The sequence below is a fragment of the Anaerobacillus sp. ABD4_527 genome (assembly GCF_056160805.1).
The window spans coordinates 1-55932 of the sequence record NZ_JBSWXZ010000002.1; the positions used below are offsets into that span (position 1 = coordinate 1).

60 protein-coding genes, 2 rRNA genes, 1 pseudogene and 1 other annotated feature (1 of these 64 only partly in view) are annotated in these 55932 nt (G+C 41.4%); of the genes and pseudogenes, 43 read left to right on the forward strand and 20 right to left on the reverse strand.

Annotated features, from left to right (window positions below; translation table 11 throughout):
• The 8 genes from ACXAHI_RS12170 to ACXAHI_RS12205 form a co-directional block, all read left to right on the forward strand.
• A 23S ribosomal RNA gene (locus tag ACXAHI_RS12170) occupies positions 1-93 on the forward strand; the annotation flags it as partial.
• A 55-nt stretch (positions 94-148) separates the two neighbouring features.
• A 5S ribosomal RNA gene (gene rrf, locus ACXAHI_RS12175) occupies positions 149-265 on the forward strand.
• A 516-nt stretch (positions 266-781) separates the two neighbouring features.
• Positions 782-2206 carry a cryptochrome/photolyase family protein gene (locus ACXAHI_RS12180; RefSeq protein ID WP_474848171.1) on the forward strand — a complete coding sequence of 475 codons (1425 nt, stop codon included), beginning with the start codon at positions 782-784 and terminating at the stop codon, positions 2204-2206.
• Positions 2207-2299: 93 nt separating this feature from the next.
• Complete coding sequence (locus ACXAHI_RS12185) at positions 2300-3787, forward strand: spore germination protein (protein WP_474848173.1); 1488 nt, start codon at positions 2300-2302, stop codon at positions 3785-3787.
• A gap of 12 nt (positions 3788-3799) precedes the next feature.
• A complete protein-coding gene (locus tag ACXAHI_RS12190) occupies positions 3800-4885 on the forward strand; it encodes a GerAB/ArcD/ProY family transporter (protein WP_474848175.1) in 1086 nt (361 codons plus the stop codon).
• Positions 4882-5949 carry a Ger(x)C family spore germination protein gene (locus ACXAHI_RS12195; protein WP_474848177.1) on the forward strand — a complete coding sequence of 356 codons (1068 nt, stop codon included), beginning with the start codon at positions 4882-4884 and terminating at the stop codon, positions 5947-5949. Before ACXAHI_RS12190 ends, ACXAHI_RS12195 begins: the two co-directional genes overlap by 4 nt.
• 96 nt (positions 5950-6045) lie before the next feature.
• Positions 6046-6540, forward strand: a complete 495-nt coding sequence (locus ACXAHI_RS12200) for an Lrp/AsnC family transcriptional regulator (RefSeq protein WP_474848179.1) — start codon at positions 6046-6048, stop codon at positions 6538-6540.
• Positions 6537-7715, forward strand: coding sequence for an aminotransferase (locus ACXAHI_RS12205; protein WP_474848181.1), 1179 nt, complete (start codon positions 6537-6539; stop codon positions 7713-7715). The genes ACXAHI_RS12200 and ACXAHI_RS12205 overlap by 4 nt, the downstream gene beginning before the upstream one ends.
• Before the next feature lie 80 nt (positions 7716-7795).
• Here ACXAHI_RS12205 and ACXAHI_RS12210 read toward each other — a convergent pair whose 3' ends face one another.
• Positions 7796-8026, reverse strand: a complete 231-nt coding sequence (locus tag ACXAHI_RS12210; protein ID WP_474848183.1) for a hypothetical protein — start codon at positions 8024-8026, stop codon at positions 7796-7798.
• Between the two features lie 282 nt (positions 8027-8308).
• Between ACXAHI_RS12210 and queD the strand changes: the two genes are divergently transcribed.
• The 3 genes from queD to queC are packed head-to-tail and all read left to right on the forward strand — an operon-like array spanning position 8309 to position 10184.
• Complete coding sequence (gene queD, locus ACXAHI_RS12215) at positions 8309-8782, forward strand: 6-carboxytetrahydropterin synthase QueD (RefSeq protein WP_270180657.1); 474 nt, start codon at positions 8309-8311, stop codon at positions 8780-8782.
• Complete coding sequence (locus tag ACXAHI_RS12220; protein ID WP_474848185.1) at positions 8779-9507, forward strand: 7-carboxy-7-deazaguanine synthase QueE; 729 nt, start codon at positions 8779-8781, stop codon at positions 9505-9507. Before queD ends, ACXAHI_RS12220 begins: the two co-directional genes overlap by 4 nt.
• A gap of 2 nt (positions 9508-9509) precedes the next feature.
• Complete coding sequence (gene queC / locus ACXAHI_RS12225; RefSeq protein WP_474848187.1) at positions 9510-10184, forward strand: 7-cyano-7-deazaguanine synthase QueC; 675 nt, start codon at positions 9510-9512, stop codon at positions 10182-10184.
• An 82-nt stretch (positions 10185-10266) separates the two neighbouring features.
• Here queC and ACXAHI_RS12230 read toward each other — a convergent pair whose 3' ends face one another.
• A complete protein-coding gene (locus ACXAHI_RS12230; protein WP_474848190.1) occupies positions 10267-11355 on the reverse strand; it encodes a citrate synthase in 1089 nt (362 codons plus the stop codon).
• Positions 11356-11469: 114 nt separating this feature from the next.
• Here ACXAHI_RS12230 and ACXAHI_RS12235 point away from each other — a divergent pair, with 114 nt between their 5' ends.
• Positions 11470-12348 carry a LysR family transcriptional regulator gene (locus tag ACXAHI_RS12235; RefSeq protein WP_474848192.1) on the forward strand — a complete coding sequence of 293 codons (879 nt, stop codon included), beginning with the start codon at positions 11470-11472 and terminating at the stop codon, positions 12346-12348.
• Between the two features lie 53 nt (positions 12349-12401).
• Here the strand turns inward: ACXAHI_RS12235 and ACXAHI_RS12240 are convergent, their stop codons facing one another.
• Positions 12402-12815: a hypothetical protein gene (locus ACXAHI_RS12240; RefSeq protein ID WP_474848193.1), complete on the reverse strand. Its 414-nt coding sequence runs from the start codon at positions 12813-12815 to the stop codon at positions 12402-12404.
• Between the two features lie 96 nt (positions 12816-12911).
• Between ACXAHI_RS12240 and ACXAHI_RS12245 the strand changes: the two genes are divergently transcribed.
• Complete coding sequence (locus ACXAHI_RS12245) at positions 12912-13736, forward strand: SPL family radical SAM protein (RefSeq protein WP_474848195.1); 825 nt, start codon at positions 12912-12914, stop codon at positions 13734-13736.
• A gap of 32 nt (positions 13737-13768) precedes the next feature.
• Here the strand turns inward: ACXAHI_RS12245 and ACXAHI_RS12250 are convergent, their stop codons facing one another.
• The 3 genes and pseudogenes from ACXAHI_RS12250 to ACXAHI_RS12260 form a co-directional block, all read right to left on the reverse strand.
• Positions 13769-14866 carry a S1C family serine protease gene (locus tag ACXAHI_RS12250; protein ID WP_474848197.1) on the reverse strand — a complete coding sequence of 366 codons (1098 nt, stop codon included), beginning with the start codon at positions 14864-14866 and terminating at the stop codon, positions 13769-13771.
• 85 nt (positions 14867-14951) lie between these two features.
• Positions 14952-16001 carry a hypothetical protein gene (locus ACXAHI_RS12255; protein WP_474849926.1) on the reverse strand — a complete coding sequence of 350 codons (1050 nt, stop codon included), beginning with the start codon at positions 15999-16001 and terminating at the stop codon, positions 14952-14954.
• 36 nt (positions 16002-16037) lie between these two features.
• Positions 16038-16103 (reverse strand): annotated as a pseudogene (locus ACXAHI_RS12260) (zinc-ribbon domain-containing protein); the annotation flags it as partial.
• 471 nt (positions 16104-16574) lie between these two features.
• Here ACXAHI_RS12260 and ACXAHI_RS12265 point away from each other — a divergent pair.
• The 7 genes from ACXAHI_RS12265 (at position 16575) to ACXAHI_RS12295 (ending at position 22907) form a co-directional block, all read left to right on the forward strand.
• Complete coding sequence (locus ACXAHI_RS12265) at positions 16575-17159, forward strand: TetR/AcrR family transcriptional regulator (protein WP_474848199.1); 585 nt, start codon at positions 16575-16577, stop codon at positions 17157-17159.
• A gap of 1 nt (position 17160) precedes the next feature.
• Entirely contained in the window at positions 17161-17490 is a 330-nt protein-coding gene (locus ACXAHI_RS12270) for a DMT family transporter (RefSeq protein WP_474848201.1), read from the forward strand.
• 13 nt (positions 17491-17503) lie between these two features.
• Positions 17504-17821 carry a DMT family transporter gene (locus ACXAHI_RS12275; protein ID WP_474848203.1) on the forward strand — a complete coding sequence of 106 codons (318 nt, stop codon included), beginning with the start codon at positions 17504-17506 and terminating at the stop codon, positions 17819-17821.
• A 57-nt stretch (positions 17822-17878) separates the two neighbouring features.
• Positions 17879-18010, forward strand: a complete 132-nt coding sequence (locus ACXAHI_RS12280) for an RAxF-45 family protein (RefSeq protein WP_270180669.1) — start codon at positions 17879-17881, stop codon at positions 18008-18010.
• Between the two features lie 143 nt (positions 18011-18153).
• Entirely contained in the window at positions 18154-20010 is a 1857-nt protein-coding gene (gene abc-f / locus ACXAHI_RS12285; protein ID WP_474848205.1) for a ribosomal protection-like ABC-F family protein, read from the forward strand.
• Positions 20007-20804: an AAC(3) family N-acetyltransferase gene (locus tag ACXAHI_RS12290; protein ID WP_474848207.1), complete on the forward strand. Its 798-nt coding sequence runs from the start codon at positions 20007-20009 to the stop codon at positions 20802-20804. Before abc-f (ACXAHI_RS12285) ends, ACXAHI_RS12290 begins: the two co-directional genes overlap by 4 nt.
• Positions 20805-21038: 234 nt before the next feature.
• Positions 21039-22907, forward strand: coding sequence for a PAS domain S-box protein (locus ACXAHI_RS12295; protein ID WP_474848209.1), 1869 nt, complete (start codon positions 21039-21041; stop codon positions 22905-22907).
• Between the two features lie 79 nt (positions 22908-22986).
• Here the strand turns inward: ACXAHI_RS12295 and ACXAHI_RS12300 are convergent, their stop codons facing one another.
• Positions 22987-24090 carry a diguanylate cyclase gene (locus tag ACXAHI_RS12300; protein WP_474848211.1) on the reverse strand — a complete coding sequence of 368 codons (1104 nt, stop codon included), beginning with the start codon at positions 24088-24090 and terminating at the stop codon, positions 22987-22989.
• Between the two features lie 158 nt (positions 24091-24248).
• On the opposite strand from ACXAHI_RS12300, the gene ACXAHI_RS12305 reads away from it, so the two are divergent.
• From ACXAHI_RS12305 to ACXAHI_RS12315, 3 genes are all read left to right on the forward strand, one after another.
• Complete coding sequence (locus ACXAHI_RS12305; RefSeq protein ID WP_474848213.1) at positions 24249-24749, forward strand: carboxymuconolactone decarboxylase family protein; 501 nt, start codon at positions 24249-24251, stop codon at positions 24747-24749.
• Between the two features lie 553 nt (positions 24750-25302).
• Positions 25303-25872: a TetR/AcrR family transcriptional regulator gene (locus ACXAHI_RS12310; RefSeq protein WP_474848215.1), complete on the forward strand. Its 570-nt coding sequence runs from the start codon at positions 25303-25305 to the stop codon at positions 25870-25872.
• A complete protein-coding gene (locus ACXAHI_RS12315; RefSeq protein WP_474848217.1) occupies positions 25869-26297 on the forward strand; it encodes an OsmC family protein in 429 nt (142 codons plus the stop codon). Before ACXAHI_RS12310 ends, ACXAHI_RS12315 begins: the two co-directional genes overlap by 4 nt.
• A gap of 45 nt (positions 26298-26342) precedes the next feature.
• On the opposite strand, the gene ACXAHI_RS12320 is transcribed toward ACXAHI_RS12315, so the two are convergent.
• Positions 26343-28088, reverse strand: a complete 1746-nt coding sequence (locus tag ACXAHI_RS12320) for an N-acetylmuramoyl-L-alanine amidase (protein ID WP_474848219.1) — start codon at positions 28086-28088, stop codon at positions 26343-26345.
• 467 nt (positions 28089-28555) lie between these two features.
• On the opposite strand from ACXAHI_RS12320, the gene abc-f (ACXAHI_RS12325) reads away from it, so the two are divergent.
• Complete coding sequence (abc-f, locus tag ACXAHI_RS12325; RefSeq protein ID WP_474848221.1) at positions 28556-30217, forward strand: ribosomal protection-like ABC-F family protein; 1662 nt, start codon at positions 28556-28558, stop codon at positions 30215-30217.
• Here abc-f (ACXAHI_RS12325) and ACXAHI_RS12330 read toward each other — a convergent pair.
• Positions 30214-30396, reverse strand: coding sequence for a hypothetical protein (locus tag ACXAHI_RS12330; protein ID WP_270180680.1), 183 nt, complete (start codon positions 30394-30396; stop codon positions 30214-30216). The genes abc-f (ACXAHI_RS12325) and ACXAHI_RS12330 overlap by 4 nt on opposite strands.
• Positions 30397-30526: 130 nt before the next feature.
• Between ACXAHI_RS12330 and ACXAHI_RS12335 the strand changes: the two genes are divergently transcribed.
• The 3 genes from ACXAHI_RS12335 (at position 30527) to ACXAHI_RS12345 (ending at position 34122) form a co-directional block, all read left to right on the forward strand.
• A complete protein-coding gene (locus tag ACXAHI_RS12335) occupies positions 30527-31258 on the forward strand; it encodes an MOSC domain-containing protein (RefSeq protein WP_474848223.1) in 732 nt (243 codons plus the stop codon).
• Between the two features lie 21 nt (positions 31259-31279).
• On the forward strand, positions 31280-32203 hold the full coding sequence (locus tag ACXAHI_RS12340) for a DMT family transporter (RefSeq protein WP_474848225.1): 924 nt from the start codon (positions 31280-31282) through the stop codon (positions 32201-32203).
• A gap of 224 nt (positions 32204-32427) precedes the next feature.
• Positions 32428-34122 (forward strand): M3 family oligoendopeptidase, encoded by a 1695-nt coding sequence (locus ACXAHI_RS12345; RefSeq protein ID WP_474848227.1) that lies wholly within the window; start codon positions 32428-32430, stop codon positions 34120-34122.
• A 29-nt stretch (positions 34123-34151) separates the two neighbouring features.
• Here ACXAHI_RS12345 and ACXAHI_RS12350 read toward each other — a convergent pair whose 3' ends face one another.
• Positions 34152-34436, reverse strand: a complete 285-nt coding sequence (locus ACXAHI_RS12350; RefSeq protein WP_474848229.1) for a hypothetical protein — start codon at positions 34434-34436, stop codon at positions 34152-34154.
• A 125-nt stretch (positions 34437-34561) separates the two neighbouring features.
• Between ACXAHI_RS12350 and ACXAHI_RS12355 the strand changes: the two genes are divergently transcribed.
• Genes ACXAHI_RS12355 through ACXAHI_RS12365 form a run of 3 tightly spaced genes read left to right on the forward strand, consistent with a single transcriptional unit; the run spans position 34562 to position 36009 of the window.
• Complete coding sequence (locus ACXAHI_RS12355; RefSeq protein WP_474848231.1) at positions 34562-35050, forward strand: NUDIX domain-containing protein; 489 nt, start codon at positions 34562-34564, stop codon at positions 35048-35050.
• A gap of 13 nt (positions 35051-35063) precedes the next feature.
• On the forward strand, positions 35064-35471 hold the full coding sequence (locus ACXAHI_RS12360; RefSeq protein ID WP_474848233.1) for a GNAT family N-acetyltransferase: 408 nt from the start codon (positions 35064-35066) through the stop codon (positions 35469-35471).
• Between the two features lie 13 nt (positions 35472-35484).
• On the forward strand, positions 35485-36009 hold the full coding sequence (locus ACXAHI_RS12365; RefSeq protein WP_474848235.1) for a GNAT family N-acetyltransferase: 525 nt from the start codon (positions 35485-35487) through the stop codon (positions 36007-36009).
• Here ACXAHI_RS12365 and uptA read toward each other — a convergent pair.
• The gene (uptA, locus tag ACXAHI_RS12370) at positions 36006-36602 is read right to left on the reverse strand and encodes an undecaprenyl phosphate transporter UptA (RefSeq protein ID WP_474848237.1); all 597 of its coding nucleotides are present in this window, start codon (positions 36600-36602) and stop codon (positions 36006-36008) included. The genes ACXAHI_RS12365 and uptA overlap by 4 nt on opposite strands.
• A 211-nt stretch (positions 36603-36813) precedes the next feature.
• Here uptA and ACXAHI_RS12375 point away from each other — a divergent pair, with 211 nt between their 5' ends.
• From ACXAHI_RS12375 to ACXAHI_RS12400, 6 genes are all read left to right on the forward strand, one after another.
• Entirely contained in the window at positions 36814-37599 is a 786-nt protein-coding gene (locus ACXAHI_RS12375) for a hypothetical protein (protein WP_474848239.1), read from the forward strand.
• 138 nt (positions 37600-37737) lie between these two features.
• Complete coding sequence (gene sat / locus ACXAHI_RS12380) at positions 37738-38865, forward strand: sulfate adenylyltransferase (protein WP_474848241.1); 1128 nt, start codon at positions 37738-37740, stop codon at positions 38863-38865.
• 51 nt (positions 38866-38916) lie between these two features.
• Positions 38917-39516 (forward strand): adenylyl-sulfate kinase, encoded by a 600-nt coding sequence (gene cysC, locus ACXAHI_RS12385; protein ID WP_270180691.1) that lies wholly within the window; start codon positions 38917-38919, stop codon positions 39514-39516.
• Positions 39517-39602: 86 nt separating this feature from the next.
• Positions 39603-40175: a DNA-3-methyladenine glycosylase I gene (locus ACXAHI_RS12390; protein ID WP_474848243.1), complete on the forward strand. Its 573-nt coding sequence runs from the start codon at positions 39603-39605 to the stop codon at positions 40173-40175.
• Positions 40172-40531: a DUF4937 domain-containing protein gene (locus tag ACXAHI_RS12395; RefSeq protein ID WP_474848245.1), complete on the forward strand. Its 360-nt coding sequence runs from the start codon at positions 40172-40174 to the stop codon at positions 40529-40531. Before ACXAHI_RS12390 ends, ACXAHI_RS12395 begins: the two co-directional genes overlap by 4 nt.
• A gap of 79 nt (positions 40532-40610) precedes the next feature.
• Complete coding sequence (locus ACXAHI_RS12400; protein WP_474848247.1) at positions 40611-41840, forward strand: MFS transporter; 1230 nt, start codon at positions 40611-40613, stop codon at positions 41838-41840.
• Here ACXAHI_RS12400 and ACXAHI_RS12405 read toward each other — a convergent pair.
• The 3 genes from ACXAHI_RS12405 to ACXAHI_RS12415 form a co-directional block, all read right to left on the reverse strand.
• Positions 41784-42575 (reverse strand): AraC family transcriptional regulator, encoded by a 792-nt coding sequence (locus ACXAHI_RS12405; protein ID WP_474848249.1) that lies wholly within the window; start codon positions 42573-42575, stop codon positions 41784-41786. The two genes, ACXAHI_RS12400 and ACXAHI_RS12405, sit on opposite strands and share 57 nt — an antisense overlap.
• A gap of 29 nt (positions 42576-42604) precedes the next feature.
• On the reverse strand, positions 42605-43222 hold the full coding sequence (locus tag ACXAHI_RS12410; protein ID WP_474848251.1) for an NUDIX hydrolase: 618 nt from the start codon (positions 43220-43222) through the stop codon (positions 42605-42607).
• A 71-nt stretch (positions 43223-43293) separates the two neighbouring features.
• Positions 43294-43671, reverse strand: coding sequence for a thiol-disulfide oxidoreductase DCC family protein (locus ACXAHI_RS12415; protein WP_474848253.1), 378 nt, complete (start codon positions 43669-43671; stop codon positions 43294-43296).
• Between the two features lie 159 nt (positions 43672-43830).
• Between ACXAHI_RS12415 and ACXAHI_RS12420 the strand changes: the two genes are divergently transcribed.
• Together ACXAHI_RS12420 and ACXAHI_RS12425 are read left to right on the forward strand one after the other, a co-directional pair.
• Positions 43831-45552, forward strand: a complete 1722-nt coding sequence (locus tag ACXAHI_RS12420; RefSeq protein WP_474848255.1) for a pyruvate oxidase — start codon at positions 43831-43833, stop codon at positions 45550-45552.
• A gap of 47 nt (positions 45553-45599) precedes the next feature.
• Positions 45600-45989 (forward strand): gamma-glutamylcyclotransferase family protein, encoded by a 390-nt coding sequence (locus tag ACXAHI_RS12425; RefSeq protein WP_474848257.1) that lies wholly within the window; start codon positions 45600-45602, stop codon positions 45987-45989.
• Positions 45990-46013: 24 nt separating this feature from the next.
• Here ACXAHI_RS12425 and ACXAHI_RS12430 read toward each other — a convergent pair whose 3' ends face one another.
• A complete protein-coding gene (locus ACXAHI_RS12430; protein WP_474848259.1) occupies positions 46014-46898 on the reverse strand; it encodes a DMT family transporter in 885 nt (294 codons plus the stop codon).
• Between the two features lie 244 nt (positions 46899-47142).
• Between ACXAHI_RS12430 and ACXAHI_RS12435 the strand changes: the two genes are divergently transcribed.
• Together ACXAHI_RS12435 and ACXAHI_RS12440 are read left to right on the forward strand one after the other, a co-directional pair.
• Positions 47143-47967 carry a DUF368 domain-containing protein gene (locus ACXAHI_RS12435; RefSeq protein ID WP_474848261.1) on the forward strand — a complete coding sequence of 275 codons (825 nt, stop codon included), beginning with the start codon at positions 47143-47145 and terminating at the stop codon, positions 47965-47967.
• 155 nt (positions 47968-48122) lie between these two features.
• Entirely contained in the window at positions 48123-48644 is a 522-nt protein-coding gene (locus ACXAHI_RS12440) for a GNAT family N-acetyltransferase (RefSeq protein ID WP_474848263.1), read from the forward strand.
• Between the two features lie 52 nt (positions 48645-48696).
• On the opposite strand, the gene ACXAHI_RS12445 is transcribed toward ACXAHI_RS12440, so the two are convergent.
• The 4 genes from ACXAHI_RS12445 to ACXAHI_RS12460 all read right to left on the reverse strand — a co-directional run bounded on the left by ACXAHI_RS12445 (position 48697) and on the right by ACXAHI_RS12460 (position 51851).
• The gene (locus ACXAHI_RS12445) at positions 48697-49158 is read right to left on the reverse strand and encodes a GtrA family protein (RefSeq protein WP_474848265.1); all 462 of its coding nucleotides are present in this window, start codon (positions 49156-49158) and stop codon (positions 48697-48699) included.
• A gap of 14 nt (positions 49159-49172) precedes the next feature.
• The gene (locus tag ACXAHI_RS12450) at positions 49173-50318 is read right to left on the reverse strand and encodes a glycosyltransferase family 4 protein (RefSeq protein WP_474848267.1); all 1146 of its coding nucleotides are present in this window, start codon (positions 50316-50318) and stop codon (positions 49173-49175) included.
• 27 nt (positions 50319-50345) lie between these two features.
• The gene (locus tag ACXAHI_RS12455; protein WP_474848269.1) at positions 50346-51494 is read right to left on the reverse strand and encodes an NAD-dependent epimerase/dehydratase family protein; all 1149 of its coding nucleotides are present in this window, start codon (positions 51492-51494) and stop codon (positions 50346-50348) included.
• A 174-nt stretch (positions 51495-51668) separates the two neighbouring features.
• Positions 51669-51851, reverse strand: coding sequence for a hypothetical protein (locus tag ACXAHI_RS12460; protein WP_474848271.1), 183 nt, complete (start codon positions 51849-51851; stop codon positions 51669-51671).
• A gap of 172 nt (positions 51852-52023) precedes the next feature.
• Between ACXAHI_RS12460 and ACXAHI_RS12465 the strand changes: the two genes are divergently transcribed.
• The 3 genes from ACXAHI_RS12465 (at position 52024) to tyrS (ending at position 55186) form a co-directional block, all read left to right on the forward strand.
• Complete coding sequence (locus ACXAHI_RS12465; RefSeq protein ID WP_474848273.1) at positions 52024-52371, forward strand: hypothetical protein; 348 nt, start codon at positions 52024-52026, stop codon at positions 52369-52371.
• 183 nt (positions 52372-52554) lie between these two features.
• Entirely contained in the window at positions 52555-53484 is a 930-nt protein-coding gene (hemH, locus tag ACXAHI_RS12470; protein ID WP_474848275.1) for a ferrochelatase, read from the forward strand.
• A gap of 179 nt (positions 53485-53663) precedes the next feature.
• Positions 53664-53884, forward strand: a binding site (T-box leader).
• A gap of 60 nt (positions 53885-53944) precedes the next feature.
• On the forward strand, positions 53945-55186 hold the full coding sequence (gene tyrS, locus ACXAHI_RS12475) for a tyrosine--tRNA ligase (protein ID WP_474848277.1): 1242 nt from the start codon (positions 53945-53947) through the stop codon (positions 55184-55186).
• 29 nt (positions 55187-55215) lie between these two features.
• On the opposite strand, the gene ACXAHI_RS12480 is transcribed toward tyrS, so the two are convergent.
• On the reverse strand, positions 55216-55932 hold the 3' portion of the coding sequence (locus tag ACXAHI_RS12480; RefSeq protein WP_474848279.1) for a FixH family protein. 39 nt of this gene lie beyond the right edge of the window; the window shows 717 of its 756 coding nt (coding positions 40-756); the start codon falls outside the window, past its right edge; its stop codon occupies positions 55216-55218.

Consider the following 55932-nt stretch of genomic DNA (forward strand, 5'->3'; position numbering starts at 1 on the left):
GATCCCTCAGAGATGATGAGGTTGATAGGTTCGGGGTGGAAGCGTGGCGACACGTGGAGCTGACGAATACTAATCGATCGAGGGCTTAACCTAAAAAATTGGAATACGATGTTGCGTGCTATCTAGTTTTCAGGGAATACCTGAATAGTCTAGTGATGAAGGCGAAGAGGTCACACCCGTTCCCATGCCGAACACGGAAGTTAAGCTCTTCAGCGCCGATGGTAGTTGGGGGCTCTCCTCCTGCAAGAGTAGGACGTCGCTAGGCAAGTGAAGTCAGAGCATAGAGCTCTGGCTTTTTTGTTTTGTCTAAATGTGGTGTTGAGTCATCAGGGGTTGCTGAAAAGTGGTTTCGCAGATATATTCTCAGAATCGCGGATAAATGGCAAGATTTCGCGGATATAAATTGAAAAGCGCGGATATATCTAACTGTTTCGCGGATAAAATGAAATTTTCGCGGATATCCCCAGGATCGCTCGCCCCAAATGGTCTTATCTGAATGTGATTTTAACTAATCATTCCCTCAGATCACCGGTTTCGCTGATAAAATCACAAGATCGCCGATAAATGTCTTCCTTTCGCTGATATTTACCTCAAATTCGCCGATAAATTGAAATTTACGCCGATAAATCAATCATTTCGCTGATATCCGCTAAAAATCCCCCATCTCCATAACACAATTCAACCATCCCCCTCCAAAATTCACACGCAAAAGCACACAAAGACTATTAGAATTTCACATTTAGGGAATAAAAACGGTACGATAACTAAGAGAGGTGAGAAGATGAAGGATATCGTGATCGTTTGGTTTCGGCGGGATTTTAGATTAGAGGACAATACAGCATTACATAAAGCGATCGAGTATTGTGAGGAGAATGATGCACGTTGGGTCGGGTTGTTTCAATTGGATCCTCATTTTACTCAGACGATCGACTCGCATCATGATTATTTTTTCCAGACGGTGAAGCAATTTCAAGAACGCTGTTTAGATATGAAGCTGCCATTCCAGGTTGTGCATGGTGAGGCAGTTGATGTCTTTAAAAAAGTAACGAACGAGTTAAAAGAGGTAAAAGCTGTTTTTTTCAATCGAGATGATGTTGGTTATGGAGCAAAGAGAGATGAAAAGGTAAGGGAGTGGCTTGAGAGTGAATGGATTCAGGCACATGATTTTCAAGACTATTACTTGCATGCAGGAGAGGAAGTAAAGAAGGGTGACGGGACGATGTATAAGGTTTTCTCCCCTTATTACAAACAATGGAGTAAGCAGAAGAAACATGAGGTCGTAAAAATCGACGCTGACATGCTCAAGAAGTATGCACGCTCATTTAACGAGGAACTAGATGATACATCATCAGATGAATTTTCCTCTGTCCTGAATCAGTGTGATCGAGAGTGGCAGGGCATAGGGGAAGAAAATGCCCGGAAGCGTGCCGAGGCGTTTGTGAATGATCGATTAAAAGACTATGATAACAACCGCGATCTTCCTTATGTGGTTGGTACGAGTAGACTTTCTCCTTATCTTAAAACGGGATGTCTTTCAATAAGAACGTTATATCACTTAGTTGCAGAAAAAGATAATACAGGCGTCGAAGCCTACATACAAGAGCTTGCATGGAGAGACTTTTACGGAATGGTTCATTATCACTTTCCTACTTTACGAGAAGAGGAATTTCACTCCAAATATCGTGACCTCCCTTGGAATAGTACTGATGAAGAACGGCTGCAAAAGTGGAAAGATGGAAAAACTGGCTTTCCGATCGTCGATGCTGGGATGAGACAATTAAATAAAGAAGGGTGGATGCACAATCGCCTTCGGATGATAACCGCTTCTTTTTTGACCAAAGATTATTTAATCGATTGGAGACTTGGAGATAAGCATTTTGAAATGAAGCTGATCGATCATGATGAGTCTTCGAACGCAGGCGGCTGGCAGTGGGCAGCATCGACAGGTACAGATGCTGTTCCTTACTTCAGAGTGTTTAATCCGACTACGCAAGGTGAGCGTTTCGATCCTGATGGTACATTCATTAAGAAATATGTCGAAGAGTTGAGAGACGTTCCTTCGACTTATATTCATAAGCCTTCCAAAATGTCACATGATGAGCAAGTTGAAAGTAACTGCATGATTGGCAAGGACTATCCAGAGCCATCGGTTGATCATAAAGAGCAAAGAAAAAAAGTTTTAGCAGTCTATAAAGAACTTTCCTAAGCCAGGCACTTAAGTGCCTGGCTTTGTATTTGGATAACGTAAATCGAAATGCGCATGCTACATAAAAGAGACTTAGCAGCGGAGCTGATCGATGTGAAGTGGTTTCAAAAAACAATTAAGAAAGAGATGACCCTAGATGAAATGTTGGAGGACCTAGGCAAGTCTTCCGATTTTGTCACTTACCATAACAAGAAGAGTGCAATTTCTTATACGCTCATTTATTTTGCGTCTATTATCGATCCAGCACAGCTACATCGAAATGTGCTGCCAAAACTCAATGAATGTAAGATGCAATCACTTGATGAGCTTGAGGCTAAAATCCCAATCCAGAACTTAGAGGTCACATCGGATGTAAAGAAAATACAAGAGCGCTTGATGAATGGTTATTTAGCTGTACGCTTATCAAAAGATTCCAATGTGTTGTTGATGGATTTAAGTCTTACAAAATCAAGAGACTTATCTGCTCCTGAGATCGAGTTTAGTGTCATGGGACCAAAAGAGGGCTTAATCGAAGACCTTCAAACGAATATGAACTTGATTAGGAGACGAATCCCTCATCCAAAACTAAGAATGAAGCAGATCACGATTGGAACTGTTTCAAAGACCAAAGTAATTGTTATCTACATTGAAGATATTGCATCAGAACAAAATGTGAATACAGTCATGCAACGACTTGAGGATATAGATTTCGATATAATAGCAGATTCATCCTTCCTCGGACAAATGTTAGAAGACAACTCTTTTTCCGTTTTTCCACAAATGATCGATACGGAAAGGACAGACAGAATAACTGGGCACCTGAATTACGGAGCAATTACAATTCTGGCAGAGGGATCATCCAATGCATTGATCGGTCCAATTAATTTTGGACAACTTCTAGTATCATTCGAGGATTATTATTTAGGATGGAATATTGCATCATTCTTTAGGATTATAAGAATGTTTTCTATTATAATGTCGATCGTTGCAACCCCTTTGTATGTAGCTGTGTTAACGTACCATTTTGAATTGTTCCCTTCAAAACTTCTTGCAACGTTGATTTCTTCAAGAAGTGACATTCCATTTATCCCTGTTATCGAGGTGCTATTCCTTGAGATCACCATCGACCTCTTGCGTGAAGCAGGAGCGAGAATGCCTTCTAAAGTCGGACAGACTCTCGGTATCGTGGGAGGTATCGTCATTGGGACGGCAGCCGTAGAAGCATCCCTTACAAGTAATATCCTTCTTATTATTGTAGCGCTGTCTGCGCTTGCTTCATTTACAACCCCTGTATATCGAATGACGAATACGATTAGATTCTTAAGGTACCCATTGATTCTATTTGCACAGTTTCTTGGTTTGATAGGAATTGCTTTATTCGGTTTATTTGTTCTGGTTCATTTAATTAGACTTACTTCATTCGGAAGTCCATATCTTGCTCCGCTATATCCGCCGAGGCTTATGGATTGGTATGATTCGTTCTTTCGCTTACCTTATGTAATGCAAAAAAAGAGGGCTCATTTCTTTCGAACAGAAAAAGTTTCAAGGTTCTTTGATAAGAAGGAAAAAAAGCGGAATTCACTTGACTTCGATGAGCAGTAGAGGGTGAGAATTTTGGAAAATAACCGTAAAAAAGATCTTCTTGTTTCCTCTTTCCTAGTGATGTTTATCATTCATAGCAATCAGGTTGGCGTCGGTATTCTTGGCTTTCCAAGGTACATCACTCAATATACAGAGCAAGATGCATGGATTGTCGTTCTTATAACCGGGCTTATTTTTCATTTATTTGTGTGGATGATGTACGTCATATTAGGTGAAGGTACCGATGATATTATCGATTTGCAGAAGAAGTGGTTTGGGAGTTGGATTGGAGGATTTCTCAATCTACTCCTAATGATTTATTTATTACTTGGTGCTGTAATCATTCTAAGAACTTTTATAGAAGTTATTCAGGCATGGATGTTTCCTGAGTTGCAAACGTGGATTCCAGCGATTATGTATTTATTGTTAACTTATTATGTGCTTGCTGGTGGATTTCGCACGGTAGTAGGTGTTTCTTTTTTTGGAGTCATCTTTCCTCTTTGGTTAGTTCTTACAGCAGTGTCACCAGCGAAGTTCTCATCTTTTACGAATTTGCTGCCGGTTTTTGATCACTCTTTGAAGGAATTTGCAATGGGAACAAAGCAAATGACGTTGAGCTTTCTAGGAGCTGAAATGTTATTGTTTGCTTACCCTTTTCTTAAGGATCCTAAAAAATCGAAGGTCTGGGCTCATATTGGGATCATGGGGACTACAATCATTTACCTCATCGTTATGGTGATCTCAATTGCTTTTTATAGTGGTGAGCAGCTTCAACAAACGATTTGGTCTACGTTAATTTCATGGAAAGTAGTTGAACTTCCATTTGTGGAGCGGTTTGAGTATATCGGCATTACGTTTTGGTGCTTTGTTATTTTTCCTAACATCTGTCTAAACATTTGGGCTGCAACAAGAATCGGTAAGAAAACGTTACATATTAAGCAAAAACATTTTTCGATCGTCTTGCTAATAGTTGTTTTTATAGCGTGCGTCTTGATTGCGACCCGTGAACAGATCGACATGTTAAACACGGTTACTGCCTCGATCGGTACGTATTTTTTCTATATTTATATTCCGTTTATCTTCTTGTTTAGTGTCATTCGAAGGAGGGTGACGAGGTGAAAAAAAGGCTAGCGGTATCACTCATGACTTGTTTTCTTCTGACGGCTTGTGTTTCAACTGAAATCATTGATGAAGTCCCAGTCGTGTTTATTGCAGGATACGATAAAGGGAGCGAAGGAAAGATTAAAGGGACTATCTCTTTACAAAGGTTTAAACCAAATCAGGAAGTAGAGACGAGAACCTTTCAGGCAGAAGCACATACTTCAAAAGGACTTCGAAATCAGTTGAGCGGGGTTCCTAAGCCTTTAACGATTGGAAAAATGGCCGTGATGTTATTTGGTGAAGAAGAAGCGGAACATGGCGTTTTAAGGGTGCTAGATAGTTTTCTTCGCGACCCTGCCTCTGGACGTTTAACGTATGTAGGTGTAGTTGAAGGAAGCGCGGGAGACTTGATTAAAGAAGAATATGAATATCTTCAAGGAATTGGACCTTTCCTTCAAATATTAATCAGACAGTCGATCGAATATGGAAATATGCCACAAAACAATCTTCATCTATTTGATTATAAATACTATGGAAAAGGGATGGACCCCTACATGCCACTTCTAAAGAGGAATGAAGAAGAGATCTTCATTTCTGGTTTAGCTCTATTTAAAGGGGAAAAGATGGTTGGGAAACTAGACTTAGAAGAAATGTTCATGTTTACATTGATCAATAAAAACCATAAAGCAGGTTTGTTTGAAGTTTCTCTTTCAGATGGGAATTATGCTACGCTTCATAAAGTGAAGTCTGAAGTGGTTTATAAAATTGATGATGGAAACACTTCACCTGACGTGTCGATCAAAGTGGATATAAAAGCAAATATCGCTCAGTATACTGGAGATAAACTAGACGACAAAATTAAGAAGATGATTTCGAAAGAGTTTGAAGAGAAAATTCAGAAAGACAGCTTGAAACTTATAAAGAAGTTCCAAGACTTAAAGATCGACCCTCTAGCGTTTGGTGATCGAGCAAGGAGCCAGACGAGGCAATTTAACTTTTCCAATTGGGAAGATCAGTATCCTAACCTCGAGATCAAGGTTAAAGCCAATGTTGAGATTCTAGAGTCGGGTGTTATCGATTAATCGTCTTACTTAAGGATTTAACGCATTACACCATCAATGAAATTACGTTACAAGCATGATATAGTAGAAAAAATGCAGTGTACAGGGGGAACTTACATGAATGAAAAAGAAATCGAAATCCTAGAAATATTAGAAGACAATGCGCGCATCCCGTTAGAGGTGCTTGCTGATATGGTGGACTTACCCGTAGAGGAAGTGGAAAAGAGCATTCGTTCTCTAGAGGAACAAGACATTATTTTAAACTATTCATCCGTTATCAATTGGGATAAAGCGGCAGGAAAAGATGGTGTCGTTGCGATGATTGATGTCAAGGTAACGCCAAAAAGAGACGTTGGGTTCGATGATGTAGCTGAACGTATTTATCGTTTTCCTGAAGTGAAGACTGTCTATTTGATGTCGGGTGCTTATGATCTTTCCGTTCAAATCGAAGGGAAAACGATGAAAGAAGTAGCGTTCTTTGTTTCAAATAAGCTGTCTACGCTTGATTCTGTTCTTTCGACCACGACTCATTTTCTGTTGAAAAAATATAAGCATGATGGTGTTATTTTTGAGCCTGAACAGAAAGATAAGCGGATTGTGGTGTCACCATGAGTCAGGTTCAAAGCGACTATGTTTCAAAAAATGCTGCGAAGCTAAAACCTTCTGGCATTCGTAAGTTCTTCGATCTCGCATCTCAAATGGATAATGTCATTTCTCTTGGTGTTGGTGAGCCAGATTTTGTAACACCATGGAATGTTTGTGAAGCTGGCTATGCTTCCTTAGAAAATGGCTATACGGCTTATACCCCTAATGCGGGTTTGTTGGATTTACGTCAGGAAATTTCGTCTTACTTAAAAGAACAGTTCGCACTGTCGTATTCTGCTGAGTCAGAAATCATCTGCACGGTTGGGGCAAGTCAGGCAATCGATTTAGCATTTCGTTCCATACTGGACGCTGGCGATGAGGTCATTATCGTGGAGCCTGGATTCGTTGCGTATTCACCTGCAGTTACCCTTGCAGGAGGGACACCTGTGCCTCTTGAAACGGTGGAGGAAGATGAATTTAAGCTTACACCTGAGAAGTTGAAGTCAGCGATTACAGAGCGGACGAAGGCAGTTCTCATCTGTTTCCCAAGTAACCCAACAGGCGCAACGATGACAGAAGATGAATTGAAGGCTGTAGCCAAAGTTATTGAAGATCACGACTTACTCGTGTTATCTGATGAGATTTATGCTGAGCTTACGTATGATCAACCGCATTACAGTATCGCTCGAATACCTGGAATGAGAGAAAGAACGATTTTGATTTCAGGATTTTCAAAAGCCTTTGCGATGACCGGGTGGAGACTTGGTTACGTGACTGGACCTGAAGAAATTTTGAAGGTAATGCTGACGATTCATCAATATACGATGATGTGTGCTCCAACGATCGCACAGCATGGCGCACTTGAAGCACTACGGAACGGTCGTGAAGATCTAGAGCGTATGAAGCGTAGTTATCGTCAGCGAAGGAACTTTATTGTGAAATCATTTAACAGGATGGGGTTATCTTGCCGCATGCCAGGAGGTGCATTCTATGCATTTCCATCTATTCAATCGACAGGGATGACTTCGGATGAGTTCGCGGAGAAACTGCTGCATGAAGAACGCGTAGCGGTTGTACCTGGTCATGTATTTGGAGAGGGAGGCGAAGGGTATGTCAGATGCTCTTACGCAACATCCCTTGAATCCCTTCAAGAAGCTGTGAAACGAATCGAGCGGTTCGTCGATAAATACGCGAGCAATTAAAGAAAGCCGTCCAATAAGGACGGCTTTAACTATTGCTATTGACAAACAAAAGCCTCCCTATCTAAAGGTAGGCTTTCACATCAATGACCTGTTGAATCATGGTCATGCGTCTTCGCTTGCTGTGAAACGAGCTGTCGAAGTAGTTCGTTTTGTTCCTGGTCAGACGCAGTTTTTCGCTTCATGAATCCCATTGCTTTAAAGATAAAGACGATCGTTAAGATCACGATAAATAAAATGATTGCCATGTAAAGGAAACCGAATAAACCGAAAAGGATACCCATTCCTTCCATCATACCTTGGTTTTGGTTCATGATATGTCACCTCCTATAGATAGTCGTCCAATACAAGTTTACATGATTGCAATTCATTTGTAATGCAATTGCTTTTACCTGCTATATTTCTTATAAGGGAGAGATTTACCAGAAGCTTTTCTCAAAAAACGTGTTATGATATTATTATCAGGTTGGAGAGTTCGGAATTCCCTCCTCTCGTAAAACAAAACTAGGGACCCATGAAATGTAGCATGCCTTCTCGTTGAAAGAAGGTTTTTTCATGCGTCTCCCTCTAATGAATAAAAGAAGGGAGCTTTTTTTATGTCTTTTATGATTCCTAAGAAAGTTGAATTGCTTGGAGAAGATATTCAAAAAAGCGAATTAAAATATCACAATAAGCGTGTGGCTGTCACAAAGGAATTTACGTTCGACGCAGCACACCACCTACACTGTTATGAAGGCAAGTGTAAAAGTATGCACGGTCATACGTATAAATTAGTTATTACGATTAGCGGGTATGTCAACGAGATCGGTATTTCAGTAGATTTCGGTGAGATCAAAGCATTGTTTAAAGATGTGATCGATTCAAAGCTTGATCACCATTATTTAAATGAAGTTCTTCCAAACATGAATACAACAGCGGAGAACATGATCGTTTGGATTTGGGAACAGCTCGATACTGCTCTTGATAGCCGTGAAATGCGAGATAATGGCCAGCGTCTCGAAGAGCTCGTTCTGTATGAAACACCGACAAGCTACGCAACATTGAAGCGAGAATGGATGGAATCAGAATGATGAAGTGGACATTACCTGAACGATCAGAATATATGAATTGGAACCTTCCTATGGTTGAAGTGTTTGAAACAGTAGAAGGAGAAGGGACTAGGGCCGGATTTCCAACTGTTTTTGTAAGAGTGTTTCATTGTAACCTTCGCTGTACTTGGTGTGATACGCCTTATAGCTATGCACCTGATAAGGCTGAGTACACGGCCACGATTTCAGATATTATCGATCAAATCAAGCAGTATAAGAGCAGGCATATCTGTTTCACGGGCGGTGAACCGTTGATTCATCGTGAAAAGTCATATGCTTTGTTACAAGCGATGGTAGACCTTCCGCATATTGAAGATATTCACATCGAAACGAACGGTGCGATTGACCTTGCACCATATGAACAAGTTAGACGTGAAGATAGCGATTGGGAGAACAAGGTTCGCTTTGTGATGGACTATAAGCTTCCTGATTCCGGTGAGCAGCATCGTATGCTTCATGATAATTTCGCCCTGCTCGATGAACAGGATGAAATCAAATTCGTTATTGGGTCTGACGAAGATTTCGATGTGGCGACGGAGGTTGTGGCTGAGCATCATGATAAAGGCCAGGTTCTTTATAGTCCTGTGTGGGAAACGATGCCACCGAATAAACTCGTTCAAAAGATACTCGATGCTGGACTGAGTAGGGTGAAACTCAGCATGCAGCTTCATAAAATCATTTGGGATCCTAATAAAAGAGGTGTGTAGATTTGAGTAAAAAAGCAGTCATCGTATTGAGTGGTGGACTTGATAGTACCACCTGTATGGGAATGGCGAAAGAAAAAGGATATGAGCTTTATCCAATTACATTCCACTATGGGCAAAAGCATAATCGTGAAGTCGAGCAGGCTAAGAAGGTGGCTGAGTACTATAACGCGCCAGACCACCGCATTGTAAATATTAGCTTTCTGAACCAAATTGGTGGGAGTGCACTAACAGATCAATCGATCGATGTTCCAACTGATATGGATGAAGACGAAATTCCTGCAACGTACGTACCTGCAAGGAATATGATCTTTCTTTCGCTAGCATCGGCATATGCTGAAGTAATCGGTGCAGAGGCAATCTATATCGGGGTGTCAGCGGTAGATTATAGCGGTTATCCGGATTGTCGTCCTGAGTTTATCGAGAGTATGAATGAAACGGTAAACCTTGCAACAAAAGCAGGAGCAACTGGTAGTAACATGGTGATCGAGACGCCATTGATCGATTTAACGAAAGCTGAAACGGTTAAAGAAGGGTTAAGGTTAGATGTGCCTTATGAGTTGACCACTTCTTGTTACAACGGAGAAGAAGAAGCTTGTGGGGAATGTGATAGCTGTCGTCTTCGATTAAAAGGATTTGAAGAAGCAGGTTCAACTGATCCGATTCCTTATAAAGGGTAATAGATTAAAAGAAGCGCCGGGCCGGCGCTTCTTTTTGTTTCCCCCTTCGACAAATACCGGGTGGTGCCTGTCACTCGACAGGTCACTCCGCAGGGATTTCCCCTGTATAGGTGGAGGAAGGGCGGATGATGCTGTTGTTTTGGTTTTGTTCGTATACATGTGCGACCCAGCCTGCACATCTTGCTGCGGTGAAGGTCGGAGTGAATAATTCTGTTGGAAGCTCGATCGAGCGCAGGATGGCAGCTGCATAGTATTCGACATTCGCATAAAGGTTTCTTCCTGGCTTATGCTCTTTTAGTAGTTCAACAGCTTTGTTCTCCACTTCATGAGCTAGCTTAAATTCCTCATCATCATAGAAATTTGAAGTGATGTCACTGAGCGCAGCAGCTCTTGGATCGCGTGTTTTATAGATGCGATGGCCGAAGCCCATTAGCTTTTCTTTATTTTCCAATTTCCTTTTTAAGACGCGATCTGCACTACCGTCTTTCTTAATCTCTTCAAGTAAGTCGATGACTCCCGTTGGCGCACCACCATGCAATGGTCCTTTCATTGCACCGATCGCACCAGCAATCGCTGATACGAGATCACTTTCTGTTGAGGCGATGACGCGGGCAGTAAAAGTTGAAGCGTTCAAACCATGTTCCATCGTTAAGACAAAGTAAGCTGACAACGCCTTTACATGATTTTCATCAGGCGTTTTTCCTTTTAGCATGTACAAAAAGTTTGCAACATGCGACAGCGAAGCATCTGGTTCAATGATCGGATCTCCTTGCAATGATCTGTAGCGATACGAAATGATCGTTGGGATGAGACCCACGATGTTGATTCCTTCTTGTTCCGTGGAAGGAAACGTGTCTGCCTTGTTACCCATGGATGAAACTACCGTTCGAATTACAGCCATCATATCCATACTTTCAGGTAGTCGGTCTAGTATGTCTTTTTGATAAGATTTGAGATATCTTGCTTCTAGAAGTTTAGTAGAAAATTCTTTAAGAGCCTTTTCATCTGGAAATGAACCATTCCACAAGAAATAAACAACTTCTTCGAATGACTTTTCTTTTGCTAAAGTGGAAGCCCACTCCCCACGATAGACGAGTTGGCCTTTTTCACCGTCAACAAGACTGATTTCTGACTCAGCAGCAACAATTCCCTTTAATCCAGCATGAACCATATCATCAACTCCAATCTATATTCTTGTTTTCAGTGTATCGTTTCGCTATCATTATGACTAATAAATAATAATGGTACTATTGATAGGGAATCGTAATTGATTGGAGGGAAAGATATGAACCTGAACTGGCTTCGAACGTTCGTTGCCGCAGCCACCTATGAAAACTTCCGAGAAGCATCAGAGAAGTTGTATCTCGCTCAACCCACTGTATCGGTACATATTCAACAGTTAGAAAAAGCGCTGAACAGTAAGCTCTTTGTGAAGAACGGGAGACGTGTGGTGCTTTCAGAAGCAGGAAGACAGTTCCTTCCTTATGCAAAAACAATGGTCGACCACTACAATAGCAGCCTTCAACATATGTCGGGGTGGAATCAAGGGTACGATAAGAAGATAACGATCGCTGTATCCCCCTTACTAGCTGCGACCCTCTTGCCTTACGTTCTGCAGCAGTTTATGAAACAGCACCCTTCGATAGAAGTTGTGGTAAAGGTGAGTGAGTCTACTGATATTGGAGATAGTGTAGCTGATGGATCAGCTGACTTAGGGTTATCGAGGATGGCTGCCATACAGCAGCATCTCACATCAGAAAAAATGGGGCCAGATCCAATAGTGCTCGTCGTTCCTCATGATGGTGGTGATGCCGAAACGAGTTTGCCGTTAAGTCTTGAGGAGTATTGTAACCATACAACATTGCTTACGTATTCACACCCAGGGTATTGGGAAGAGCTATTGATCGAACTACGTGCAAGGTATAAAGGAATTCGGACGATGGTTGTCTCTCAGGTTCATGTGACAAAGCGTTTTATTGAGGAGGGTCTTGGATTTTCTTTTCTTCCAAGGTCCGCCGTTCAGAGGGAGCTGCTTGAAGGAAGGATGCTAGAAGTGGAAACGAGTGAAATCAAGCTTCCGACAGTGTATACGTATATGGTCTATCACCATATATCACGAGAAGCGAGTCTATTTAAAGAGTTCCTAGAAAGATATATGCATTAAAATGCCCGACCAGTTTCCTGATCGGGGTTTAAGCTGCCCTTCGGACGTTTACATCAATAAGTCGTCAATCCCCAAAGCTGCCAGCCTTTTTCAACCTGGTTCGTTGCATAAAGGTGAATGTGGACGGGGAAGTTCGTCGACTTCTTCGTTACAAGCACATCGACAAGGTAGCTCTGATCGGCAGTTTTTTTGCTACATGCTTTGACAGCTGGTTTATAGTAAGGAGAAGAACGATTTAGTTTTGTTGTGGACAACACACGCCAACTTTTGGCATTAGGGTCCTGAGTCATTAGTGATGGAACGACCACCTGTAGTTTTGCCTGAAGTTCTTGAACAGAGCTCGGTTTATTCACCTTTTGAAGCTTAGGGCAATCCCCTTGTAGTAGTTTAACTGGTAGCGCAGCTTCTGTTTCATTTGGTGAGATGAGGATACCCATCATTAGAAGTAGATGTACGATCATCTTCATAATACGTAACCACCTTTCGATGTTTATATTCTCCATTTTCGGGGATTTTTATGTATAGAGATAAGAACCTACGTTCTTAATAGAAGGAGGGATAGAATGAAGCCTTCCATTCAAAGCCGTACGTCCCGAACGATCTTGACGAAAGGGAGCGGTTTTTTAAATGGATATAGTCATACGCTGAATCCTTACGCTGGCTGCGCGTTTGGTTGTTCCTATTGCTATGTTAGGAGAATGCCGATCGCTTTGTTTCGAGAGGAAGATTGGGGAGAGTGGGTGGACATTAAAGAAAATGGCGTCGCTCTATTAAAGAAAGAGATTCCAAAAGCAAGGAAAAAAGGGAAGGTTTCGATCTTTATGTCCTCCTCTACAGATCCTTACCAACCGATTGAATACAAAACAGAATTAACTAGAAGCCTTCTTGAAGCTATGCTTGAAGAGACACCAGATTTTCTGTTTCTTCAAACAAGGTCACCTCTTGTGACAAGGGACATTGATTTGTTGAAAAAGCTTGGCAATCAAGTTCTCGTCAGTATCACGGTCGAGACTGATTTAGAGTCAGTAAGGAAGATTTTCGCACCTCAAGCGCCGCCGATAGGAGGGCGATTGAAGGCATTAAAAGAATTACGAGAGGCAGGGGTGCCCGTTCAAGCGGCTGTTGCACCGCTATTACCTTGTTCAGAGGATTTCCCTGAGAAATTGCATCGTGCTGTAAACCGAGTTACGCTGGATGATTTCTTTATGGGAGATGGAAGCGGTGGAAAAAGGACAGAACAGCTCGGAATCCGTAAATTGTTTGAAGAACACGATTTAGGGGATTGGTATGATCGGAATACCTACTTGAAAATAAAGAATCGCTTATTAGAGAAGTTTAACGAAGGCAACATCTTCATTTCTCAAGAAGGATTCTATCCTCCAAACTAAAAAGCATGGGGCATGCCCCATGCTTTTGTTTATTATTTAAGCTTTTTCGCTGTGCCACTTAAGATCTTCAAATGATCGTTCTCATAACCGACTTGATAAGTCACATTGTACATTGATGTTTTTGTTTTTTGATCATCAGTCCGCTCTTGTGCTTCGATTGTTGCCGTTACTTTTACTTCTTCATTGTTTTCATTCAGCGTGCCCGCCATGTTTGAAACTTCTACATCGAGGGTGCGAATATACCCACTTCTAAATTTTTCGTAAGGCATTTCGTTTTGCCAGCGGCTGCCGAGAAGAGAATAGGCTGTTACATAATCTTGTGTCGCGAGGCTTTCGTAAAAATACCCGATTAAGTACTGTGCATTCTCTTCAAAATCTTCGCCAGTGAGTCCTTGTGGAGTCGAGACAGACTCTTGGCTCTCGTCATCGACAGTTACTTCTACTGGGTCGTTTGACCAGGATGTAAGCTGTTCGATCACATTCTTGATCGGAATACTGAACCCGATTGCTCCGGACTCAGTACCAGCTGAATTGATTGCAATCGCTTCGCCTGTATTCGCATCAATAAGAGGACCACCACTATTTCCGTCTGTAATGGGAGCGGAGATCTGGTAAATGTTCTCATATCGGTACGGTTCAAGAATGAACTCCCTGTCGAGGCCGCTGATGATTCCTGTCGTGACGGTGTTTTGTAAGCCGAGTGGGCTCCCGAGCGCGATGATATCATCACCAACTTCAGCCATTCTTTTTTCTGCGACAGGTAAAGGAGCTGCATCTTTCAGACCAGGAACCCGTAAGACAGCTATATCGATTGTCTCACCCATACCGATTACTTGCGCTTCGAATTGTTTGGCGTCGGATGTTTTTACGATGATCTTTTCAGCATCTTCAACGACATGCGCATTTGTAATCACATCACCCAGATTGTTATATAAAAAGCCAGAACCAGAAGAGGTTCCGTCTTTTAGCTGCACGTTGATCTGCACGACGCTTTTTTGAGTATCATGGATGATGCTTTTTAAATCCTCACTATCTTCTTTGGAGCTTGTTTTATCAGACTCCTCTCCTAAGGAAGAAGTGGCGTTGACAGTGGTACTGTCATAATGGTCATATAAATAATAAAAACCCACGCTGCCTCCTACTATCAAAAGAAATGAGGCAGCTAGGGAGATAATAGCAGATTTATTAATCATCTCGTTATGAAACTCCTTTCTGCTATTCTACGAACCATGTAAAGTGGTCGATTTTTACGGTGTATTCATCTAGGTTTTTAACGTCTTTATCAATTTCATAAATGGTGAAATCAAATTTTCCCGTATCTTCAGGATAGAGTGTTTCTGGGTTTATATAAACTTCGCCCTTTCGAAAAACCTTGCCTTCACTATCAAGTACTTGATAAGAAGCACCGATCGATGAAACAGGAACAGTGGCTTTACTCTTAACATTGCCTGTAATTTTGAGCTCGTTATACTCAGTGACGGAAGTTTTAGCATCGACTAATTCAATAGCGTTGGTGCGGTTCATTTCTTCTTCTTTCGCTGCCGCTACCATTGCTTGCTCGATGCGTTTTTGCTGTTCTTCTTCAAATGCGTTCTTTCTCTTTTCTATAACGCTTTTTAAGTTTAATAATTTTTCGTTTTCACTATTAATCTGTAACCCATCTTCTACTGCATAGAGGGCTTTCGAAAACTGGTTGTCTTTTAAATGTTTGTTCGCTTCGTTCATAGAGAACTCAATGATTTGGTTGCGAATTTGATTCGCTACTTCTTTCGCTTCGTCAACTTCAAGCGTTTCTGCTCTAGTTAACACTGGTTTAAGGGCTTCTACCGATTTTTTCCCTTTCATATCAAACTTCAGTTCGGCTACCATGACGGTTGTTCTCGCTGAGGCGATGTCATCTTGTATATCTGTGACTAAAGGCCCTTTATATTGGTTCAATTGTGTTTCGGCGTTGTCGACGAGTTCTAATGCTTGAGAGTAGTCGTCTTTTTTGCGAGCTTTTTCAGCTGAATTCAGCGTACTTTCTACTTCGATTGCTGTCTTCATCATGTTTTGATTGGTTTGTGCAGCAGGAAATTGATCACGCTGCGCTTTCGCTTCTTCAAATTTATTTTGCGCTTCTTTATAATTACCTTTTTCTGCTAGCTTTTCTCCTTGTTCAAATGAACGGATGGCTGCATTCGTTACAGACTCCTCATAATAATAATAGCTTGAGAGTGTAATACCGATTACAAAGAAAATCATAAGCGGTAACCAACGAACCATGAAAGAACGTTTTCCCTTCGTTTGGGAGACGAGTTCTTTTCCACAGGAGAAACAAAATTGGTCGTTACTATCTCTTTTCTTTCCACAATGTGGACAATACATTCTTTATCTCCACCTGCTTTCAATCTCTTTACAATAACTATTTTGACACAAAAGCTACAGGAGGGAAATATGTTTTCAGAGGTTGTTGGTAAATTGAAATATAAAGAAATTTTCGTGAAAATTCTTCCTTCAATGATCCCACTGAATCAAAAGGCGTGTTTCTTAAACGTGATATGAAAAACAATTCCTTAGTCCTAGATCTATTGGTTTGTTTTTGGGGGTAAATCGATCAACAGGTTCAAATGGAATGGGTTATCTTGCTCTGTTCGTGTCTATTACCATTTTGTTACTCTATTACCAGACCCCCTTTCAAATATTCCGTTACCAGGAAGACCGGCTAAATGCCGGTCCTTTTTTTGTGTTTAAGTGAATTTGCATAGTGGATAGAAATTTGCTATACTAACTAACGGACGGTAGGTAACCGTTCTTTATTTTGACGTTTACCTAACGAATGGTAGGGAGGTTTTCGAAATGGCACAAGAAACTCAGAAGGTAATTAAGGAAAAAGCATTGATATTATTTGCTCAAAAAGGGTTTGAAGGCACCTCTCTTAATGATATTGCAGACGAAGTAGGAATTAAGAAACCTTCCCTTTACGCTCATTTTAAAAATAAAGAAGACTTATTTCTTGCCGTTATTAATAAAGTGACGATCGACTATAATACATTTTTTGAAGAGACAGCAAAGGAAATAGCTTCTCTAGATCCTGAGAAACAACTTTATACGCTATTGATAAGAAATACGGCGTATTTACAAAATCATGAATTAGGGCTGATCTTTAAGAGGATGTTCTTGTTTCCACCTGAATCGTTGCGAAGTGATATTTATGACATGTTTGAAGCAACAGAAGGTGTGATGAAAGAAGTGGTCTATTCGATCCTGGCGAAAATGGATTCGAAGCTTGATTGTGATCAAATTTTCGATGCGTATTTATGTTTATTAGACGGTGTGTTTGAGCAGCTCTTCTATTATTCAAAAGAAGAACATAGTAAGCGTCTCGAACATTCATGGGCATTATTCATAAATGGCATCAACTATATGAGAGTAGGTGATTGAGATGGCATGGATTTTTCTAGTGATCGGTGGATTGATGGAAGTAGGATGGGCGCTCGGTCTTAAATATTCGGATGGGTTCAGTAATCCAATCATCAGTTTGTTGACCGTCGTCGGTATCGGGATCAGTTTCTTCTTTTTTGGAAAGGCGATAAAATATTTACCGGTTGGAACTGCTTATGCGATCTTTACTGGTCTCGGTGCTGCGGGGACAACGATCGTGGGCATGGTTTACTTGAATGAAACGGTTAATCTATTCAAACTGTTTTTTGTACTGTTACTCATTTTTTCTATCGTTGGCTTGAAGTTAACTTCATCCCAATCGGAAGCTTAGGAGGGATTGCGATATGGCATGGATTGCACTGTTGATTGCTGGTATAGCGGAGATTGGTGGGGTAACTAGTCTAAAGCTATCCAATGGATTTAGAAACCTCAAGGCATCTCTTATGACGATTGCCTTTGGTATGCTGAGCTTTTTTATGCTTTCCCTTTCACTTAAGGCACTTCCCGTCGGAACAGCGTATGCGATTTGGACAGGAATTGGTTCTGCTGGAAGCGTCCTGATCGGGATGTATTGGTTTAAAGAACCAAGAAATCGAATGCAACTCCTTTTGATTTCATTCATCGTTATTTCAGTAGTAGGCCTTCGTTTAACAGAGGGTTGATTTTTTCTGAAACTTTAGATAAAGTTAAAGTATTAAATGAAGGAGGTGAGGTAAGAGATGTTAAACGCTGTCGTTCGTGCGGAATTTGTTGATTATGCTAGCTGTTGCCGTGCGATTATTCATGATGGAGCTGCTAACGGGACACGTATGCCCTTTTTTAGCAACTTCATAAGCACGACGATCGCGTAAGGCGCTCTTACCCTACTTCAGACGGAACTATTATAAGAGAGAGGAGCGGCGTAGTTTGCCGCTCTTTTTTATGCAAGAAGTAGCCACAGGTGAGGTGTATCCTTATCTGTGGCTTTTTTATTATCGAAAAGGATGGGATGAACATGATGGTATGCACGGCACAATCAATCAGTAAAATGCTCGGTGGAAACACTGTTTTTGAAGATATAACGTTTGAAATAAATGAAGGAGATCGGGTTGGAATCGTAGGAAGAAATGGAAGCGGTAAAACCACGTTGTTTAAACTGCTTGCTGGCGTTGAACAACCGGATGAAGGTGACATTCATTATAAGAAGGGTACGACAATCGGCTACCTGGCTCAAATACCTGAATATAAAGGTAACGCACGAGATGTATTGAAAGAGGCGTTCCGGGACCTGGATGATTTAGCTGATCGAATGAAGCTTCTCGAAGGTGAGATGGCGAAGGGAACGAACGAAAAAGCTTTAACAGAGTATGGGCAAATCCTTGATGAGTATACGAGGAGAGGTGGTTATGAAACAGATTCCAAGGTGAAAAACGTAGCCAACGGTTTAGGTATTAGCCATCTACTAGATACTGCATTCTCTCAGCTAAGCGGGGGAGAACAAACAAAGGTTTGTTTAGGATTGATCTTGCTGAAAGAACCAGATCTTCTTTTACTCGATGAACCTACGAATCACCTTGATATAGATGCAGTCGAATGGTTAGAGGAGTTTCTGCGAGCATACAAAGGTACCGTTCTCATCGTTTCGCATGATAGGTATTTCCTTGATGAAGTCGTTACTAAAGTGATGGATTTAGAAGATGGTGAACTATCCATATATGTCGGTTCATATAGTCATTTCGTTCAGAAAAAAGAAGAGGTGCTTTTAGCAGAGTTTCAAGCTTTCCAAGAGCAACAGAAGAAGATCAAAAAGATGAAAGAAGCGATCAAGCGTTTAAGAGAGTGGGCGAATCAAGCGAATCCTCCAAATGCTGCTCTTCACAAGCGAGCAAGGAATATGGAACGAGCTTTAGAACGCATGGATAAGGTCAAACGTCCGATTCTAGAACGGCGAAAGATGGGACTCGAATTTGACATGGCAGATCGAAGTGGGAAAGATGTGATCACGTTTGAAAATGTGACGGCAGGCTTTACTAGTAAACCACTATTAAAGAATGTCGATTGGAATATTCGCTATCCGGAAAGGGTTGCAATCGTTGGCAAGAATGGAAGTGGTAAGACGACGCTATTAAAAGTACTACTTGGTCAGCACGAACCGGCTGATGGAAAAGTTGTACAAGGGTCCAGCTTGAAGGTTGGGTATCTCTCTCAGCACGTTTTTGAAGAGCGGGAGGATGCGAGGGTGATCGACGTCTATCGCGAAACAGCGAAAGTTGCTGAAGGTGATGCTCGTCATGAGCTATCCCGTTTCTTATTTTATGGCTATAGCGTGTTCTCAAAACTTTCTTCTTTAAGTGGTGGAGAGAAGATGAGACTTCGTTTAGCTCAGCTGATGAGTAAAGATATCAATCTACTTGTACTTGATGAACCAACGAACCATCTTGATATCGATTCTAGAGAAGTGTTAGAAGATGCGATCGAGCGGTTCCCGGGAACGATCATCTGCGTTTCACATGATCGCTATTTTTTGAACAAGTGTTTTCCTATTACGTATTGGCTTCAAGATGGGAACCTTTATCACTATTTAGAGTCATACAGTCAAGCACGAGTGAAGCATATTGAGTTGCAGTCTGAAAAACAGGGCGAAGTGAAAGAAGTTAAAGAGGCTAAGGAGACTAAGCACAAAACACCTGAGAAGAAAGCAGCTACGATTGAAGAGGAAGTCGAACAAATTGAGGAAGAGTTGTACCACTTTGAGCAGAAACTGCTGAAGACGAGCGATGTGAAAGAACTGGAATCACTTTATCGTGAGAAAGAAAAGATGGAAGAAAAACGAAACGAGCTATACGAGTTGTTACAGGGGGAAGTAGAATGACTGAAAAACGTACAACAGAAAATATGATCGAACCACATACGGTGGCTAGCTTAGTAGATGATTTCAGGGAGTTAGGTGTAAAGGAGGGGATGACCATTCTCGTTCATTCCTCTCTTAGTTCTCTAGGATGGGTATGCGGTGGTGCTGAAGCGGTAATACGTGCACTTACAGAGGTTGTCGGTCATGAGGGCACAATCGTGATGCCCACGCAATCTGCTGGAAACTCTGATCCAGCAAATTGGATGAATCCACCGGTTCCAGAATCGTGGTGGCCGATCATTAGAGAAAACATGCCAGCTTTTTGTGAGGATACGACGCCAACAAGAGGAATGGGTGTCATAGCAGAATTATTTCGAACGATGCCAGGGGTAAGGAGGAGTAACCACCCGACTTATTCCTTCGCAGCAGTTGGAAAGCATCGCGACTACATCTTAGAAGAACAGCCGCTAGAAAGCGGGTTTGGCGATCGGTCACCACTAGCGAAGATTTATGAGTTAGACGGTATGATCCTTTTGCTTGGAGTAGGACATGATAGCAATACATCTCTTCACTATGCAGAGCATGCTAGACCGAATAAGCCTCTACAAGCTAAAGCAGCCGCTCTAGTTGAAAATGGAGAAAGGACTTGGAAATCGTATGAGGAAATCGACTACGATTCAGATGTCTTCGAACAGATTGGGAAGCAATTTGAAAAAAGCGGAGACTTCAATTGTATGAAGGTTGGAAAAGCAACTTGTAAGTTGATCAACCAGCGAAGAATAGTCGACTTTGGACGAGAGTGGTATCGTAAATAAATCGATTAGCTGTGAAATTTGAAAAAAAGAATTCTTTTTTTCGGTCAAAAGAACTAGTAAATGGAAAAGATAGATGGAGACGTTCATAGTGGGAAAGATAAGGAAGGATTTAAACCTGAGAATCCTTCTTTTTCTTGAATATTTTGCAGGAAATGGCTATTTAAAGAAGAAAGTAATGTATAAGTTTTCTCCTTCAAAAGTCCTGAAAAATATAAATGGTTAACGGGAGGCCCTATGACTAGAGTGAATTACTACCCTACCGAACATGATGCTCAGCGACCTCCTCAATCAAATTCTAAACCGAAGAAAGAAATGCGTGCACTAAGAGATTTCATCGATTACTATAATAAGTCTTCATCAGCAATCGTGATACAAAAGGATTGGAAATGGGTGTATTTAAATGCCTCTGCTTTAAAACTACTAGGTTACTATACTCTCTCTGAACTCGAAGGGCGATCGATATGGGAAACAATCGATGAATCTCAAAGGACAGCAGTAACGAGTAGAATTCACTCGTTACAAAATGGTACGAACCCGGGACCTTCGACTCAGAAGTGGATAAAGCAAGATGGGTCTTACGTATATTTAAAAGTAATGGGCATTCCTGTAGCGAATGAACTCGGACAGTCTGTCGCTTTAATCGAGGAAAATGGAAGCAAAGAAAAGCTGGTAGAGGAAACGCTGTACAACTACAAGCTTATTACGGAAAATATGAGTGATATCGTGAGCTTAATAGATCGAGACGGTAACTTCTTGTATGTTTCGCCTTCTTATCGGGACTATTCAAGGGATGGAATTGAGAATGAAATTGGTACTAGCTCATTTAAATACGTGCACCCTGAAGATTTAACTGCTGCAAAAGAGGCATTCGACCGTCTCCTGAAATACAAAAAGCCGATATCCGTGGACTATAGACTCTTACGCATCGATGGTGTCTATCGCTGGTTTGAATCAAGAGCTATCTGCGTTCAAAACGAAGAGCGCTATCACTATATCGTGATTTCAAGAGATATAACAAAGCAGAAATATGCAGAACAGAAGCTAAGTGTGAGTGAACAAAAGCATCGCATGATCGTAGAACATAGTAGTGATATCATTTGCATGGTTAATCTCGAAGGCGTGGTTGTCTATGCGTCACCTTCTTATCATTCTGTCCTTAACTATCTACCAGAAGACGTCGTTGGGGAGGATGTTCTATCCCACGTTCACCCTGATGACTACGAGATGTGCATGAATGCACTTACGAAGCTCCGTAACTTTAAAGAGCCTGTAACCGTAACGTATCGAAAACTTCATGCTTCGGGTGAAGTACTAACCTTTGAAGGGAAGGCAATGCCTGTTATTGGAGAGTGCGGTGAAGTAAATCGGTATGTCATTATTTCAAGAGATATTACGGAAAAGATAAAGATTGATCAATACAAAAAGAATATTGAGAAATTATCAGTTGTAGGAGAATTGGCAGCTGGTTTTGCACATGAAATCCGCACGCCATTAACATCGATCAAAGGATTTCTTGACTTACTTTCAATCGATAAAGATGAGAAAGAAAAAGAGTTTCACCGGATTATCAATAACGAGCTCAGTAAGCTAGAAGAAGTCGTAAACGGATTCCTCTCTCTTGGTAAGCCTGAAGCGATCAATACATTCGAGGTTAGTCTTAAAATGGTGATGGAGAATGCGATATTAGAAGCTCAGGCAGAAGCAAATGAAAAAAACATTACTATAAAGAATACGATGAAGAAGCCGGTCTTCACGATCTGTCGTGGTGATCAAATAAAACAAGTATTTTTCAATGTCATGAAAAACGCGATCGATGCAATTGAGCACGATGAAGGAGAAATTGTTATTTCAATCGACCAATACCACGATGAAATAGCGATTGTTATTCGTGATAATGGTAAAGGAATCGCTCAAGAGCGTATCCCTTATATAGGTACTCCTTTCTATACGAATAAAGAAAAAGGAGTAGGACTTGGAATGACAGTTAGTAATAAAATCATTTCGGAACACTTTGGAGAGATCAAGATAGAAAGTGAAAAAAACGTAGGAACATGTGTGACGATCCTATTGCCCATCGTTCACAAACATACTGAAACCCGTTAGGACTCTAACGGGTTTTTTCTTGTAACGGAGAAAGATATGACGCAAAAGTAAAGATTAGTAGTTTGTTAGGGTGAGTTTCCTACTGAGTGACTAACTTATCTAGCTCAGTAGTGGAACATACTCGATTTCGACCTTTACGTTTTGCAGTATACAACGCTTGATCTGCTTTACTATATAGTTGATCACCTATTGAAACCGTATCTGGGTAAGTCGCAACCCCTACAGACGCCGTAATATAGATCGTGTCCATTTGAGTAGCTTTAAAAGGCTGTGCCTCAATAGAAGTTCGAACATGTTCACCAATTCGTAATGCATCTTGATGCTCTGTGTTCTTCAGTAGGATGGTGAATTCCTCGCCACCGTTTCTAGATACTGTATCTTCTGTTCCGACAGTTTGGCGAAGCGTTACGCCGAATTGTTGTAATACGGCATCACCTGCAGCATGCCCATAGGTGTCGTTTACTTGTTTGAAATAATCTATATCGATGATCAAGAGCGATAAGGGCTTTCTTTTTGTATTGCTTTCTTTGATAGCACTATTCATTGCTTCATCAAAGCTTCTCACATTATTTAAACCAGTCAGAGGGTCTATTGTAGAGCTAAGCTGGTATTGTTTGAAAAGGTGGTTGATCCGTCGTAAATATTCTGATGTATAGATTGCCATCATTCCACAAACGAAAGATGTAATCCAAAAGAGTAAATTGATTTTGTTAAGTGGATCTATTTTCAGCAATAAGGATGTGATCATTGTGAACATGACATTGGAGTATAGGAGCATGAAGAATACCTTGAGCCTTGTCTCAATCTTCCATTTTCTGAACAACAAGTATCCGATATATAATGAAATGATGAGAATAAGAGAAGCATAAGAAGAAACGGTAACTCCGAATGAAAAACGTACGAGTTGTATGATGATCAAGGCGACTCCGCCTGGTAAGTAGCCTCCATAAAGTGTCACCAAGAGAAAGGGTACGTGTCTCATATCGATGATGGTGTTGGAACCGACTTCAATCCCAAAAACCATAAGTATACTGCCAGTTATCCCGGCGAAAAATCCACTGATCACTTTTCGTTTAGTGGAAGAGGTATGGGTGAGATTCTCGTCTTTATAGTGCTGATAATAGATAAATAAAAGGGCGAGCATTATCATCATATTACCGAAGTAATCCTGAACCAATTGCATGTGTAACCACCTCAATATGTAGATACTAATAGTTTACCATGTTAATCAAATGATGGGAAAATCTTCTTATCATTCAACGCACTATTTAATCGGAAGTTTCTATTTCGTTAATGTTTGATATGATAGCAGTGACTCGTAATGAAAGGTAGGGAAACGTAATGCCGTGGATTAAACCAGCAAAACAATCTGATCTAAAAGAAATGGCAATTTATGAAGAGTTAGAAAAACCTGTTCCTGTATTCAATCGTCTTATTGCGAAAAGCCCCGAGATCTTTTCGACATTCATGCCGCTCGCGAAAGCAATAAAGAACGGTGTGTTGAACGACTTCGAAACGGAGGCGGTCGTTGTATACGTCTCAAAACTGAATGGGTGTCACTATTGTTATGAAGGACATAGTGAGTTGTTAAAGCAGGTTAGTGAAAATGACAACATTGTAGAAGAGTTGGCGTCTTACCGTACTTCAGAAGCGATTCCAGAACATGTGAAAGACATCTTGAACTATGCTGAAAAGCTAGTGTCGAACCCTAGTGAATTACAAAAGGAAGACTTGGAGAAGTTACGAGAGCATGGCTACTCTGAACAGAATATCGTAGAGATTAACCAGCTGATCGCCTATACATCTTACACGAATCAAACGTCGATCGGACTTGGGTTATAAGAAAGAAAACGCTCAGGTAATAATACCTGAGCGTTCATGAGGAGAGGAGTAACCTATGTCATAATTCGGTGCTCCCGATTCCGTAGTCGATGACGATCGCATGCTTTCCGCGGACGAACGTCCAAGCCCGAGGTGAAACCCACACCCCGGTCTCGGCCGCCCGTTCTACCGCAGGAGTCCGCGATCGTCTCTCCTACTTGATGAGAATGAATCCCAAACGAACTCTCCGTCCTATTGGTTTAACAGGCGAATATAGAATTACTGACCTTCCTTTTATCCATTAACGTTAGCTGGAGTGGGAACCGCTGGACTTCTCTTAACGCAACACCGAGAATTTTACAAGCTTACGCTCAGGTAATAAAACCTGAGCGTTTTAGTTGGCACATCTTATAGGATGATGTTACATTTATTCTGTACCAACCGGTTGGTTTTATTAACTGAATATACTGTTTGCCTCAATGCATTGAGCAGGTGGTGCATGTCTCTTAGGTCATAGCCTATGGTAAAATGACACCAACTAGTTGGTTTTACTAACGATTAGAAGGTGATATCTATGACAAAAAGAGATGAAATCATTAACGCGACTGCTCGCTTGATCCATTCGAAAGGATATGAAAGTACGAGCCTTAAAGACATTTTATCCGAATCAGAAATTGGAAAAGGTCAGTTCTATCATTACTTTTCATCAAAAAGGGATCTTGGAATCGCAGTCGTTGATCACTTTGTTGAAACATGGAATCAACATTTGATAGAGGACATTCTTAGAACGAATCAGAGCGGTCGAGAAAAGCTCGATACGATGCTTGATTGGGCTGTGAAGTACCATGAAACTCAGGCGAACATCCATGGTTGTCCGTTTGGAAATCTTGCTCTTGAGATGAGTGAACATGATGAAGTGTTTCGAGAAAAGGTGAATGGACTTCTTCATTCGTGGATTGAAAACCTTGAAGAAGCATTGAGAGAGTTTGTCGACGGGGATTCTAAGAAACATGCTCAAACTATTGTAGCTCAGCTAGAAGGCGGCATTCTTTTAATGAAAAGTTATCAGGATGTATCTATTCTGAAAAATATTGCAGACACTATACGTGTTCACTATTTAAATGAAAAGGAGTTTTACAAATGATCGAAAAAATTACAGCAGTATCTAAAGGAATGAATACAGAAAGTCTTTCTCACGGTCATAAGATCGTTATCGACGAACCCGCAAACATGGGTGGTACTGACGAAGGTGCAAACCCACTCGCAACACTACTTGCATCATTAGCTGGTTGTGAAAATGCGATCGCAAACTTCGTAGCGAAGGAAATCGACTTCGATCTTCAAGGAATTGAATTCGCGATCAATGGTGAACTAGATCCAAAAGGAATGATGGGAGCAGAAGGCGTTCGCCCATATTTCCAAAAGATCAACGTTGATGCAAAAGTAAAAACATCTGAAAGCGAAGAGCGCGTTCAAGAACTTCAGCGTATCGTAGATTCTCGTTGCCCTGTTTACACGACTCTTGAAGCTGCTGATGTTGAAATGACTGCTAACTGGACAAAAGCATAAGCATAGAAAAAGCGTACATCCTTTAACGGGATGTACGCTTTCTTATTAATTCTTGTAATAATCGATTACACCTTGATAGATACCTTCTGCTAGTTTTTCTCTGTAGGATTGCGTTAAGAGGAGCTTATATTCTTCATTATTCGATAAGAATCCAACCTCTACAAGAACAGCAGCCATCGTTGATTCACGAATAACAGAAAAGCTTGCGTGTTTCACACCTCGATCTCTCGCGTTCGTTACTTCGATCAAACGCTTCTGGATGCTTGCTGCAAGTGCTTTACTTTCTTCAGAGCTATATTTACTGTACCAGTATGTCTCGATCCCATGAGCTGCTTCAGGACCTGCGTTTGTATGAACACTTATGAAAGAGTCAGCATTGATATGGTTTGCCATATCTGAGCGATCCTCAAGTTCAAGAAACGTATCGTCTTTTCTCGTCATCACGACGTTTGCTCCAGCTTGTTTTAACTTTTTCTCTAAGAACGTGGAGACATCAAGATTGATATCCTTTTCTAAAAGGTTCCCTCTGCTTGCACCTGGATCATGATCACCGTGTCCTGGGTCAACAACAATCGTAAGGCCATTCAATACATCACTCGTCTTCATAAGAAGGTAAGCTCCATGAACGTAAGCAAATTGACCATTGTACTTAATCTTCACCCAGTCTCCTTCAAATCCATAGATTGCCACTTCAGAATGCTCTAGAAGCGCACCGATTTTCGTGCCAGAAAGGGTTGGAGCAGTTCTAACGTTCAGGCTTGAAGCCGTTACGACAGCAGTACCTAATGCAACTTCTTCAGTGGTTTGCTTGCTTTCGTAAGAATCGACTACCTTAGATGGAAGTGCTCCTTCTCCACCTAGAACTTTTATTGATTTAGCATTGTCTTTCAAATAAGATTTTACATCTGAAACAACACTAGAGTGGTGAGACAACACGATCGGTGCATCTAGTTTTTGTGATAGTCCAGCTGCTGCAACCGCATCCGGATAGTCTTCTTTATCATTTTGTGTAGACGTTCCTCTTACAACGATGAAAGAAGAGCTAGATTTAAAAAATGCTTGATTGATTGCTAGGTTCGTTTGAAAACGATCGTCTCCAGACAAACGAGTCACACGTTTACCCTGCTGTTCTAATGATGTTTTGACAGATTGAGATAGTACAGAGTCTCCACCGATCAAATAAACATATTTGACGTTAGATGGAAGAGACGGTGTTTTTGTTTTTGATGTTAAGTAAATCGGGTAATGTTTGATTGCAGCTACACTAGATGCGGATAATGAGTCAGCGACAGTTTGCCCGTTTACAACGATCGCTGTGTTAGACTTATCGAGTCCAGCTGCTTTATTGATGGCTTCAGCAGTATTGTAGCGATCCGATCCTTCTAAACGAACGACTGAATAATGTTTTTTCAATTCATTCTCTACCCCAGAACTAATAGCACCTGTTCCACCTAAAATATAGACTTTCTTAGCATTCAGACGATCCATCTCTTTTTTTACACGATCGTCAAGCTTTGTTGAATGTGTTAGTAGGATTGGAGCTTGCTTTACTCCTACTAATCCTGAGCTTGCTAGTGCATCATAAGGCATATCTGCCCTTGTAAGAATAACTGATTTTTCGGATGTTGTGAGTTGACTTGGCCAAGACTTTTTCGATACTTCGATTGCTGTACTAATACGGTCTTCTCCACTGATACGTTCTACGTTACTATTAGCAGAAGTTTCAGCAGGTAGAGTAAAGCCGAATAGCAGTGCGATGACTCCTATAAACAGAATGATACGCTTTTGCAACATAATTCCCCCTATTTTGTTCCTTTTACCTCAGTGACGATAGATATGTAAAAAAAAACGATCCCCCTTTATCTTCAAACGCTGTCGATGTCTTTCATAATGTATATATCGGTGGGGAATTTGTGGGTTTTTAGTAGACCATTGTACTAATTACAGGTTTTTTATCGAATTTTGTTTTTAGTAAAAAGGGTTCGAAGTGTTGACTAAATATTGCTAATTCTTTAAACTGAGTTCAATACATAACGGAAGGAATGGTTAAGGAGCAATGAAAAACTAATCTTATTATTCTAGATCAACTTTCAAATACTGAAATTGAGATTCTGGAGAATAAGATTAGTCTGTCCTTTTTTACCATTCGTTGAGCATGCTTATTTAGCTATGCTCAGCCTTCTATGGGAACAGGTCTGACGTATCTCTCCAGAATTGGGGAGTTTTTTTAATTCCCTAAAAAATAGGGAGGCGTTATGATGACGAATATGATTTCGGTAAGAAATTTAACAAAAGCATTTGAAGAAAAAATATTGTTCGAAAATGTGAACCTTACTATAGAGCATGGCGAGAGGATTGGGATCGTCGGAGCGAACGGGGCTGGAAAGACGTCGCTTGCCAATATCCTGACTGGGTATTCTGAGCAGGACGAAGGGGCAGTCGATGTGAGAGGTTCGGTTGGCTATTTGCAGCAATCGACTGAAATGGAGACTTCCAGTGCCTTCTCGATCGAAGGGGAATTCCTAAAACGAACGAAGGAGCTCGGGATGGTAAGGGAGTATTCAGGAAGTGAGACTCACTTGAGCGGAGGTGAGAAGCTAAAGGTCTCACTTGCGAAAATATGGGCAGCCAATCCTGATATCCTTCTGTTGGATGAACCGACAAATCACCTTGACCTAAAAGGGGTGGAATGGCTGATTAATGAGCTTTCTTCTTTTAAAGGAGCGGTATTGATCATTTCACACGATCGTTACTTCCTAGATAGAACCGTAAATAGGGTTATCGAAATAGAAGGTCGGCAGGTTCATGAGTATGTAGGGAATTACTCCGACTATCGTGCTGAGAAGAAGCGGAGATATGATGAGCAGCTTCACCATTACCACGTTCAAGAAAGTGAACGAAAACGAATCGAAAAGCATTTGGCCTCTTTAGAGAGTTGGTCAGAAAAAGCTCATAAGGATTCAACAAAACAAGAAGGTAAGAAAGAGTATTATCGTATGAAGGCAAAAAAAATGGACAAGCAGGTAAAGTCTACTCGGAAGCTGCTTCAAAAGAAACTCGATGAGAGTGGGATCGAGCGACCGAAAGATGAGCAGAAAGTACGTTTTCAATTCCAAGAAAGCACGGGACACGGTAAGAGGATAATTGAAGCGAGCGATCTAGCAGTCCGGTTTAACAATCGTACGCTTTTCGACAAAACCTCTTTTTATATTAAAAAAGGGGAAAGGCTCGGGATCATAGGTGATAACGGATGTGGAAAAACAACGTTGTTACGTCTTTTTGTAGAAGAAAAAGAATGTTCAGAAGGGGAGGTATGGCGAAGTCCTTCGTTATCGATCGGCTATCTTTCTCAAGATGTACATGACCTGCCTAAAGACAAGAATGCGATCGAAGCGCTTGGTTATACAACGAGAGACGACATTTATCAAGCGAAAACGATACTAGCAACGATGGGACTTGAGAGAACAAGGCAAACGATACCCATACGAATGTTGAGTCTCGGTGAGCGAACGAAAATTAAGTTAACCGGTATACTTATGAACAAACATGATGTGCTAGTCTTGGATGAACCGACAAATCATTTGGATTTGCCTTCTAGAGAACAATTGGAGGAAACGTTAAAGGAGTTTGGTGGAACCGTGATCGTTGTATCACACGATCGCTATTTCATGGATAAAATGTGCGATCGTCTAATCGTCCATGAGGAGAACAGGTTTCATCGAGTTGAAATGGGACTATCAGAATATGAAACAAAGAAAAAAAGCACGACTGATCCTACGAGTGAGGAGCAGAAAATGCTTTTAGAAAATAGCATATCAGCTATTATTAGTGAGATTAGTTTACTGCCTCCAGGTGATCCTAAAATAAAGGAGCTGGATGTTGAGTTATCAAACTTGACGAAGAAAAAACGAGAGAATTAGACATCCTCAACAGCAAAGAACTTATCGATCGAGTAGAGGTCTGCTTTTGGATTGTCGCGGAGAAGCAGGAAGCCTTCCCGGTGAGCTTCTTCAAAATTATCGTATTCATCTTCAGATCGATAGATCTCTTTACGGTTTTCGTTATACAACGTAATAGAGTAATATTCTTTTATTTCCATCTTCCTCATCTCCTTCCTATTGGTTATTACTAGTTTTATTCAAATCTAGTAAAGTTTATACTAATAAATTTATGAAAGATCGTTGAACGGGTATACTAATGGAAAGATAACTAGTAGGGAGGTTAATGCGATGCACGTAGGTACGATTTCAGAGATCACCAGACACCCGATCAAATCGATGCGCGGAGAGAAAGTAAGTGAAACGAGGGTTATGAACTATGGTTTGTATGGGGATCGTAGCCATGCACTCATCGATGAAAAAGAGTCGTTTCTTACGATTACACAATTTCCTGACATGGTCACATACAAAGCTTCCTTTGACGGACCGGATTCGCTCACGGCTTTTCCTGAGCCAATCGTTACGACAATGTCAGGAGAAAGCTATAGATGGTCAGATTCTGAATGGCTTGAAGAAATGGAAGAACGTTCTTCTAAAAAACTCCAAAAGGTCTCTTATCACCCAGAACATGTGCCGACTGGTGCGATCGAAGAGGCGAACCTTTTGATGGTTACGGATGCTTCCCTCGAAGCGTTATCAGAGGCTTGGGGCAAGCATGTTGATGATCGTAGGTTTCGCCCTAATTTGAAGCTTGAATTAAACAGTCAAGAAGCGTTCGTTGAACAAGAATGGATCGGGAGTACCCTTCAAATCGGAGAACATGTTAAAGTGATGGTCACTGGTCCATGTGAACGCTGTATGATTATTACGGTCGATCCTGAAAGTGGTCTTAGACAACCAGATCTGTTGAAGAGAGTTGCAAAACATCACCGAAACCATTTTGGGATCTACTTACGTGTTATCGAGACTGGACCGATTAAAATTGGTGACGACGTTCACTTGATCGATCGCGACTCACTATAGATAAAAGAAAGAAGGAATACTTTGAAGAATTTTGTATTGTATGGTGGGCTGCTTTTACTCATGGTCATATGGGGATTTAACGTAGTTGCGATTAAATTGCTCGTCAACACCTTCACACCTGTGATGATTCAATCGATTCGTATTTTCACTGCTGGATTAGTCGTACTTGCTGTTGTTCTCATCGGAAAGGATTTGAGAAAGATTTCCTTTAAAGAAGCAGGGTACATCAGTGCGGGGGCGATTACGGGAGTGGTGTGCCATCATTCCTTCCTAGCGCTAGGGTTAACGAGCACAACCGCTTCAAACGCAGGACTCATATTGGGACTTGTTCCACTCATGACAGCTTTCTTTGCTGTTTTATTTCTAAAAGATAAGATGACGTTCACAAAAGGAGCGGGTATTCTACTCGCGCTTGTTGGTGTTTCGTTTGTCGTATTGAGTGGACATAATCAGCCAGGCTCTGTCTCAAGTGGTGATTTTCTTGTCTTCTTATCAGTAGTGACACAGGCGATCAGCTTTATTTTCATTAAAAAAGGAACGGAGACGATGGGTCCAAGGCTTATGACGGGGTGGATGCTTCTGGTAGGCTCCTCAACGTTATTTATCATTGCGCTCGTCATCGAGCCGAGCGGTGTTGGGGCCTTAACACAATCTCAGTGGCCGATCTGGAGTGTTTTTGCGGCATCTGCTATTTTTGCTACAGGGTTAGGGCATATGTTTTATAACAAAGCGATCTCCCATATCGGACCAGGGGAAGTAGCGATCTTTAATAATTTGACTCCATTTTTTGCTTTGATTGGTTCAGCGATTTTCCTAGGAGAGCAGATCGGTTTTTCTCAAATAGTAGGGTTTGTGCTGATCGTATGTGGCGTCATGCTCGGTAATGGAACGGTTCAATATGTGATGAGAAGGAAAGAGCATACTTATTCTGGTGTAAAAGGTTAAAATTTCTTGTAAATAAGACGTTAATTCACCCGGTTATCCGGGTACGAGCATTAATGAAGCCCCCGTCCCATGGATGGGCTGCTTCGATTTCCACACAGGAGGGAACCCATCCATGGGATGGGGTCCCATTTTTTTTTTGCCCTTAGGCTGTCATATACTGTCAGAATTTTCTGTGGTAAACTAGTAGGTGCGACTAAACGGAAACTTGCAGAGGGGGAGACAGATTGAGTACTTTTTATGTAGAACGGTTTGATTTTACGAAACCGGACCAATTAGAAGAACGTTTCGATAAGCTGTTACAAGAGGAAATAACGTCAGCAGATGAGCTTGAGAAGTGGGTATTGCGTCTGTCAACGTTAATGGACGAAATAGCTGAAGGATTGAGCGGGCATTACATCGATTTTCAATGCCACAGCAGCAGTGAAAAAGCGAAAGAGACGATCGAATACGATCAAGAATACATAGAACCGATCATCAAACGGTACGAAGGGCTTTTCGATAAGAAATTTCAGGATTCCCCTTATCGATTCGAACTGGACCAAACGTATTATAAGCAATTTTTATTAAGAAAAGAAAACGCAATCGAGCTTTTTAACGAAGAAAACATAGAGTTAGAAATAGAAGAAGATAAACTTGTAAACAAGTATTTTGAGCACACTGGTTCCCTTTCGTTCATGTTCGAAGGTGAAGAGAAAACGCTTAGTGAAATGGGGCTATACCTACAAGAATCAGATCGAGATGTTCGTAAAGCAGCTATGACCGAAATCTATACTACACTTTTAACAAAGAAAAACGATCTCCAACATATCATGGATCAGCTGATTCAGCTTCGCCAAAAGAAGGCAGAGAATGTGAACCTTGATAACTATCGAGATTATATGTTTAAGAAATATGAGCGATTTGATTATACACCAGAGGATTGTAAGAACTTGGCTGAAGCCGTTCGAAAGCATGTCGTACCGCTTAAAGAAGAGTTACAAAAAGAGCATCAAAACGAGCTTGGACTAGGTGACTACAAACCGTGGGATCTTAAAGCAGTTCCAGCAGGAAAGAAACCATTGAAACCATTTGGTAGTACAGAGGATCTTGTGAAAGGGACTTCTGAAATCTTTATGCAGCTTTCGAATCGTTTTTCTGAGCTGTTGCTAGAAATGAATGAAAAAAGTGCGTTAGATTTAGAAAGCCGAAAAGGTAAAGCGCAAGGAGGCTTCTGTGAATACCTTCCTGTTTCAGAGCTATCATTTATCTTTATGAACATCACGAGCTCTCAGGATGACTTTGTAACCCTCCTTCATGAGATGGGACACTGTATTCACAATGACTTTAAGCGAAATCAGATGTTATCAGACTATCGTGATACGCCGATGGAGTCCTCTGAACTTGCGAGTATGACGATGGAGCTTCTTACGATGGATTACTGGGATATCATGTATAAAGATAGCGATGAACTTCATCGCGCCAAAAAGGAGCAGTTAGAAGGAATCATTCACTTTTTACCGAGTGGAATCGTGATCGACCAGTTCCAGCATTGGATGTATGAGAATCCTAATCATACAAGTGAAGAGCGGAACGAGAAGTTCATGGAGATCTCTGAAACCTATGATTCTTCATTTGTCGATCGAAGTGATGACGAAGAGTGGATTAAAAACAAATGGCTGATGACACTGCACATCTTTGAAGTGCCTTTTTATTACATTGAATACGTAATCGCGCAGCTCGGCGCAATCCAAATGTACCGCCAATACCGAGAGAATCCTGAGGAAACATTAAAGAACTACAATCGAGCGCTAGCTTTAGGAAGTTCTGTTTCACTCTCAGAGGTATATGAAGCAGCTGGTATTCGCTTCGACTTTTCTGAATCAATGATCAAAGGGTTGATGGAGTTTGTGTCAAACGAATTAAAAAACCTTAAAGCATAAGAACTGCGTCCCTCACGTGAGGGGCGCTTTTATGTCTCAGAATCGATCGTCCAAATCTTGCACGTTGGACAATGAATGATTTCGAATCGATCTTCTTTCAGTTCATTCATCCAATCTTCCCAGGATTCATGTTCGGGATCGATCTCTAACGTTTTGACCGTTTGTAACTCATCACCGTCTGTATTGGTACACGTACATTCTACGATCGCAACTTGTGAATCGTGATATTCTTCTTCCCTCGTGTTTTTTACAGACCAATTGATGAGTCTTTTGTCCATCTTTTTTCGACTTTTGTAATCTTTTTCTTTTAACATTCGATCGCCTCCCTTTCCTACTAATTGTGATACCCACTATCGACGGAAAAAAATCCTTCAAACTATAGGTTCTCTCTCTCAGGTGGTATATACTGACAGCATAAACAAATAGATAGGAGAGTTCGATGGAGACAATACAAGCAACGTTGTTATCGATGGTTGTTGTACATAATGAAAAAACAGATGAGATTCTTCTATTAAATCGTCCTAAAGAAGCGGGCTTTCCAGGTTATATCGGTGCCGGTGGGAAAATCGAGATGACGGAGAGCTTCACTGAAGGAGCTTCGAGGGAGTTATTTGAAGAAACGGGTTTGCTTGCTAAAGAATCAGATTTAATTTTTAAAGGTGTAGACGAATTTATTATTAGAGAAGACAAGTATCGGTATATTGTTTTTAATTATTTAGTGAGGAACTTTACTGGAACGCTATTATCCGATCCGCCAGAAGGAGAACTGAAGTGGATTTCTCGGAGGGATATGATGAGTCTACCAATGCAAAGTTGGTTTAAGCGAAGGCTGCCAAAGTTTTTTGAAGAAGGTACGTTTGAAGTATCTGTTGAATATGAAAAGGGCAATACCAATCCGTTAAAAGAAACGATCAGAAACCTTAAGTGAAAGGGCAGATACTATGATAACGAGAGAAGATGCAGCGAATGCTGAAGTAAAGGAGAAACTCATCGCCTACAACATGTCCAAACTTCCCGATTCCGTTAAAACCCCATTAGAATCTGTAACGTTTGTTAGACGTGAAAAGGAAGAACTCGTTGGTGGAATAACAGGTACGATGTTCTGGCGTAATCTTCATATTGACTTTTTGTGGGTAAAAGAAGAGATGAGAGGCAGTGGTCTAGGGCGAGAGCTGTTACGGAAGATTGAGACGTATGCGAAAGAAAATGGATGCCATCTAATGTTACTCGATACCTTCAGTTTTCAGGCTCCAGGATTTTATATGAACGAAGGGTTTGAAGTTTGTGGAGAAGTTAAGGATCACCCAAAAGGCTACACATTGTATTATTTAATGAAAAGACTTACATAAGAGGAGTGAGGATATGTCATCTATTAAACTAAGAGAATTTCGTACAAATGATTGGGAAGCTGTTCACCGTTACGCTTCTCTTGATGAAGTATGTAAGTACCAGCCATGGGGGCCTAATTCTGTAGCTGATTCGAAAGCCTACGTAGATGACATCCTATTCGCTTCCAAACAGACTCCGAGAACGCGCTTTGCTTACGCAATAACTAAAAATAATTACGTAATTGGTGCTTGTGAAGTGAATTTGCGGAATGCTCAAGAGAAGATTGGTGAACTCTCTTACATTGTGAATCCTGAATGGTGGGGGAACGGAATCGCAACGGAAGTAGGGAAAATGCTTCTATTATTCTCGTTCAAAGACCTTGGTCTGAATCGCGTAACAGCCACATGTGATGAGAGGAATATAGCATCGAGTAGAGTCATGGAGAAGATCGGGATGAAGAAAGAAGGCTTGTTGGAAAACCATCTTCTTATCCGGGATGGATGGAGAAACTCTTTACGATATTCCCTAACATATGAAGAGTGGGCGAGTGCCAATTAGACCTGCTTCCGTCTTCTCCAAACGAGTAATGTACAATAACAAACGAGAAAAAAAGCTGCGCCTAGACTTAGAGGTAGCGTATAGATCTTTGCTGCTGAGTGGATGTGCTGCCAGTTTCTACCGAGTTTTAACCCGATATATAAAAACAATATCGACCATGGAATCATCGCGAGCATCGTATAAAGTGTAAATCGGATGAGAGACATCTTTGCAATTCCTGCTGGTATGGAGATGGCGTGTCTGACAACGGGGATGAACCGTGCGGTGAAGATGACACTCACACCATTCTGTTCAAACCATCTTTCTGCGAGATTCATATGTTTCTTGGAAATGAATAGGTACTTTCCATATTTTTCGAGGAACGAGCGACCGCCGTATCGTCCTAACCAGTATAAGAAGAGCTGAGCGATCGTACCGCCGATGATTCCAGCAACAACTGCGCCAGTAAAGTGGATATGTCCATTTGAAACCATATACCCCCCGTATGCAAGAACAAGCTCACTCGGAATTATTTCGATCATCAAGGCAATTGCGATACCAGGATATCCTAGCGTAAGCAACCAGCTTAAGCATTGGACGATAAAAGAATCCACTAGATTGATCTCCCTTCCTATTGGCTGATCCTGTCCTTATGTTTATTTTTATATCTTCTGGGTTATTCATACTAAATGAGACAAGGTCCTCATAAAATAGATGTGTCGGTCGAATGGTATTATACCCGGGGTCTGTGCGATCCGGGTACTGCTCGTTCTCATAGGGAATGACAATAGAGTAGAGAGGTGAAATGTAAGGATGATAACATCCATGAAAAAGTTTCTCGGTACGTTGGACCAACCCCTTGAAGCAAAGACAGGCAAAGAAAAAGTACTCACCATCCTTTCGATAATTGGATTCATACTACTTTTATACGCGGTGGCTTTTTCTCCATTTCTATTTAGATTATTTATCACTTGCTTAAGTGTCGGTGTATCGTTATATGTAATGAAAAAAATTCAAGATTTCGACCGAGTGTTAAAAGGTGACGAACAGGAACAGGAAAAAGAGGCAGCTGTTAGTTCGGAAGCACAGCTAACGTTCGAATGGCAAGATCCTGAGAACGAATCTGCTGAAGCCGCAAAAGAACGTGAGCTTGAAAAGATCAATAGTGACAAAACACAGCTATTTGAAGAGCTTCTTACGAAAGCTGATCTAGATGAACTTGAAAAAGCAACCTATAGAGAGCAGCTTAAGCAAAAAGAAACGGACAGTAACCGTATCAAGCAAGAGCTTCTCGTATTAAAAGATAAGATTCAGCAGGTCGTCAGCGAGAAAAAAGGATTGTTTATCAAAGAAACGCCTGATATGAAGCTTGTAGCAGAGTTGCTCGGTGTCCATGACATCGAATCTAGTACGTTCGTCGAATTAAACGAGAGGTTACAAAATGTTTCTGAGGAGATCCCAGAACACAAACGAGAAACGTTAAAAGAGCACGAAATCGTAAACGAGGAATTTGAATTAACAAGGTTTGGCTATAAAGAGCTTATGAAGGAAGTAAGGAAGCTTGAGAAAAAAACGAAGTATCAGGTGAATGATGAGAAACCTGTCCAATAAATGGGCAGGTTTTTTTTTGTTCTAAAAACTTGAGTATGGTTCGAAAATACAAACCTGTCTTAGGAGTTTGTCCCTTTCATAATCGTGTTTTTTACATACAGTAAACTATATTGATAAAAAGCAAGGACGTGAAGAGAAATGATTGAACCACATGGAGGGACATTGATTAATAGATATAGGCCGGAATATGATCATAGCTCTATATCGATCGAAGTAGCACTCGATGCCGTATCTCTTTCTGATTTATATTGTATCGGTATCGGCGCGTTCAGTCCTTTGCTTGGGTTTATGGGACGCGAGGATTACGTGAGTGTTTTAGATTCGATGACATTAAAAGACGGGACGGTATGGAGTTTACCGATCGTTCTTCCGGTCAGTAGTGAAAGAAGAAAGGAGTTAACTAAAGGAACGAAGGTGAAGCTGGTTTATGATGGTCAAGTTTACGGTGTGTTAGAGGTGGAGGAGACGTTCGAAGTGGACCTTGATCGTGAAGCGATAGCTGTATACAAGACAAATGATCAGAACCACCCAGGAGTATCTCGCCTCATGAAACAGTCAAATGTGTATGTGAGCGGCCCGATCACCTTGACGAAATTTCCCGACCTGCAGTTTCTGGACTATCAGCTCACTCCATCTGAAGTTCGTTCCAAAATCAAGGAATTTGGATGGAATACCGTTGTTGGATTCCAAACGAGGAACCCTGTTCATAGAGCGCATGAGTATATTCAGAAATGTGCGCTTGAGATGGTGGATGGCTTGCTTCTGCACCCATTGGTCGGTGAAACCAAGCAAGGAGACATACCGGCAGATCTACGAATGGAGAGCTATGAAGTTCTTTTAAAGAAGTATTATCCAAGCAATCGGACACTCCTCTCCTGCTTCCCAGCAGCGATGCGTTACGCAGGCCCGAAAGAAGCTGTTTTTCATGCGATCGTTCGCAAAAACTATGGTTGCTCACACTTCATTGTAGGCCGCGATCATGCGGGAGTAGGAGATTATTACGGCACATATGAGGCACAAGAGATTTTTTCAAACTTTTCGAAGGAAGATATCGGAATTCAACTTCTCTTCTTCGAGCATGCGTTCTATTGCAAAACGTGCAGTGCGATCGCTACGTACAAAACATGTCCACATGATGATCACGAGAAGCTTATTCTCTCAGGTACGAAAGTAAGAGAGATGTTACGGAAAGGGATAACACCTCCAGCTGAGTTTAGTAGACGGGAAGTCATAGAGGTGCTGATAAAAGGAATGAAAAATTCTTGAGAACAACGATGAATATGGCAGCAGGCCCAGATGCTAGAAAGGAGAGCAAGGATGGATAAAAATATTCATTGGCAAAGTCATTCTATCCAGAAGTCAGATCGTCAGCTTTTACACGAACATAAAAGCTATATCGTATGGTTTACAGGGCTTTCGGGATCAGGAAAGTCAACGGTAGCTAATGAACTTGAAAAAGCATTGCATTCAAGAGGACTTTCAACTTTTCTATTAGATGGTGATAATCTACGGCACGGACTAAATGCAGATTTAGGATTTCAAGAAGTTGATCGTAAAGAAAACATCAGACGCGTAGGTGAAGTTGCGAAACTTTTTGTTGAAAGTGGAACGGTGGTTCTAACGGCATTCATCTCTCCTTATCAGAGTGACCGCGAGATGGTCAGAAATCTAGTAGAAGCAGATGAGTTTATTGAGGTGTATGTGGATTGTCCGATCGAAGAATGTGAGAAGAGAGACCCTAAAGGTCTCTATGAAAAAGTTCGTACAGGAGAAATCAAGGAGTTTACCGGAATCAGTGCTCCATACGAAGCACCAAAATCCCCTGACGTGGTTCTTTACACAGCTATTCATAGTGTTCCGGACTGTGTACATCAACTAGTAAACTACTTACGTTCAAAGGGTTTGTTGGCGCGATGATCGAACTAAATACTAGTAAAACGTTGAAAACGCATCTTTTATGCGTTTTTATTGTTGTATAAAGTAGATTGTAAGGGGGAAAACGAATGAAACGATGTGGGTGGGTGTCAGATGAAAAAATCTATATCGATTACCACGATCATGAATGGGGAGTTCCTGTTTATGATGATCATAAGCTTTTTGAAATGTTGATCTTGGAAGGCGCACAGGCTGGATTGAGCTGGATTACGATCTTAAAGCGACGAGAAAACTACCGTGAAGCTTTCGATCATTTTTCCGTAGAGAAAGTGGCATCTTATAGCGAAGAAAAGATACAAGATTTGTTATCGAATGAAGGTATCATACGGAACAAACTCAAAGTTCGTGGTGCAGTGAAAAATGCAAACGCCTTTATCCAAATTCAAAAAGAGTTTGGAAGTTTTTCATCTTACATATGGTCATACGTTGATGATGAACCGATCATCAACAGATGGCGTTCGAGTGAAGAGGTACCTGCACAGTCGGATTTAAGTAAAACCATCAGTAAAGACCTGAAGAAAAGGGGCTTCACCTTTGTAGGTCCAGTGATTATCTATAGCTTCATGCAGGCGGTAGGGTTAGTGAATGACCATACATTAAACTGCTTCAAACACCCAGAGAATGGAGCGGGACAATCGTGATTTTAAAAAAGATCGTCTGTAACGTAAAGAGTGGAAAAGAAGTCGTTTTTTCAAAGGATCAAGAAAAGTGGAGCGCCATATCGGAGTGTTCAGGGTTCATCGCTCAACACGGAGGTTGGGTAAAGGAACGAGAGAACGTAGCTGTGATAGGGGCTTTATGGAGAAATCATAAAGCTTATGATGACTTTATGGAGAACGTTCATGATTCGATCTATGAACAGGGCCAAGAAGGGTCAATAGATGAAATCGAAGTTCGTATAGAGGAATGTGATGGGCAAGATGGAGAGAACACGTTAAAAGAATGGCTCATGTCACAGAATGTCTCTCTCGAAAAACGGTGGACTGTTGTGAAGTAACATCTTGCTGTAAGAGATAGCAAGATTACATAAGAAAAAGCACCTCCATTTTCCTTATGATGAAAATGGAGGTGTTCTTATGTATAAAGAGGTTCTCTTGAATAAAACGATTCGTTACTATCTGCTCGGGGGAGGAGTATCGAAGCTAGGTGATGTTCTATCAGGGATGGCTTTCTTATTTCTCGCTTATGACTTAACAGGATCAAAAACATTAACGACGGGAATGGCGATCGCAGAAACGGCTCCATACCTTCTATTTGGATTGGTTGGAGGAGTAATCGCTGACTGGGTCCAAAAGAAAAGGTTGCTCATCATTCTAGATTTAGTAAGAATTCCACTCGTAGGGTCTGTTGTTTTTCTCTATTACGTAGACGCCCTACATTATGTCTTTTTACTAGTGATCAGCTTTCTTATTCAAACGATCGGGTGTTTCTTTAACCCAGCTCATCGTGCTCTTCTCCCACTCATTACGAATGAAGAGCAAAGAACCGTTGTGAATAGCTTGAACGATACGTTCAGTAGAGGCGTTACAGTTCTCAGTCCAGTCATTGCGATTTGGCTCCTCTCTTCTTACGGTGCGGTACATTTCTTTACGATCGATGCTGTGACCTATGCGATCAGTTCATTCTGTATTTGGCGCTTACATGTAACGGAAATAAGGAAAGTGGGCAAAAAGTCAGTGAAGATGGCCGTGAATGCCATTGTGGAGTTTAGTAAATGGACTAGAAACCATGTGTCGATTCGAAACCTTTTTTTCTTTACATTTATGATCGTCTTCTTAAATACGTGGGTGTGGGAAGTGGGCATGTTACTTGCACTATCGGAACTAACGGACAAAAGCGAAGAAGTATTTAGTATGGTTCAAGGGGTTTTTGGGCTAACGGTTATTGTGGCGAATATGATCATTCCATTTGTTTTTAAGAAGATGAACCTAGGAACGTATATGATCGGTTCATCGATATGGGGTGGTGGCGTGTTATACTACGGCTTATTCTATGATGTAGAGCATTTCGTAATCGGAGCAATGTTAGTTGGAATCGGAATTCCGATCGCGGGGTTAGCTAGAGTATATATTCTTCAGACGCTCGTACCAGAAGAGATGTTAGGAAGAGGGTTTAGTACGAACGCTGTTCTTCTCTATCTTGCGAACACGGTATCGCTCGCTTTATTTGGAGCACTCGCAGCTTTCATCCCGATCCAAACGCTTATGGTTGGAAGCGGCTGTCTCATGATCGCTGCGAGTGTAGGATATTTAGTAGCGGTGAAGGCGAAAATGGGAAGGCGTTCTTCCGTACAGTTTTTTAAATAATTTATTATACGAAGAAAGGTTCGTAAATCCAGACTGTAACGCGATTTCTAAAATCGTATCATTGGAATGATAGAGCGCTTCTTGACTTCTTATAAGGCGATAAAGCTGAAGCCATGAATAGGGTGCAATGCCGTATGTCTCTTTAAAAGCGTGAGCGAATTGATATTTTGATAATCCGCATAGTTCTGCGAGCTCGTCTAGGGTCCAGTTTGCAGAATAATCATCCTTGATCGCTTCGATCGCTTTAGTGAGAGAAGGCGAAGAATGGTATGACAAGTGCGTTTGATGTGAGCCAGGTCCATGTTTTATCAGCAAAAGAACGAGTTGAGGAACGCTGTGTTCAAGAAAATAAGAAGCCTCTTCTTGAGTGGCGTCCTGCATCGTCGCTCTTACGAAAGAAGCCCACCGTTCGATCTGTGGATGGTAGTAGTTTATTCCCGCAAATTCTGGAATGCTGCTTTCAGCGTACAACTCCTCCGTCACACGATAGAAGAGCGACTGATCGAGTTCGATCAAGAACTTTTCGTTCGTCACCTCTAACTGCCTGTGAGGTTCATTAGGGTTTACGAGGTAAAACTGTCCTTTATTGATCGAAATGTCGCCTCGTTGCGTTTGATAGCGCCCTTTTCCTACGTGTGAAAAGATAAACTTATAGCAGCTGTCACTACGCCAATTCCGTTCATGAAGGTGATTGTTTCGCAGTAGCAGTATCCCGTTTTCGTATGGCGTGATCATCGTTAAACTCCTCTTTCTTTACACCTATTTTAATCATAGACGACAGGTTTTGAAGGGTTCTTTAGAAAATCAAATAACAAAGCAATCTGAGATTCTGTCGTCCTTCCCGTCGAGAGGGGTGGCAGATCCTTTCTCGAGAAAAATCCACTTCCACTCGTTTCAATGCTATCAGTTGGAGAACCCCCGATTCGTTCACATTGAAAAATAATCTTATATGTATGATAAGGAGATGGTGGATGAGGGTGCTTCGATTTATCGAGAACGGCGAGGAGTCTTACTACGTTCACGTGATACCCAGTTTCCTCATATACCTCCTTTACAGCTACTTCCGCTGCAGTATAGCCAATGTCACTCCATCCACCAGGAAGAGACCACTTTCCGTCTTCTTTCTCTCGTACTAATAGTATCTTTCCGTGTTGAAAAATTGCCGCGCGAACGTCCACTTTAGGTGTCTGATAACCTGTTTCATTCGCGAATAAGTTTTCGATCGTTGCCATATCGTATTTCGTATATGTCTCCATTATTTCTGTACTTAATTTACGCAGTTCCAAGTACCGCTCATAGTCATATGGATCTTTCGTATACGTTAATCCAGCTTGCGCGATGGACTGCATTTGTTTTGCCCAGTCTAGCCATTTCTCGCTCATGAAGGTTCTCCTTTAGTAAAGTTTTCTGCTAGGAACTACTTCTCGAGCGACAGAAAAAAACCTGCTTATGATCACTCATAAACAGGTTCAGGATAACGACCAAACCATTCGTATCGGTGTTTTGAAAACCATTTGTAAAGTGGCGAACCGATTCGATCGAGGTAAGGTAAATATAAAAATAAGCTTAATGGTATCGTGATCGGTAATGCTAGGAGCAGCCTTCTGACTGTTGAAAATCCTGAATATAGTCGGCCGGATGCCGTCAACATATGTATTTCATCATACATAAGATCATGGCGATATTGCATATAAGGATAAGCTTCTGGATTGCTTTCTACTTCTTGTACAGAAATCCATTCGATTTGTCCACGCCAATCCAGCTTTTGAAGAATCTTTTTCACATTAAAACAAAGTGGACATTCTGCATCATAAAAAACGAGATGTTTCATAAGGGAGCCTCCCAATCGGAAATTTGGAATCCTATTCTTTACATTTCACTTTATTGAAGGAAATTAAACAATAGAACCCTCCTTTGTAGTAAAAAAGTTTCGCAATACCTCTGAAAGGGAAGGTGAAACATTATGAAATGATGCGGAGGAGGAATAAAAATGTTTGATAAAAGTACGGGAGAGATCCTTTTAGATACGTTATCAGAATGGGGAGTCGATCATGTATATGGGCTTCCGGGTGACTCGATCAACCATTTTGTTGATAATCTACGTTCTGCTGAAGATCGTATGAGATTCATCCAAGTACGCCATGAAGAAGTAGGTGCGCTAGCAGCTGCTTCGTATGCGAAGATAACCGGTAAGATCGGGGTATGTTTATCCATTGCAGGTCCAGGTGCGATTCATCTTCTTAATGGGCTATATGATGCGAAAGCGGATGGGGTGCCGGTTCTTGTCATAGCTGGACAAGTCGACAGTACGCAGCTTGGGACAGATCAGTTTCAGGAAGTGAATCTTGAGAGAATGTTCGACGATGTATCAGTGTTCAATAAACGGGTTCAGTCTGCAGAAACCTTACCTGATTTAGCAAATCAGGCGATTCGAACAGCTGTTGAAAAGAAGGGTGTGGCCATTCTTACGATTCCGGATGACCTAGCAGCTGAAAAGGTGAAACAGAAGGTTAAGAACACGTCACTGATACGTTCTAAGGCTGTTATTCATCCCGACAAGTCAAACTTACAGGATGCAATACAGCTGTTAAATGATGCAAAGAGACCTGTGATTTTAGCAGGAAAGGGAGCTAAGCACTCTAGAGAAGAGCTATTGCAGTTTGCAGAGAAAGTTGCTGCACCTGTAATCCTGAGCCTTCCTGGCAAAGGCACAATTCCGGATGTTCATCCGTATAACTTAGGCCAGCTAGGTCAGATTGGAACAAAGCCAGCATACGAAGCGATGGAAGAAACAGATCTTCTCATCATGGTAGGCACATCGTTTCCTTACAGAGACTACTTACCGGACGATGCGAAAGCGATACAACTTGATATTGAACCGACACAAATCGGAAAACGATACCCTGTTACAGTAGGGTTGATCGGAGATGCGAAGTGGACGCTCTCTTACTTAGCAGAACACAGTCACTATCAAGAAGACAGGGACTTTATCGAGAAGTGCCAGGAGAATATGAAGAACTGGTGGACTCACTTAGAAAAGATTGAAGCAGAGAAATCATCACCTATAAAGCCGCAGGAAATCATGCCACAGCTGCAAAAAGTCGTCGATGATGATGCGGTCTTATCAGTGGATGTTGGTAACGTGACGGTGTGGACAACGAGACACTTCCGCGTAACAAATCAAACGTTTATTCTCTCCTCATGGATGGCTACGATGGGCTGCGGCCTGCCAGGAGCGATCTCGGCAAAGATGGCGCACCCTGAACGTCAGGCTGTAGCGATATGTGGGGACGGCGGGTTTTCCATGGTCATGCAGGACTTCTTAACTGCGGTAAAATATCAGCTGCCAATGTTGGTCGTTCTATTTAACAATGAACGCCTTGGTATGATTAAATATGAACAACATGCAATCGGTAATTTGGATTATGAAACAGAGCTAAAAGACTTTGATTACGCAGCTTTCGCTCGTACAGCAGGCGGAGAAGGATATCGTGTTGAAAAGCATGAAGAACTACTGCCCGCTTTCGAAAGAGCGGCAAAATCAACCAAGCCTGTTATCGTCGACATCATGATTGAAGACCAAGCTCCCCTTCCAGGTAAAGTGACGTATGAACAAGCTTCAAGTTATTCAAAATACATGTTGAAGAAGGCCTTCGAAGAGCAGGAACTCGACATGCCGCCGCTGAAGAAAGCGTTGAAGCGTATTTTCTAAAAGCAAAAGTCCGCCAATGGCGGACTTTAGTGTTAGGAGTCGGTTACATGCATATCGTATTTGTATATGGAACATTAAGAAAAGGTGAAAGTAACCATCGTGTTATTGAAGGAGCAAGGTTGCTTGAATCGTACAGTTGGACGAGCGGGAAGCTTTATGACACAGATGCAGGTTATCCTGCGCTGTTTCAATCAGAAGAAGGGGTCGTCTACGGGGAAGTCTATGAAGTGAACGACACGTTTCTCTCACGAATCGATGTGCTAGAAGGGTTTCAAGAGGGAAGAAGAGCGAACCTGTACGACAGGATCATTCAACCCGTATATTCGAAAGGGAAGCAGTACGATGCGATCACCTATGTCATGAAAACAAAACCTTCATCTTTTAGGAAAATCGATAGTGGTAATTGGGCAGAATATAGACGAAATGAAAAAAGGTAGCGTCTGATCAGACGCTACCTTTTCTTAATTAGATGTGCGTAATGCTCGTTTTTCGATCTTCGCTTCATGATTGTTCCGTAAAAACATGTAGAATGAAGCAGAGAAGATCACGATATAACCAATGATACTTAATAGATCAGGAACTTGTCCGAAGAGAACGATACTGATCAAAGCTGAGTACACGACCGTGGAATAAAAGAAAATCGAAATCTCTCTTGCTGGTGCGAACTTATAGGCCATCGTGATGCCGAACTGTCCTAGCGTTGCAAAGGCCCCTGCAAGAAGAAGGTATATGAGCTGAATGGTTTCCATCGGTTCATAAAACACGATAACAAACGGTAGTAGTACCACCGTTGAGAAAAATGAAAAGTAGAAAACGACGGTATAGAACTTTTCCTTTTGACCAAGAACACGGAGAACGGTATAAGCTCCAGCCGCAAAGATCGCAGATAATAAACCTGAAAGATATGGGATCGTTTCAATTGAAAATTGCGGCTTTATAATCAATAATGTACCAATGAATGCAACGATGATCGCAACGACCTGAAACGTCCTAGCTCGTTCTTTTAAGAAAAGAGCGGAAAAAATAATGAGCAGGAAAGGGCTGAGTTTGTTCAGCATATCGGCATCTGATAACACAAGATGATCAATCGCATAAAAGTAGAAAAGTATTCCTAACGTTCCAAAAGTGGAACGTAGTAATAGAAACTTTTGGTTTTCTTTTTTGCCGAAGAGGCGTTCTTTATAATACATAACAAATCCAAATGATATAACAGCAGACACTGCATTACGAAACATCGTCTTTTGCACCGTTGGTAGATCACCTGACAGCTTTACAAAAGCGGCCATCATCGCAAAACCGAACGATGATACGAGTAACAAAAGGATGCCTTTATTTCGATCACTCATCAAATTCCTCCAGTGTATAAAATGAAAAATTACCTCTATCACTTTACTGTATTTTGTGGTGGATTATCAACTCAAGACGTTTCGTAATCAGGCAAAAAATGAAGGTGCGTTTCGAACATGTGTAGGATTAGGATAACCTATACCTACTAACTAAAACCGAAAGAAAGGTTCTCCCTAAAGGTTACAAGTGAATGCATGCAGGGTATGGAACCATTACATATATGGATAAAGGAGAAGCATGGTCATGTTTAGATGGAAGAACATATATAGAGGATTATTGATGGGGATCAGTGATTTGATACCTGGTGTTAGTGGAGGGACCATTGCGATGGTACTCGGAATTTACCGCCGTTTGATCAACGGCATCAACGGGTTGATGAGTAAAAATTGGAAGAAGGAACTTGGATTCTTCATCCCTCTTCTTATCGGGGTAGCTCTTGCGATCATCTTAGTGAGTAAGGTGATGGAACACTTGTTAAACCACTATCCCCAGCCTACATTTTACTTTTTTATTGGACTGATCATTGGGGTCATTCCATTTCTATTGAAGAAGGTTGAGTTTAAAGAAACGTTTAAATCTCGTCATTATCTCCTACTTGTAGTTGCAGCAGTGTTGATTGCTTCTACAGTCGTTTTTAAAGGAGGACATTCAGGAGCTGTGAAAGAAAGCCTAGAGCTTAATGATTATATTGTTCTGTTCTTTTCAGGGTGGCTTGCGAGTACTGCGATGATTTTGCCTGGCGTTAGTGGCTCGTTCGTATTGTTGCTGTTAGGTTCGTATCAAACCGTTATCCACGGGCTCTCTTCTTTTCAGATTCCGCTTATTCTGACAGTAGGAGCAGGGATCATTATTGGATTAAGTTTAACAGGAAAGGCGATTTCTTTATTGTTGAATAAATACACCATCTCCACATATGCCGTTATGATTGGACTTGTTATCGGCTCAGTCGTTGTTCTTTATCCTGGGTTTAAGCCGGATACTGCTCTTGCGACTGCGAGTGTTATGACACTCCTGCTTGGTCTTGCAGCTGCTTATTTGCTTGGGAAAATAGAGCATAAGCAAGGTTGATAGAGAAAACTAGAGGAGTACCGCTTGCTTTCCTGCGTACGGGAGAGTCAAGCGGTCTTCACTCTTGAAACAGAACCGTCTGTTCTACTATTAAAGGAATTCGATTAGTTGATAGGGAATACAAACACAACCTTTTTTCGAGAGAGGAGTCCTCAATGAAAACGCACTTTACTAAAATAGAAGAACCTACAACACTCCTCGTCGATATGTATAATCGATGGGAGAATGATCGGTCGTTAGTTCCGTTGATTCGTCCTAACAAGAACGTAAAGGAACTAGAAACTCGTAGAAAAATAACAATGATCGATCTAACAGAGCGGTTGAATCACTTACATATTTATTTGATTCATTATAATAATGTCTTAGTCGGCGAAATGAACTACATGGTCGATCCTAGCCACCTTTTGAAAAAGGTGCGAAAAACGGCTTGGATCGGAATAACGATTGGGGAAGATGAAGCACGTGGACAAGGTGTAGGCTTTGAAGCGATGAACTTTTTAGAAGAAGAAATAAAGAAAGCTGGACTCAAACGGATTGAACTTGGTGTGTTCGAATTTAATACTCGAGCACAGCAACTGTATAAAAGGTTAGGATATCAGGAAATTGGCCGACTTGAAGATTTTACATATTGGGACGGGAAAATGTGGGCAGATATTCGAATGGAAAAGTATGTGTAGCGTTTGAAGGTAGTAACTAAAAAAAGCGAATCCGACTGTGGATTCGCTTTTTTTAATTTTGACGTTCATGCCTCTTCGTACGAGGAAAGACGATATGCTTCATCATAAAGAAACTTGAGGCGGAAGAGAGAAACATCGCGAGCCCTTTCGCGATATTTCGTTCGATATAGTTCGGGAACGATAGCCATTTGAGGTCAAACAGAAACAGAGCACCATAGAATACGAGGTTACTGACTCCGAGAGCAATCACAGCTTGTACTAAAAACAGGATAACCTGTTTTCGGTCATGAATGGCTTTGGAAGGGAAGGTTAGCTTCGCATTCCAAAAGTAGCTGTTTGTGATTGCGAGCGTATATGCAATTGTGTTGTAGAAGATGAGCTGGATTCGATCATCTGTTGGAAACAACAGCATGAGCAGGTTGAGTGCGCCAATATCCACGAGAGCATTCATAATGCCGATCGCGCTAAAGCTTATTACCTGCTTTGACCCTTTTCCTATTTGACTCTGTTTCATAATTTAACCTCAATCTATTGGATCGCCTGCTGTCCTTCTTGCTCCTGACCAAGATCTAGAGCTGATTCGTAGATATCGAGAAGCTGCTGAGCAGGACCGTGCCAGCCAAAAGCTCTTGAATGAGAAAAGGCTTGTTTTGACATGCGTTTGAGCAGGTCGTCTTCCTCTAGTCTGGAGATGGTACTTGTTAAGTTACCATCTTTACCAGATTGATAAAGAAGACCTGTTTCTCCGTCTTCCACTTGTTCGTTCGTCGGACCCGACTCCGCTGCGATGACAGGAAGACCACTCGCCATTGCTTCTAAAATCACAAGTCCCAATGTTTCTGTTGTTGATGGGAACATGAACGCATCTGAGGAAGCGTAGGCCGTTGCAAGCTCTTCACCATGCATAAAGCCTGTGAAGGTCACATTGCTTAAGTGTGAGAAGTTCTTTTCAAGTTCTTCTCTGTAAGGACCGTCCCCAATAATCGCAAGGTGAGCGTCTTGCTTTTCTTCTAACATCGGTATCAGTGTATCGATTTCTTTCTCAAATGCAAGGCGTCCAACAAAGAGGAGAAGCGTTTTATCAGCGTTTCCATTCGTTAGGCGCTCTCTCATTTCCTGATTACGGAGTTTCGGGTTAAACCTTTCTGTATCGACGCCACGTTTCCATAAGTGAACGTTATAGAAGTTTTGCTCATTAAGTTCTTCTAAAATCGCTTTCGATGTACAGAGGTTTAAGTCTGCTTGATTGTGCATTCTTCGAAAATGCCACCATAGAAGGGGTTCTGCCCACGGTACGTTGTAATAATCAGCATATTTTGGAGCATGCGTATGGTAGGAAGCGATTAGAGGAACTCCGAGCTTCTTTCCATATTTAATACCTGAATATCCCATAAATGCGGGATTCACGACGTGAACAAGGTCGGGGTTAAAGTCTTCAAGGTATGTTTTGATCAAACGCGTCGGCATTCCAAACTTTCGGTGCTTGTACAAGAAAAAGGTACGAGGCTTAACCCCATCGAAACGAATATTCCTATAGCTTCGTACCCCTAAATCTGGAGCAATAACCTGGATTTCATGTCCTTGATCGATTAAATAATCGATTGAAGCACGCAATCGTGTTACGACCCCATCTGTTGAGGGGAGGAATGTTTCAGTGACGATGGATATTTTCATAGTTACACCTCTCGTTTAGTCTTCGACTTACTTCCAAGTCACGTTCGGAAGTACATTTTCTTTTAACACTCTATCTTTGTATTTAAGCGCAGTATCGAGCGTTTTTGAAATGTGTTCATCTGTTAATAAGCAAGGTTCAAGACCTAGGTCGATCAGGTTCGTGTTAACCGCGTGATAATAGTGTTCTTCCTTCTCGACACGTGGATTCTCCAGGTGATCGATCGAAATATGAAGTCCTTTTGCTTCAGCCACACGCTGTACTTTTTCAGCTAGTTCTAATACAGAGAACTCTTCTGTAAACTGGTTGAAGACGCGGAATTCCCCTTTGTCAGCAGGGTTCTCTGCAGCGATTTCAACGCATCGGATCGTATCTTGAATGTTAAGGAATGCTCTTGTTTGTTTTCCGGAACCGTAGACTGTTAAGTTATGGCCGATCGCTGCCTGGATGATGAAACGGTTCAATGCGGTTCCAAACACGCCGTCATAATCAAGGCGATTGATCAAGCCTTCATCCATGTCAGCTTCGTCTGTATGAAGGCCGTACACGATTCCTTGATTCAGATCAGTTGCTCTGATTCCCCAAATTTTGCAGGCAAATTGGATGTTGTGACTATCATGGACTTTTGAAAGGTGATAGAAAGAGCCTGGCTGCTTTGGAAATGGAAGAACGTCTTCGCGACCTTTGTGTTCGATCTTTATGTATCCTTCTTCAATATCAATGTTAGGCTGGCCGTATTCGCCCATTGTGCCCAATTTTATTAAATGACAATCAGGTGTTACTTCTTTAATTGCATATAGAACGTTCAAATTTCCAACGACGTTATTCGTCTGAGTGAATACCGCATGTTCTCTGTCGATCATAGAGTATGGAGCAGAGCGCTGTTCAGCAAAATGAACGAATGCTTCTGGCTGTACTTGTTTGAAAATTTCTTTAAGAAAGTCGTAATGCATTAAATCACAGTCATAAATATGAATTCGGTTGCCACTCTTTTCTTCCCAGAGTTTTACCCGTTCTTCTAGGGTTTGAATCGGTGTTAAAGAGTTTGAGCGGAGTTCTTCGTCCCACTTGCGGCGAACCATGTTATCTAGGATCGTTACATCGTGTCCTTGTTTAGATAAGTAAAGCGCTGTTGGCCATCCGCAAAAACCATCTCCACCTGCAACAATAATTCTCATAGATTTTACCTCCATCACAATGGTCAATTTTGTACTGAAATGCTTGCTATATCACAATTTACGATAGCACTCATCATGTACTGATTCAACTAAGGACCCCTAATTTACGAAAATTTTAAGAAAATCAGTTAATTTCAGTTGAATGATGGAGGAAATCTGAGAGTGAGACGGTTATTAACGGTCTTCATCCTTATTGCCTGTTACATCGATGGCTGCTGTGTTGTTGTATAGATAAGAAGTTGGAGTAGAATCGTTCTTCTGCTTCTCAGAATAAAAGGCTTCATTGATTGCTTCATCAACGTTCACCTCACGTTCCTTTTTGTATTCGTTCTCACGATTGTGTTTACTGTTTTTCATGTTGATCCTCCTATGTGTATGGAATAGCGGTAGTTTATGTTAGTTAAAGGAAGATTAAACACGATACTTCGTTTGAAAGGAATATTGGGAAGGTGGCTTGTTTTGAATGATTAAGACTTCTTTGTAACGGGAATCAGGATACAGTGAGCCAAACGAAAAGGAGTCGATAGAGATGAGTAAAACATTACAAGCTTATTTTCCAACGGAGAACGAAGCAGAACGTGCAAAGGAAGATATGAAGAATTATTCTGTCACTAGTACTTCAGTGGAGGAGATTAAAGAGGATAAGGATTTATCGGTCGACGTCCCGGATTCAGGTCAAGGGTCCGCAACAGAAGCTGGCGCAAACAACGATTTGTTTTTCTCCAACGAAACACCAACAGGTAAGCAAGAGGAGAATGCAGATCCTGAACATAATGAGAAGCACTTCAACTATGTGCTATCTTTTGAAACCTCAGAAGATGATGATACAGAGCTCAGAGAAATCGTTACAAAGCATAATGGAGCAATGGAAAGGTAAGGATGTAAGGGAGTTAGGCTATAGCCTGATTCCCTTTACTATGTAACGACACAAAACGTTACCATTTAGAATATGCTATTCCCTTTGAATCGATTGCTGAAAAAGGGTATACTTCAAACTAGACGATAATCATTATAACTAGATATTCAATGTAATCCTTAAATTTGGAAGGGGAACACATTCATGGCAAAGAAAACAATGGGTCTGCTCGTGATGGCATACGGTACGCCATACAAAGAAGAAGATATTGAACGGTATTATACACACATTCGTAGAGGTAGAAAACCGGCAGACGAACAGCTTCAAGATTTAAAAGATCGTTATAAAGCGATCGGTGGCATTTCACCTCTTGCTAAAATTACTGAGGACCAAGCTTACGGACTAGGTGCTCATCTGAATGAAATTCAGGATGAGATCGAATTTAAAGTATATATCGGTTTAAAACATATCGAACCGTTTGTGGAAGATGCAGTTCAGCAGATGCATGAAGATGGCATCGAAGAAGCTGTAAGTATTGTACTAGCACCACATTTCTCAACGTTCAGCATCAAGTCATACAATGGACGTGCGAAAGAAGAAGCAGAGAAAATTGGTGGACCAATGATTACTTCTGTAGAGAGCTGGTACGACGAGCCGAAGTTTATTTCCTACTGGGCTAAACGCATCAAAGCGATCTTTGATGGCATGTCTGATGAAGAGCGTGAGAAGGCAGTCCTAATCGTATCTGCTCATAGCCTTCCAGAAAAAATCATCGCAAACGGTGATCCGTATCCAGATCAGTTGAAAGAAACGGCTGACCTAATTGTAGAAGAGTCAGGAGTTAAGAACGTTGCGATTGGCTGGCAGAGTGAAGGGAATACGCCGGATCCATGGATTGGTCCTGATGTACAAGATCTTACGAGAGACTTACACGAAAATCACGGCTACACGTCGTTTGTGTACGCGCCTGTTGGGTTCGTAGCTGATCATCTAGAAGTACTATTCGACAATGACTATGAATGTAAAGTCGTGACAGATGAAATCGGTGCAAACTACTATCGACCAGAAATGCCGAACGCAAAAGATGAGTTTATCGATGCAATGGCAACAGTTGTTCTAAAGCAATTGAATTAATCGTGAGAGCAGCGGTCTTAGACCGCTGTTTTTTTATGTTTGGAAAGAAAAGTAATCGTCGTTTTCAAAGCTTGGTGTTATTTTAAAGTTACGGTAAAGCGAGCTCGTACCGTTTCATTTTTTTATAGAAAACGATTGACAATACCTTTTATTGAAGCTAAAGTTATTTAAAATAAAAGAAACAGGCGAAGAAGAGGATGCAGTAGCGTTATACGATGTGTAGTGTCAGAGAACCAGTGGTCGGTGCGAACTGGTACAGCGTATTCGTGAATTACCCCTCAGAGTCTTTCTGATGAACAATGTAGTAGTCAGAAACGGTGAATTCCGTTACCGTAGTTGAGCCGAAAGACACGAGTGTCTTTAATCAGGGTGGTACCGCGTGATAAGCCACGTCCCTACTTAGATGTAGGGGCGTGGCTTTTTTGCATAAAATAAAAATGAAAACAGGAGGTCGAAAGGAATGGGCATGATCGAAAAGTTAACGGATGAACAACAAAAGGAAATGGAAAGGCAGTATGCGGTCTATACTCACGGAACGAGCGAAGTCATTCCTTTGGATGAACTTAAGGAAAAGATTGCAAAATCGATCATTACAGGTCGTCCGTTGAAAGTAAAACTAGGTCTAGATCCATCCGCACCAGATGTCCATATAGGACATACGGTCGTTTTAAATAAACTTCGTCAGTTTCAAGAAAATGGACACATTGTTCAGCTTATCATCGGAGATTTTACCGGGAAGATCGGTGATCCGACTGGAAAATCGACGGCGAGGGTACAGCTAACGGATGAAGAAGTAAAGCGGAACGCGCAAACCTACCTCGATCAATTTGGAAAGGTAATCGATCGAAGCAAAGTAGAGCTTTTTTATAATGCATCATGGCTTTCGGAACTGAAATTCGAAGATGTCATCGAACTAGCAGGTAAGATTACTGTCGCTCGATTGATCGAGCGAGATGATTTCGAGAAGAGAATCAACGCAGGTAAGCCGGTATCTCTACACGAATTCTTTTACCCTCTTATGCAAGGGTATGATTCCGTGCATCTCGAAAGTGACATCGAGCTAGGCGGAACCGATCAATACTTTAATGTTTTGATGGGAAGGCATTTACAGGATCAATTTGGAAAAGAAAAACAGGTAGTGTTGACGATGCCGCTATTAGAAGGATTAGACGGCGTAGAGAAAATGTCGAAGTCCAAGGGGAATTACATCGGGATTGCAGAGAAGCCGACAGACATGTATGGAAAAGCGATGTCGATACCCGATGAGCTCATTTCAAAGTACGTTGAACTCATCACAGATCTAGAATTGGTAGAGAAGGAAACGATTCGAACAAAGCTTACGGATGGCACCCTGCACCCTAAGGAAGCGAAAATGCATCTTGCTAAAACCATCGTCACGATGTTCCATGGGAAAGATGAAGCTTCAATGGCGGAAGAGCAGTTTAAGAATGTATTTCAACAAAACCAGCTTCCTTCTGATATTGAAGAAGTGAAGTGGAGTGGAGATGAAAAGACAAGTGTGCCAGCTCTCATAGTAGCACTCGGAATGCTTCCGTCTACGAGTGAAGCGAGACGTATGGTGAAAAATGGCGGAATCAAAATCGATCAACAAAAGGTTACGGATAGTTCTGCAGTCGTGACGGTCAAAGACGGGATGATCGTTCAAGTTGGTAAACGAAAAGTCAAAAAAATAACGCTATAAAAAAATCCCCCATATAAGGGGGATTTCATTTATTCAGTCACAGTTAGACTTTCTTCTGTATGTTCATGTAAGCCTTCATCATTTTCAGCATGAATCGTTACAGTGTACTCTCCAGCTTCTTCTAACGTAACAGTTCCTTGATACTCACCATCTTTTGTTTCCTCTGTCTCAATCCACTGTGCTTTTTCTTCACCCGTTTTAGAGATTTCAAATCGAATCGAAGCATCTGTTAAAGGTTGATTATCTTTTTGAAGATGAGTTGTTAATGAAATTTCTTCATTTGCCTTAATGGTATCTGGCTTCATCAAGTGAAACGAAACAGCATCCCCGTGGTGGGCGTGTTCTTCATGACTTTCATGATCTTCATGATTTTCTGATGCGTCCTCAGAGCCAACTTTCACTTTGCTCTTTGGCATCGTGTGAAGGTCTCTTGCGGTTACGTGTGATTGCACAACGTATGTTCCATCTTCATCGATCGTTTTCTTTACAGTGTAGACACCTTCACCATCGTGAGTGGCTTCTATCATTTCGCTATTGTCTTTGTCGCCTTCTTTCCATATTTCAAACATCACTTCGTCTGCATCTTCAACCTTTTCATCACCTTGCGTAACGGTAGCGCTAAATGTGAGTTCCTCACCTGTTTTAGCAGTTTCAGGCGAATCTAAGGCAACGTCTAGCGGTTGAGGATCAGCCGTTCCACTTTCCTCAGTATCGTTGCTATTGTTCTGGCCGCAAGCTGCAAGCAC

What these genes read in the sequence shown, in the direction of transcription:
- abc-f (WP_474848205.1), top strand. Translation starts at nt 18,154, where the DNA reads ATGATGGTATGCACGGCACAATCAATCAGTAAAATGCTCGGTGGAAAC.
- ACXAHI_RS12230 (WP_474848190.1), bottom strand. Translation starts at nt 11,355, where the DNA reads ATGGTTCATGCTGGATTAAAGGGAATTGTTGCTGCTGAGTCAGAAATC.
- ACXAHI_RS12415 (WP_474848253.1), bottom strand. Translation starts at nt 43,671, where the DNA reads ATGAAACATCTCGTTTTTTATGATGCAGAATGTCCACTTTGTTTTAAT.
- ACXAHI_RS12180 (WP_474848171.1), top strand. Translation starts at nt 782, where the DNA reads ATGAAGGATATCGTGATCGTTTGGTTTCGGCGGGATTTTAGATTAGAG.
- ACXAHI_RS12245 (WP_474848195.1), top strand. Translation starts at nt 12,912, where the DNA reads ATGAAGCCTTCCATTCAAAGCCGTACGTCCCGAACGATCTTGACGAAA.
- ACXAHI_RS12305 (WP_474848213.1), top strand. Translation starts at nt 24,249, where the DNA reads ATGCCGTGGATTAAACCAGCAAAACAATCTGATCTAAAAGAAATGGCA.
- sat (WP_474848241.1), top strand. Translation starts at nt 37,738, where the DNA reads ATGATTGAACCACATGGAGGGACATTGATTAATAGATATAGGCCGGAA.
- cysC (WP_270180691.1), top strand. Translation starts at nt 38,917, where the DNA reads ATGGATAAAAATATTCATTGGCAAAGTCATTCTATCCAGAAGTCAGAT.
- ACXAHI_RS12375 (WP_474848239.1), top strand. Translation starts at nt 36,814, where the DNA reads ATGAAAAAGTTTCTCGGTACGTTGGACCAACCCCTTGAAGCAAAGACA.
- ACXAHI_RS12240 (WP_474848193.1), bottom strand. Translation starts at nt 12,815, where the DNA reads ATGAAGATGATCGTACATCTACTTCTAATGATGGGTATCCTCATCTCA.
- ACXAHI_RS12350 (WP_474848229.1), bottom strand. Translation starts at nt 34,436, where the DNA reads ATGTTAAAAGAAAAAGATTACAAAAGTCGAAAAAAGATGGACAAAAGA.
- ACXAHI_RS12420 (WP_474848255.1), top strand. Translation starts at nt 43,831, where the DNA reads ATGTTTGATAAAAGTACGGGAGAGATCCTTTTAGATACGTTATCAGAA.
- ACXAHI_RS12360 (WP_474848233.1), top strand. Translation starts at nt 35,064, where the DNA reads ATGATAACGAGAGAAGATGCAGCGAATGCTGAAGTAAAGGAGAAACTC.
- ACXAHI_RS12200 (WP_474848179.1), top strand. Translation starts at nt 6,046, where the DNA reads ATGAATGAAAAAGAAATCGAAATCCTAGAAATATTAGAAGACAATGCG.
- ACXAHI_RS12440 (WP_474848263.1), top strand. Translation starts at nt 48,123, where the DNA reads ATGAAAACGCACTTTACTAAAATAGAAGAACCTACAACACTCCTCGTC.
- ACXAHI_RS12315 (WP_474848217.1), top strand. Translation starts at nt 25,869, where the DNA reads ATGATCGAAAAAATTACAGCAGTATCTAAAGGAATGAATACAGAAAGT.
- ACXAHI_RS12455 (WP_474848269.1), bottom strand. Translation starts at nt 51,494, where the DNA reads ATGAGAATTATTGTTGCAGGTGGAGATGGTTTTTGCGGATGGCCAACA.
- ACXAHI_RS12310 (WP_474848215.1), top strand. Translation starts at nt 25,303, where the DNA reads ATGACAAAAAGAGATGAAATCATTAACGCGACTGCTCGCTTGATCCAT.
- ACXAHI_RS12465 (WP_474848273.1), top strand. Translation starts at nt 52,024, where the DNA reads ATGAGTAAAACATTACAAGCTTATTTTCCAACGGAGAACGAAGCAGAA.
- ACXAHI_RS12220 (WP_474848185.1), top strand. Translation starts at nt 8,779, where the DNA reads ATGATGAAGTGGACATTACCTGAACGATCAGAATATATGAATTGGAAC.
- ACXAHI_RS12425 (WP_474848257.1), top strand. Translation starts at nt 45,600, where the DNA reads ATGCATATCGTATTTGTATATGGAACATTAAGAAAAGGTGAAAGTAAC.
- ACXAHI_RS12290 (WP_474848207.1), top strand. Translation starts at nt 20,007, where the DNA reads ATGACTGAAAAACGTACAACAGAAAATATGATCGAACCACATACGGTG.
- ACXAHI_RS12430 (WP_474848259.1), bottom strand. Translation starts at nt 46,898, where the DNA reads ATGAGTGATCGAAATAAAGGCATCCTTTTGTTACTCGTATCATCGTTC.
- ACXAHI_RS12270 (WP_474848201.1), top strand. Translation starts at nt 17,161, where the DNA reads ATGGCATGGATTTTTCTAGTGATCGGTGGATTGATGGAAGTAGGATGG.
- ACXAHI_RS12405 (WP_474848249.1), bottom strand. Translation starts at nt 42,575, where the DNA reads ATGATCACGCCATACGAAAACGGGATACTGCTACTGCGAAACAATCAC.
- ACXAHI_RS12255 (WP_474849926.1), bottom strand. Translation starts at nt 16,001, where the DNA reads ATGGTTCGTTGGTTACCGCTTATGATTTTCTTTGTAATCGGTATTACA.
- ACXAHI_RS12300 (WP_474848211.1), bottom strand. Translation starts at nt 24,090, where the DNA reads ATGCAATTGGTTCAGGATTACTTCGGTAATATGATGATAATGCTCGCC.
- ACXAHI_RS12450 (WP_474848267.1), bottom strand. Translation starts at nt 50,318, where the DNA reads ATGAAAATATCCATCGTCACTGAAACATTCCTCCCCTCAACAGATGGG.
- hemH (WP_474848275.1), top strand. Translation starts at nt 52,555, where the DNA reads ATGGCAAAGAAAACAATGGGTCTGCTCGTGATGGCATACGGTACGCCA.
- ACXAHI_RS12365 (WP_474848235.1), top strand. Translation starts at nt 35,485, where the DNA reads ATGTCATCTATTAAACTAAGAGAATTTCGTACAAATGATTGGGAAGCT.
- ACXAHI_RS12335 (WP_474848223.1), top strand. Translation starts at nt 30,527, where the DNA reads ATGCACGTAGGTACGATTTCAGAGATCACCAGACACCCGATCAAATCG.
- ACXAHI_RS12295 (WP_474848209.1), top strand. Translation starts at nt 21,039, where the DNA reads ATGACTAGAGTGAATTACTACCCTACCGAACATGATGCTCAGCGACCT.
- ACXAHI_RS12330 (WP_270180680.1), bottom strand. Translation starts at nt 30,396, where the DNA reads ATGGAAATAAAAGAATATTACTCTATTACGTTGTATAACGAAAACCGT.
- ACXAHI_RS12275 (WP_474848203.1), top strand. Translation starts at nt 17,504, where the DNA reads ATGGCATGGATTGCACTGTTGATTGCTGGTATAGCGGAGATTGGTGGG.
- ACXAHI_RS12235 (WP_474848192.1), top strand. Translation starts at nt 11,470, where the DNA reads ATGAACCTGAACTGGCTTCGAACGTTCGTTGCCGCAGCCACCTATGAA.
- ACXAHI_RS12435 (WP_474848261.1), top strand. Translation starts at nt 47,143, where the DNA reads ATGTTTAGATGGAAGAACATATATAGAGGATTATTGATGGGGATCAGT.
- ACXAHI_RS12460 (WP_474848271.1), bottom strand. Translation starts at nt 51,851, where the DNA reads ATGAAAAACAGTAAACACAATCGTGAGAACGAATACAAAAAGGAACGT.
- ACXAHI_RS12400 (WP_474848247.1), top strand. Translation starts at nt 40,611, where the DNA reads ATGTATAAAGAGGTTCTCTTGAATAAAACGATTCGTTACTATCTGCTC.
- abc-f (WP_474848221.1), top strand. Translation starts at nt 28,556, where the DNA reads ATGACGAATATGATTTCGGTAAGAAATTTAACAAAAGCATTTGAAGAA.
- ACXAHI_RS12390 (WP_474848243.1), top strand. Translation starts at nt 39,603, where the DNA reads ATGAAACGATGTGGGTGGGTGTCAGATGAAAAAATCTATATCGATTAC.
- tyrS (WP_474848277.1), top strand. Translation starts at nt 53,945, where the DNA reads ATGGGCATGATCGAAAAGTTAACGGATGAACAACAAAAGGAAATGGAA.
- ACXAHI_RS12355 (WP_474848231.1), top strand. Translation starts at nt 34,562, where the DNA reads ATGGAGACAATACAAGCAACGTTGTTATCGATGGTTGTTGTACATAAT.
- ACXAHI_RS12280 (WP_270180669.1), top strand. Translation starts at nt 17,879, where the DNA reads ATGTTAAACGCTGTCGTTCGTGCGGAATTTGTTGATTATGCTAGCTGT.
- ACXAHI_RS12205 (WP_474848181.1), top strand. Translation starts at nt 6,537, where the DNA reads ATGAGTCAGGTTCAAAGCGACTATGTTTCAAAAAATGCTGCGAAGCTA.
- ACXAHI_RS12265 (WP_474848199.1), top strand. Translation starts at nt 16,575, where the DNA reads ATGGCACAAGAAACTCAGAAGGTAATTAAGGAAAAAGCATTGATATTA.
- queD (WP_270180657.1), top strand. Translation starts at nt 8,309, where the DNA reads ATGTCTTTTATGATTCCTAAGAAAGTTGAATTGCTTGGAGAAGATATT.
- ACXAHI_RS12210 (WP_474848183.1), bottom strand. Translation starts at nt 8,026, where the DNA reads ATGAACCAAAACCAAGGTATGATGGAAGGAATGGGTATCCTTTTCGGT.
- ACXAHI_RS12410 (WP_474848251.1), bottom strand. Translation starts at nt 43,222, where the DNA reads ATGAGCGAGAAATGGCTAGACTGGGCAAAACAAATGCAGTCCATCGCG.
- ACXAHI_RS12445 (WP_474848265.1), bottom strand. Translation starts at nt 49,158, where the DNA reads ATGAAACAGAGTCAAATAGGAAAAGGGTCAAAGCAGGTAATAAGCTTT.